The organism is Streptomyces sp. NPDC045026, from assembly GCF_056432625.1.
Genome location: NZ_JBWKIS010000047.1, coordinates 1 through 41333 on the forward strand (window position 1 = coordinate 1; position 41333 = coordinate 41333).

Sequence of the window (41333 nt, forward strand, 5' to 3'; positions counted from 1 at the left end):
CGCAAGCTCTTGCGCACCCGGATCCTCAGCGGAGCAATCAACGAGTACCGACATGCCGCTTGAACTGCAGCGATGACTTTTCGAGCCCCACAGGCGCGGGCCGGGTGCGGTGTGACGTGGTGGGAGTTCCTCGCGGCCCAAGCCGAGGGCTTCATCGTCGTCGACTACTTCCCTCTCGGCACCGTGCTCGGTCGGCGGCTGTACGCACCCGCGTTCCTCGAGCACGCCAACCGGCGGCTACACATCACCGGCGTCACCGCCCACCCCACCCGAGAGTGGGCGGTCCAGTAAGCACGGAACCTGGCAGCCGACTTGGGCACACGCATAAAGGCCCCACGTTTCCTGATACGTGACCGCGAAGGCAGGTGCGGGCAGTCCATCGACGCCGTCATCGACGGCTGACGGCGTGAAAATGATCAAGAGTACGCCGCGAGCTCCCCGGGCGAACTCCCACGGCGAGCGAGTGATCGACAGCATCCGGCACGAAACCCTCGACCACATCCAGACCACGAACGAGGCCCACGCCCGGCAAGTCCCGGCCGCCCACCAACCGCATGACAACAGGCACCGGCCCCATCGGGCACACCATCAACTACCACCGGACTCCGTCCAACAGCCCCCCGGATTCCGAAGCGGTGGACCGTCGAACGGACCTACGGCTGGCTGCTGCACCGCCGGCTGGCCCGCGGCCATGAACCCTCCCCGCCCACTCCGAAGCCATGATCCACCTCGCCATGACCGGCCTCATGGCCCGGGCCCCCACCGGCGAGACCACCGCCTCCTGGCGCGACCCCGCAGAACAACATCAACCGCAGACAGGATGAAGCAACGGAAGAAGACGACCTCCCAGAGGTGTATGCGCCCTGTCGGACGCGCGCCGACCGCGACCGGCCCCCGCCCGGAGTGCCGTCAGCGCAAGTTCAACGCGGTGCACAGGGTGTCGAAGGCGTTCTGGGCCCGTTGCCGGTCCCCCGAGATGACCAGATCGAGCAGCAGGCCGCGGATGGACCACGCGAGCAGGTGTGCCTGGTTGCCGGCCGTTGTTTCGTCCAGTCCCTCGCGGATGCCCAGTTCCCGCAGGATGTCGGTCCAGTTGGCGAGAGAGTCGAGGAACTCCCGGTAGGGATCGGGCTCCTGGGCGGCGAGGCCGAGCACATAGAAGACGTTCCTGATCCGTGCGTCCGAGGCCGGCGAGGAGTAGACCTCCCAGAGCAGTCGTGACATCTCCGCACGGGTGCAGTTCGGCACGTCGGCGAAGTACGTCCGCTGCTCCTCGATGCGGAGTTGCTGCAGCACGTCGGCGAGCAGCCGCTCGCGGGACCCGAAGTGGTAGATGAGCATCCGGTGGCTGGTGCCGATCGCTTCGGCGAGACCCCTGAGCGACACATCGGCCATGCCGCGCTCGCCTACATGAGCGACGGCCTTGGTGAGCAGCTCGTTACGAGACTCTTGACGACCCATGTACCAATGGTACACGCTCCCGTTCTGTACCAGTGGAACATGAAGGGACCCTGCCTTGCCCGACTCTCCGATATTTGTCCACAGCGCCGATCTCTCTCCGGACGGGCGGCGCGTGGTCTGGGCCGCTCAATGGGCCGAGGGACCAGCCGACCGGGTGGAGCTGCGGCTCAGCACCGTCGGCGAGCCTGGTTTCCGGGCTTTCGGGCACGGCTCACGCGACACCGATCCCTCCTGGTCCCCCGACGGACGGCGCGTGGCATTCGTGTCCGACCGCGCCGGACTGCCTCAACTCCACGTGCTGGACCCGGAGTCCGGTGACGTGGTCAGAGTCGCCGAGACGGCCGTGACTCAGGGGCCGGTGTGGAGTCCGGACGGCCGCCGGCTTGCCTGGACCACCCCGCCGCAGAACCCTCCCCGCGACCCGAACGTGCCCTACCGCATCACGCGCGCCGTCCCCTGGGCGGACGGCATCGGCCTGCTCGACGACGCCCACGCCGACATCTACGCGGTCGACGTGGAAACGGGCGAGGTGCGCAGGCTCACCGACGACGACCGGCTCAACCGGGACCCGGTATGGGGCCCCAGCGGCATCACCTATGTGGCGAGCTTCCCGCCGGCCTCACCGCACCTCGCGGACCAGGTGCGGACGGTGACCCTCGACGGCCGGATCACCGAGTGCGGTCCCCTGGTGCCGGACCTGGCAGTGGCTCGTCCACTGGCGGACGGCCGTATCGTCCACGGCTCGACAGCCATGCTCCACCCGGCGTCGGTCGGCGACCTATGGATCACCGGCCCTGAAGGGTCACGCTGCCTGACCGAGGATCTGGGCCTCGACCTGCACGGAGGATTCCACTCCGATATGCCGAGCCCCCTGGGCGAGAGCCCTGTGGTGCTCGCGGACTCCACGCACGCGGTGGCGCGCGTACAGCGTGGCGGCACCCTCGAGATCCACCGGTTCGCTCTCGACGGCCCCGTTCGGTCCGCACCCCTCGTCACCGGACCGCGCACGGCTCATCCGATCGCGCTGCGCGCCGGACGCCTGCTCCACACCAGTGCCACCGCCGCCTGTCCGCCGGACTTGTACGTCACAGACATCGCCACGCTCGCCGAAACACGGGTCACCTTCCTGGCCGCCGAGCCCGTTCACGCGGTGGAGGAGCTGGCCATCCACTCGGCCGACGGCACGGAGATCGACGGATGGTTCCTGCGGCCCGCCGGGGCCACCGCACCGTACCCGACCGTTCTGATGATCCACGGCGGCCCGAAACTGGCCTACGGGCAGTCGTACAACGCCGATGCACAGCACCTCACGGACCGCGGCTACGGCGTGCTCATGATCAACCCGCGCGGCTCACGCGGATACGGCCCCGAGTTCTCCTCCGCCACCAGCGGCGCCTGGGGAGAGAGCGACTTCCCCGACTTCATGTCGGCGGTGGATCACGCCGTCGACAAGGGCCTGGCCGACGCCGACCGGCTCGGCGTCTGCGGCCTGTCCTACGGCGGCTACATGACCTGCTGGATCGTCGGCCACACGGACCGGTTCCGGGCCGCGGTCGCGGAGAACCCCGCCACCAACCTGCACAGCTTGTACGGGACTTCCGACATCGGCGTCCCCTTGGTCGGCGCCGCGATGGGCGACTCCGTGCGGCGCCTCGCGGAGTGCTCCCCTCTGACCCACGCCCACCGCAGCGTCACTCCCACACTGCTCATCCAGTCCGAACACGATCACCGCTGCCCGCCCGAACAGGCCCGCCAGTTCTACACCGCCCTCACCGCGGCCGAGTGCCCGACCGAGATGCTCGTTCTCCCCGGTGTCGGCCACAACGGGTCGATCTCCGGACCCCCCGCCATCCGCGAGGCCCAGGACGAGGCACTGGTGGAGTGGATGGACCGCCACCTCGGGCAGCACACGTGCTGACGCTCGCCGGGGCGACCCTGATCGACGGAACCGGGCGCGATCCGGTCGAGAACACGCACGTCGTGATCGACGGGACGCGCATCCACGACCGCGCGCCGTCCGGACGGACGCTGGACCTGACGGGCCTGACCCTCCTGCCGGGGCTCATCGACGCCCATGTGCATCTCTTCGGCGCAGGACTCTCCCTCGACGACGTCGCCGGGGGCAAGGTCTCCACCGCCGAGGTCGCGGCCGGCATGTTCCGCGCCGCCGAGCAGGCGCTGCAGTCCGGGTTCACCACTCTGCGCGACTGCGGTGGCGCGGACGGGGGCCTCGTACGCGCCATCAAATCCGGTCTGGTACGGGGGCCGCGCCTGCTGGTGGCCGGGCCGATACTGGCCCAGACCGGTGGCCACGGTCACTTCGGCTCACCTTTCTGCAGCGGCAACGCCTGGGCCGCACCAGGCCTCGGCCAGATCAGCCTGGTCTGCGACGGCCCGGACCAGGTCACGCGCGCCGCAAGGACGGCATTCCGCCGCGGAGCGGACTTCCTCAAGATGTGCGTCACCGGCGGCGTCCTCTCCCACTCGGACTCACTGAGCGACACCCAGTTCACCCACCACGAGATCCGGGCTGCCGTTCGGGAAGCGGACGCCCGCGGCACATACGTCACCGTGCACGCCCACAACAGCGAGGGCGTCCGGGCCGCGGTCCTGGCAGGAGCACGCTGCGTGGAGCACGGCAGCTTCCTCGACGAGGAGACCCGCTCCCTGATGGCCCGTCACCGCACCGCCCTGGTACCGACGCTGACCGCGGCCCGGCTGCTGGCCGAGGACGCCGGGCGGATCGGCGTCCACACGGACATCGCCGCCCGGGCAGAGGGGATGGAGGCCGCGATGGCGGAGTCCCTTCGCAGGGCGGCAGCGGCCGGAGTCCCGGTCGGTTCCGGATCGGACCTGCTCGGCGGCGCCCCCCGACGCCACGGACTAGAACTGGCCCTCAAGGCGGACATCATCGGCCCCATGGCGGCCATCACCTCCGCCACCTCCGTCAATGCCCGCATCCTCGGCCTGGACCACCTGCTGGGAACCGTCCAGCCGGGCAAGACCGCCGACCTCATCGCGATCGACGGCGACCCGCTCACCGATCCGGGCCTCTTCGACGACCCAGCCAGCGTCGTGCTGGTCGTCAAGGACGGCCGGATCGTCAAGGACACCCAGCACCTCCTCACCTCCTGACCGCCGCGGACTGCCCCAGGCCCGAGGCCCGACAGAGAGCCGGACACCACCATGACGCAGACCACCGAACACCTCACACAGCCCAGGCTGGGTCGCGGAGCTCTACCCAGCTACGCGGTAGCCATGACCACCCTGTCCGCATGCTTCGGAGCCCCGGCCGGGGTGCTGATCGCCATCCAGGTCGCCGAGTTGGCACCGGCCGACAAGGTTGAGGTCTTCGGGCTCATCAGTGCCGTCTCCGCGCTGGCAGGCGCCCTCGTCACACCGATCGGCGGGGCACTGTCCGACCGCACCCGCTCCCGGTTCGGCAAACGTGCCCCCTGGATCGTGGCGACAACGCTCATCAGTCTGCTCGGCATGGCGGGATCCGGCGCGGCACGCTCGGTGCCCATGCTGCTGATCGTCTGGAGCGCGACCAACGTGGTGCTCAGCCTGCTCCAGACCGTACTCAGCCCGCTCATAGCCGACCGCGTTCCTGTCGAAGAACGTGGCAGGGCCTCGGCGTGGCAGGGCGTCGCCTGGCTGGTGGGCAACCCCCTCGGCATGGCCCTCGCAAGCCAGTTCACCCTGTCCGTACTCACCGGCTATCTGGTGTTCGGCGCCGCGCTCGCTGTGGCCGCGCTGCTGTTCGTGGTGGTCGCGCCCGAGCCTTCCAGCCTCGACGAGCCACGCGTCCCCTTCACTCTGCGCAACCTCCGCGAGATGTACTGGATCAGTCCGCGACAACACCCTGACTTCGCCTGGGCCTTTGCCGCGCGAGCCCTGTTCCACCTCGGGTACGGAGGCCCGCTCTACTTCCTTCTCTATCTCCTCCAGGACTACGTCCACTACGACGGCGACCCCGCCCAGGGCGTCGCGGTCCTCGCGCTCGTCATCGCCGTTCCTCCGCTGGTGGCCGGGCCCCTGACGGGATGGCTCACGGACCGCACCGGCCGACGGAAGCCCTACGTCATGGGCTCCACGGCACTGATGTGCCTCGGCGCAGCGGTGCCGCTGATCTGGCCCACATGGCCGGCGCTCATCATCTTCGTCATCCTGCAGGGCTTCGGCTTCGGCTCCTACTACGCGTCCGACGGCGTACTGATGACACTCGTGCTCCCCCGCGCGGAGGACACCGGCAAGGACATGGGCCTCTTCCTCCTCTCCGGCGGCGCCGCTCTGGCCGTCTCCCCCTTCTACGCCGCACTGGTGGTGTCGCACCTGGGCGGATACCCGGCCCTGTTCACCAGCTCGATGGTGATCCTCACCCTTGCGGCCCTCGCCATCCTGCCGATCCGCGCGGTGCGCTAGAAACCAGGCCTCCCTGATCCCGGCGCCGGGAGATCAAGCTCGTCCTCGACGAGATCAAGTCCCGCCAACGAGGGGGTCGTTCCTTCCTCGGGCCCCGACTGTCGTCCTCCGTGCGGTGATCGAGCCGTGCGGTCATCCCCCCGCGGCCCGCTGGCGTGACCGCCGACTCGGTCTCGGAGAGATCAGCCTGGCTCTGCGGCCATGGCGGCGGTCACGCGAACAGCATCAGCCTCCACAACCAGCTCATCTCGCTCGCTCATCTGTGGACTCATCTGCTGACGGACCATCAAGAGAGCTGAAACGTGGTCACGTTACGACTGCAAGTGAAGGGTTGCAGGTTCGAATCCTATGGAGGGCCGGCGAACGGCGAAGGTCCGTGCAGTGGTCGCTGCACGGACCCTTCGCCGTTCGGCTCTTCGACTATCACCCGCAGCTTGATTCGTGGGGCATGGACGACTTATCGCTGAGACGCGGAGACGTTGTTGCCGCCGACCTTGCGGGAAAGGGACTGGGCATGGCGCAAGGCGGCGAGCGCGACGGTTGCTTCCCGGCTGGTGCCTTCCCTGCACGATCCGATCGCCTTGAGGTGGCCACGGAACGGATCGGCGATGGAGCGAGGAGTTCGGGTGGCGCGGGGGTGGGCGGCTCAGCTGGTGGGGCGGGTGCCGCGTCCGTCCAGGAGGGGGCGGGCGGGGTTCCAGGTGTCGCCGCGCCGCCGTGCGGCCATGCCGGACAGGGCTTCGAGGACGATGCGGTTGCCCAGGTAGGCGGTGATGTCGGCGTGGTCGTAGGGCGGCGAGACCTCGACGATGTCGAGGCCTGCGATGGGCAGTTCCAGGCAGAGCCTGCGTACCGCGTCAAGCAGTTGGCGCGAGGTGAGGCCGCCGGGCTCGGGGGTGCCGGTGCCCGGGGCCATGCCGGGGTCGACGACGTCGACGTCCACGGACAGGAAGACCGTGTCGCAGTCGTCCAGGGCCAGCGCCATGGCTTCCTCCAGGCACTCGTCCAGGCCGCGGTGCGTGATCTCGCTCATCTCGTAGGAGCGCATGTGCTGGTCGGCCATCCAGTCCAGGGTCTCGGGGCCGGGCCAGTAGCCGCGCAGGCCCATCTGGATGAAGCGGTCGCCGCGCGCGGCGCCCGACTCGATGAGGCGGCGCATGGGCTGGCCGTGGCCGTGCAGGTGGCCGAACTCCATGTCACCGGTGTCGGCATGGGCGTCGAAGTGGATGATCGCGACCCGGCCGAATCCGTGGTGGCGCGCGACGCCGGTGACGTCGGGCAGGGCGATGGTGTGGTCGCCGCCCAGGATGATCGGGACCGCCCCGGAGGCGGCGATGGTGGCCACCGCCTCCTCGATGGCCTTGATGCTGCCCTCGATGTCGCCCGCGAACATCTCCACGTCGCCCGCGTCCAGCACGCGCAGGTCGGCCAGGGCGTCGACACGCATCGCCATGGAGGGACGAGAGCCGTCGTGGGCGTTGTAATCGGTGGCGCGCATCGCCTGCGGACCGAAGCGGGTGCCGGGGCGGTGGGTGACGCCGCCGTCGAAGGGCGCGCCGACGATGACCACATCAGCGTCGCCGTGGCTCCCGGGGTCGTCCAGGGTGCATCGGTCCACCCCGAGGAAGGTGATGTCGGGGCCGAACATGGCGCCGTACCGGGTCATGGGATCTCTCCTTTGGGACGGGGGTGAGGATGCGCGTTGGCGTTGGGGCGACGGGACCCTCGTACGGCCATGACTGGTTTTAATGTCAGGAGCCGCCCTGACATTAATGTCAGGATTTCTTGATGGCAATCCCTGTGGAAGGATTGCTCCCATGAGTGCGCACGACGGTCGCGAGCGGGTCCTGGGCGCAGCGCTGGAACTGATCGCGCGCGACGGCTTCGACGGTGTCCGCATCGCCGATATCGCCAAGCGGGCCGGAGTCTCGGCCGCCCTTGTCCACTACCACTTCGCGAACCGCGCCCAGCTGCTCACCGAGGCGCTGGCACAGTCGCTCGGCGCTGCGGAGGCACGCCTTCAGCGCACCACTGACAGCACACACCGCCAAGCGCCCCCCGAGCGCCTCGCCGACCTCATCGACTTCGGGCTGCCCCTGACTCCAGAGGACGTTCTGGAGCTGCGGCTGTGGGCCGAACTGGAGCTGCGCGCCGCCGGCTCGGTCGAACTCTCCCGCAGCCTGGCCGCGTTGAACGATCGCCTGCTGCAGCCTCTAGGAGAGGCGGTTGCCGCCGGTCTGGAGCAGGGTGTGTTTCACAAGTGCGTACCGGGCGAGGTCGCCACCATCGCCCTGGCCCTGCTGACCGGGCTGTCCACACGGCTGACGGCCAGTGACCCGACCTTGACCCTGGCCGAGGCCCGCAGGCTCGCGGGCCGCCAACTCGCCCTGGCCGTGGGCTTCCACGGCGAACTCCCGTTCCAACCCCTCCCCACCCAGCCTGCTCCCTGCAGCAACACCGAAGGGACCCCTCCCCAGAGGGCCCCCGAGCGCCCGACCGCCAGGCGCCGACGCGCACCCAGCCCCGCAGCACGTCCTTGACGGTGGAGCACGCCTTGGGCGGCGCGTGAACTGCTGGGGTCGTCGCCTGTGCCCGCCACGCCTGTGTCCTTCGCTCCTGGCGCGCCGGAGTGTCGGGCTCAAGCAGAAACCTGATTTCGAACCGACTCAAATCTGTTGCGGGTGACCGTGCCCCTGCCGGAAACCTCGTCCGCCCAGGTCACGCGGCATGTTCGTACTCGTGGAGGATGCCGCCCAGGCGTTCACGCCTGCGTATGTCGAGGCAGGTGACCTGCCCTGGATCGGCGATCACCTGGGGCAACGGGTGTGGCGGTCGGGCCTTCGCGATGCCCTGATGGGGCCTATAGGAGTTGTAGAACCGCTCGAACTCCCGCAGAACGTGGCAGAGGTGGCGCTGGTTCCAGATCAACGTGCGGTCCAGCAGCTCACGCCGACAGGTCTGCACCCTGTCCCGCTCGGAAATACGATTCCGGCTCTGGCCTGCAGCTTCTCCACGCGGGGCAACAGCCTCAATGGCGCCTGGGACGATCCTTCGATGTCGCTGTCGATCGTCACCACGCTGGTCCGGAATCTGATCAAGGTGCCCTCTGCCGTACTCCGCAGCCGCGTGGCCAAGGACACAGAGGTCCTCGGCGTTACGGCATGAGAACGCGGTGCTGCGCCGTCAGATCGCCCGCGTCCGCCACAAGCCCGCAAACCGGATCCGGCTCGCCACGCTCTCGCGGTTCGTCCCGCGCGAGCGCCGACGCCAAACCTTCACGGTCACCCCCACCACACTCCTGGCCCGGCACCGCCAACTCACCGCCAGGAAACGGACGTTCACCCGGCACCGCCGCCCCCGCCGACCCTCCACCGCGCCCACCGTCAAGCAGCTCATCCTGCGCCTGGCCCAGGAGAACAGCAGCTGGGGCCACCGCCGGACACAGGGCGAACTCGCCCGCCTCGGCTACCCGATCGCCCCGTCCACAGTCTGGGAGATCCTCCACGCAGCCTGTCAGGTTCCAGAACTCGGCCTGGCTCTATGACCAGTGGCGATGGGTGGAGCACTACCTCCAGGGAATGATCTCGGGGTGTCGCTACGTCTGCTCTATCTGATCTTCAGCCGGCTGCTCGGCTGGTTCGCATTGCTCGCCCGTTCCTCCGCGTCCAAGGACGTCGAGCTGCTGGTCCTACGTCATGAGGTCGCTGTGCTGCGCCGCGCGAACCCCAAGCCGCGCTTCGACTGGGCCGACCGCGCGTACCTCGCAGCACTGGTCCGATAGCTGCCCCGGCAACTGCGACGGCACCGTCTGGTCACCCCCGACACGATGCTGCGTTGGCATCGCCGGCTGGTGACGAAAAAGTGGACGTACCCGAACCACACGGGCCGCCCACCGATCGACCAGTCGATCGCCACGCTCATTGAACAGCTCGCCCTGGAGAACGCGTCGTGGGGATACCAGCGCATCCAGGGCGAGCTGCTCAAGCTCGGCCACCACGTGGGCGCTTCCACTATCCGCAGGGTCCTGAGGCGCCGGAAGATACCCCCGGCACCCCAGCGGCAGACCGACACCACGTGGCGGCAGTTCCTGCGCACCCTGGCCTCGACCATGCTCGCCGTCGACTTCTTCCACGTCGACTGCGCGGTCACCCTGCGGCGGCTGTATGTGTTCTTCGCGATGGAAGTCGGCAGCCGCTACGTGCATATCCTCGGCGTGACCAGCCATCCGGACGGGCCGTGGACCACGCAACAGGCCCGGAATCTCATGGCCGGCCTCGGCGACCGGGCGTCCAAGTTCACGTTTCTCGTGCGGGATCGGGCAGGTCAGTTCAGTGCGTCGTTCGACGCTGTCCTGGCGGACGCGGGCATCGCCGTGGTGAAGATCCCTCCACGTAGTCCACGGGCGAATGCGTACGCGGAGAGGTTCGTGCTCACCGTCCGCTCGGAGGTTACCGACCGGATGCTCATCTTCAGCCAGCGGCATCTACGGGCTGTCCTGGACGAGTACGCCAAGCACTACAACGGACGCCGACCCCACCGTGGACAACAACTGCATCCGCCACGGCCCGACCACCCCATCGCCAGTCCTACCCACGAACGGATCAAGCGCCGACAACGCCTCGGCGGCCTCATCAACGAATACGAGCGGGCGGCATAGACACGCAGCTCAGCGCAGGTGACCCTGTTCTGGAACCCCACAGGCTGTCGGGGCGGGCGTCGATCGCCCAGGTGCGGATAGACATCGAGACGGTGTGCCGGCTGATCGACGTGACGGCACCGCGGGATGCGTAGGGCACTCCGGCTCCGGTGGCGGATCGAGATCTTTCATCTCACATCCCTCACCGCACTGTTCGAGAGCGCCACAAACACTCTTTACCATGGTCATGACCAGTACCGATGGAGAGGAAGACATGACTGACCAGTCAGGCAGTGCAGGCGGCGCGACGGGGACGCAGGCCCCGGGCGGACCGGGTTACGGCGTGCAGCCTCCGGCCGGATACGGGATCCCTGGTGGCGCCCCGCTGCCCAGCGGCAAGGCGACTGCCTCGATGGTGCTCGGCATCGTCGGGCTGGTGCTGATCCCGATCATCCCGCCGATCATCGCGCTGTGCCTCGGCGTCTCGGCCCGGCGCATGGCCGACCGGGGCGAGGGCGGCGGCCGCGGCATGGCGACCGCCGGCATGGTGATGGGCATCATCGGCATCGCGTTCGCCACCCTCGGCGTGATCGTGGCCACGACGCAGGCGCTCTCCGTCGTCTGACGCACCATCACCGCCCACGACCCGAAACGTCGGCGTCGTGGGCAGCCCGGCGGCCGGACTCCGCCGACGTGGAGATACTGGCGCCGCGGCACCAGCTACTGGTCCTGCAACGCCAGGTCGGCAGGCCCACGTTCACCGACATCGACCCCACCATCCTCGCCGGCCTGCTCCACCACCTGCCGGTGGAGACGTGCGGCGCCTCCTGCTGCTGGTACGACCAGAGACGATCTTGCGCTGGCACCGTGACCTGCTCGAGCGGCGCCATACCGCGGCCTGCGTGCCGAAACGACGCGGCCGCCCACCCTGTTCCGCTCGAAAAGTCATCGCTGCTCGTCATGCGGCGTAGCGGTACTCGTTGATGGCTCCGCCGAGGACGTGGGTGCCCCGGAGTCTGCGGTCGTTGAGATCGCGCACGGCGGCGATCTGCTCCTGGGTGTCAGGCGGTCGTTGATCCCGGGATTGGTGGGGCCGGTGCCCGTTGTAGTGATCCTGGTAGGCGGCGAGGACCTTCCGAGCATGGGCCTCGTTCATGATCAGGACGTGGTCGAGGGCCTCGCGCCGGATGGTGCCGATCACCCGCTCGCAGTGAGCGTTCATCCGCGGCGCTCGCGGCGCGCTGAGCAGCACGTCCACGTCCTCGGCTTCGAAGATGGCGTCGAAGCGCTGGTCGTACTTGGTGTCGCGGTCGCGCAGGAGGAGGCGCAGGGATTCCATGCGTTCGCCGAGGTCGACGGCGAGATTCCTCGCCTGCTGCACGGCCCACTCCCGCGTCGGGTGGGCGGTGACGCCGGTAATGTGCAGGCGCCGGGAGCCGTGCTCCAAGAACGCCAGCGCATATAGTCTTCTGCCGAGCGCGGTGTCCACGTGGAAGAAGTCCGCGGCGATGATCGCCTGGGCCTGGGCTATGAGGAACTCGCGCCAGGTCGGGCCGGAGCGGCGTGGAGCCGGGCCGACGCCCGCGGCGCTGAGGATCTGCCAGACGGTGGACGATGCGATCGGATGCCCGAGCCTGTGAGGCTCAAAAACACGAATCGTCGTGCCGCTTTGAAGCCCCTCGCCGCAGAGAACCGGGAGCACAGGACTCTGAGCAGCGGCTCTGCCGCGTCTGGGATCATGTTTCGTGATCCTGTCCACGGTGTACGCCGTCACCCTGTCCCGCTCGAAAATACGATTCGATGCTGTGAGCTGTGGTGCCGTTCGGTCAGGCGGCGCGCTGGTACTCCTTGATCAAGCCTCCGAGGGTGGATCGTCGTCGGATCCGGTGGGCCTGGAGGTCGGCGACGGCGGTCGGGGCGGGCGATTGGGCGCTGTCCGGGGGCAGTTGCTGCCGGGATTGGTGAGGCCGATGCCCGTTGTAGTGCTGAAGGTACTCGGTCAGTACCTTCACAGCATGGGCCTCGTCGTAGATCAGGATCCGGTCGAGGAGCTCGCGGCGGAGGGTGCCCACGGCTCTTTCACAGATCGCGTTCGCCTTGGGCGCCCGAGGTGGGCTGCGCAGGATCTCCATGTCGTCGGCCTCGAAAACGGCGTCAAAGGCGTCGGTGTACTTGCTGTCCCGGTCCCGTAGGAGGAAGCGCAAGGACTCCATGCGGTGGTCCAGTGCTCTGGCGAGGGTCCTCGCCTGTTGGACGGTCCACCCGGCGGTGGGGTGAGCTGTGATGCCAGCGAGGTGGACGCGGCGGGTGTCGTGTTCGATGAAGATCAGGGCGTACAGGCGCTTGAGCGAGATGGTGTCCAGGTGCAGGAAGTCGGCGGCGAGGATGCCGTGGGCCTGGGCGGTGAGGAACTGGCGCCAGGTCGGGCCGGAGCGTTGCGGGGCGGGGTCGATGCCGGCGGCGTGCAGAATCTCCCAGACCGTGGATGGCGCGATCGGGTAGCCGAGGCGGGCGAGTTCGCCCTGGATCCGGCGGTGGCCCCAGGTGCTGTTCTCCCGGGCCAGGCGCAGGATGAGCTGCTTGACGATGGGGGCGGTGGTGGGTCTGCCTGGACGGCACGTCTGTCCGAACGTCCATTTTTGGACAATGAGTTGACGGTGCCAGCGCAGCAGTGTGGTGGGGGTGACCGCGAAGACTTGGCGCCAACGGCCGCGAGGGATCAACCGAGAAAGTGCGGCGAGCCAGATCCGGTCGGCCGGCTGGTAGCGGACCCGGGCGATCTGACGGCGCAACACCGCGTTCTCATGCTGTAGCGCCAACACTTCCGCATCTTTGGCCACGCGGCTGCGCAGCACGGCAGCGGGCACCGCGATCAGATTCCGGACCAGCGCGGCGACGACCGACAGCGACATCTGCAGATCGTCGCAGGGCAGTCGACGCCGCGTCGCCGGGATCAACAAACGTGCAGGCCACAGCCGAGAATCGTATTTTCGAGCGGGACAGGGAGGCCCCCGGCGGAATCCAGCTCGTCGCACTGCCGATCACAGCGCTGGTCCGAGAAGGCCCCGCCCAGCAGCAGCACATTGCGGAGGAGCGGTTCACCCGGCGCACCGTGACCGTAGTCATGGCGGTCATCGCGGCCCTGGCCTTCGTCTTCTCCTTCGGCAACGTCTGAGCGCTCGCCCTGTGGCTCGGCGTTCCCCACCCGATCGCGCTGCTGATCGCCCCCATGGTGGACCTGTCCGTCGCCGGGCTCCTGGTCGCGCTGCGGTTCCTGGCCCTGCGTGGCGTGTCCAAGGCGGAGTTGCGGGCCGGTACCCGGCTGCTGCACCTGTGCGGGCTGCTCACTCTCGCGTTGAACACCGCCGAACCGCTGCTGGCCTGACGCTACGAAAAGGCCTGTCTCGACACCGTCGCCCCGCTCCTGCTCCTGGGCTGGGGCCACGTCGGCCCCGCCTTCCACACCATCAGTGACATCTCTTCCTCGGGACCCTCAAGGCCCAGTTTCCACGATGTCTACCAATCGGGTGGAATCGCTCAAGCTCAGCTCTTGGTGATCCGCAGGACGAACGGGTAGTCGTCGCCGTTCGGGTTTCGGTCCGGAAGCTCGATCTCCACGCCCGATCCGGTACGCCGGAAGGGGATCTTGTGTCCTTCCGCGCCCAGCAGTCTGATCTGCGAGTGGGCCTCGACGGGCAGATCCGCCGGCACCGTAAGCAGTGCACCGGGCCAGCTCAGGCCCAGGACATTGAACGAGCGCTCGGAGACGGTGTAGCGCATGTCGCCGTCTGCGGCACGGCTCCAGGGCACAGTGTCGTAGATGGCAGAGCCGTTCCTGGCGAGCCATGCGCCAACGGCCAGCAATCGCTCGGATTGCCAGGAGGCAATCGTTCCGTCGGATTTCGGGCCGATGTTGAGGAGCAGATTGCCGTTCTTGCTGACGATGTCGACAAGCAGTCGCACGATCTGCGGCGACGATTTGATGGAGGCCGGATCCTCGTTCGTGTCGTAGCCCCAGGAGCGGCCCAGCGTCAGGCATGCCTCCCACTTGTCCGCTCGTAGCGCGTAGCTCGACTTGTCGCCCTCGAGCGTTGCGTAGTCTCGGTGACTGGCCTCGAAGCGGTCGTTGACGAGCACTTCCTTCGGATCCGGCCGGGTGGCGGCCTGGTTGTAGTAGTAGGCGAGGATCTCATCGCCGCGCCAGTCCATGTCTCTCGGTTTGAACGCCGGGCCCGCACCGAGATCGGCATGCCAGTGCTCGCCGTCGGCCCACAGCAGGTCCGGGTCGTAAGCCTCGACGAGGGACTTCAGCATGACGTGCAGATAGTCGTCGACGTAGTTCTGGACCGGCTTGTACCCGACGTAGGGGATCGGCGCCTTCGTGTACGGGTTCCACGGCGGCGTCTGCAGTGCGGGGTTGAAGAACTCGCCGAGCGAGTGGTAGATCCCGCGCTTGAGAGGGCTGGTACGTGCGGCGTCGAACAGCTCCCCCACCAGGTCGCGCCGCGGTCCCATCACGACCGAGTTCCGGTCGGATGCAGAGTTGGGGAAGAGCTGGAAGCCGTCATGGTGCTTGGAGGTGAGCACAAAGTACCGCGCACCGGCGCGCTCGATGAGTTCGATCCAGGCCCGGGCGTCGTAGTGCTCGGCCCGGAACCGCGGGATGAATCGGTCATAGTCGAAGTCGGCGCCGTAGGCCCGCAGATGGTGCTGGTAGGTCTGGTCCGGGGCGCTGATGTGCATCGCGTACGAGTACCACTCCGCGGCGTGGTAGGCGGCGTCGACGCCCCAGGCGGGAACCGCGTAGACGCCCCAGTGAATGAAGATGCCGAACTTCGCGTCGCGGTACCACCGGGGTGCGGTGTGTGCTGCCAATGACTCGGGTGTCGCGTCATACGGACCAGGCGCCTGGAGCAGCGGGGCCGCAGATGCGGCGGTCGACGCGGACGCTGTCGTCCGGCCTGCGAGCGATGCGAACGCGGTGCCCGCACCGATGGCGCCAGTTCGGTGGAGGAAGCCGCGCCTGGTGATGTCGTATCCGGGCATGAAGGAGGTCCTCTCCGTCGTAGATCGGGGGATGGCGAGAGCAGATGCGGCAGAGAAATCCACATGCGCAATGAGCCTGTAGTCGTTCCTCCGGGAGTTCGCCATCCGCCACGGGACATCCTCGAATTCCATCGAGGCCTCCTTCGCGGTCGCGGAGATGGCGTGTCCGGGTCTTCTACAGGGCGGGGGCAAGATTTTCCCAGTGCACAACCCACCCTTGCTGCGGGAAGCCGGGGGCGCTGCCGTCTCGTCCGCTTCGCCCGCGCGCTCCGCGCACACCTGACGGTGAGTCGCTCCACCCGGAGCACATCATCGCGACGGCGTACAACAGGCCCCCGGCGGCGGGAAAATACGGAGACGGCACACCGCTCTTGCCGCTCGCAGGGAGGCCGGTGTCGGTGAATCCGTAGCGCTCGTGAAGCAGGTAGTCGACCGCAGCCTCCGTGTCCCCCAGCCGTGCTGCGTTGAGGGCGAGCAGCGGAAAATCCCAGGCGTACAGGTCGGTTACCGGCCAGGTCTGCCGCACCTTCTGCGTGGTGGCCCGCATGGTGTCGAGGTCGACGCCGTCGCCGGGCAGCATCCCATAGGCCGCGATGGGGTCCGGGTGGTTGGTGTTGTGCTTAGTCCACATGTCTGGCACGCCCTCGTACAGCACATAGACACCGTCCTCTACCGGGAGCGGCGCAAGGTGGTCGAGGATGTCGTCCCAGTGCGGATCGCGTCCCTGCGCCAGCCGTTCCCGCCACTGTTGGGCGATCCTCAGTCCGAATTTCCAGTAGGACAGCTCGAAGGTGGGGTTGGCGGTCGACTCGGAGTCGTTGCGCTCGTTGCAGCACATGATCGGCGGTCCGATCACGTACCGCCCGCTCTCGTCGCGGTTCGCGAACGAGGCGATGAACTCAGCGCCCTCGTGGACGACCTCCTGCCACTTGCGCAGGGTGCCGGGGTTGGGGTGCGCCTGGTAGTCGAGCTCGGCGAGGAACAGGGAGTGCGGCTGCTGCCACAGGAGAAGAGCCGTGGGTTCACCGGGCGACTCACGGCCGGTCGCATCGCCGTACGCTGTCGTCATCTTTGGCCACCGTGCCCCAGAGAAGCCCTGCGACTCGGCACGCCGGCGCGCGGTGGGCAGGAAACGCCGGTAGATGTCGGCGCTCCGGTCAAGAAGCGGCCACCTGTTCCACAGCGCGTAGTGGAAAGCGTGCCACCAGTACATTTCCATATGAAACTTGCCGTACCAGCCGTTGTTGACCAGGCCGGACTCCTGTGCCGGGTCGTTGCCGGCGTCGTTCACGGCAAGGTGGTACTGGCTCAGGACGATGCGTCGTTCCAGTGCCTTCCAACGGGGATCGGTGCTGGCTGACAGGTCCACCGCACCGCCTGTCCTCCAGAACCGCGGCCACCAGATCTCGCTCTGCCTGATCACTTCGGCTGCCGACGGAACCCAGCCTGTGACCTCGGGTGTGAACAGCGCGGCGACGTCGATGGCGTCGCCGCGACCTGTGATCGCGTACCGGTGCGTTGCCGGGTCGACGCGGGCGATACGGGCGTCGGGCGCCAGGGACAGTCCGACCTGGTATCGCGTGTCGTCCATCGCGTGCGTCAGCACGGTGTCACGCAGGTCCGTCGAGTGCAGTTCGGGGCGGTCGTAGAAACCGACGTACGGTGCTTCGAATTTGTCGAATCCGGCGCGCGTCGCATAGGGGAAGTCGAGGAACACGCTCAGACGCCCCTGGCTGACCAGGTCCGATCGGATCCGCGCGGCGACAACGTCGGCACCGGGGTGACAGGCCGTCTGAACCGTGACGAGAGTGCCCTCGAGCCGGAACTGGCTGTGCAGCAGGCCGGTCCAGGGATCCAGCTCCTGGACGACATCGGTCAGATCGCTTTCCTTGGCCTGTGTGCCGTCCTGCTTCAGCAGCAGCAGGCCGATCCGTCCGAGGTTCGCCCGATGCGGGTTCTCGCGCAGCCAGTTGTTGAGTTCGGGCTGGCCCTTGTCTCCGGTCCAGTAGTAGACGTCGCGTCCATACGTCTCCCAGACGGTGCCGTGGTAGTCGGAGAGCTGCTTTCCGGGCGGTAGTGCATCGACGTGCCAGCCCCAGTCGGAGAGCGTGTTGAACGGGACAAAGGTCTGGAGCCCGGTGACGTCGGCACCGAAGGCGAGGCGGCCATTGCCGACCTGGACGGGCAGGTCGAGATGGCTGGCGTGGCGCACCACCCGATGGCGGGTGACGAGCGCGTGCCGATCGATCCTCCCTTCGGGTTGCTCTGTCGGCGGCGTCCTCTGGGCGGCCGCCGCCTCCCCTTGGAGCACCCGTGTCATCAGGGTTGCCGACGCGACGCCGGCGAATCCTCGGAGGACCGTCCGACGGTCGTAGCGCGATGGGCGTTCCATGGATGTACTCCTTGTGAGGGCTGATGGGTGGGCAGTTGGGCAGCCGCGGATACACGCCGGCGGAAACTCCGGTTTCGGGGCAGGGCTCGACGTCGCCGGATGGGGTGCGCTGGGTATGTGGTGGTCGGCCGGTGGTGGTCAGTGCCGGCTGCAGCGGGTCACGCTGCGGCCGGCCCCGATCCGTGGCGGTGGTGCGTCAGCCGGCCGGCGCGAAGGTGCTGTGCCCGGAACCGACGGTGTAGACGGCCACGCCATCGTGGACGCCCTCCAGACGCGGGGCGTCAGCACCATCGGGGCCGGCGCCGAGCGCATGCGGTGCTGCATCGCCCTTGACGGGGACGACGACCTCGGCGGTGGTGTTGACGGGAATGTCGACTGTCACGGTGGTGCCCGCACCGCCGGTACTCCAGTGGACGGCGACGGTGCCGGCCTGGGTCCACACCGTGCCGGCTGCGCGGGTCAGGCGGGTGCCACGCGGCGGGGCGACGCGCAGGGTACGGGCGGCCGGCGAGGTGGCGGTGACGCCCAGCATGTCCTGCTGCAGGTCGACCAGCGCGGTCGAGCCCCAGCCGTGGGAGAGACTGTCGCCCGTCTCCGGAGCCTCCCAGGACTCCCAGGTGAAGGTGCCGCCCCGCGCAATGATGTTCGCCCAGCCCAGCGACGTGGTGTCGGTGAGACGCGCGAGCACCTGGTCGTCGCGACCGGCCCTGTGCAGGGCGGTGAGTAGCCAGTTGGCCGTCATCGGACTCATCTGGAGCTTCATCGACGCGATGTGGTCGGCGACTGCCTGCTCGGTGTCTGCGGGCGCGATACCGAAGGCGAGGGCGTAGGCGCCCGCGATCTGCGAGGCATGGGCGCTTTGGGTCCCGTCGGACTCCAGGCCGTCGGTGTAGATCCCGTCGGCGCGACGCAGGCGGGCGTTGATCGCGGCGCTCAGCTTGTCGGCGTCGGCGCGCAGCGCGTGTGTTTCGGCCTGAGGGCGCCCGATGGCCTCAGCCTGGTCGGCGGTGGAGCGCAGCGCGTCAACGGCCAGGATGTTGACGGTGGTGCGTGCGGTCGTGGCGGTGTCGTAGCCGTAGCGGTTGGGCCAGTCGATGATGCCGTTCGCGTAGGAGCCGGAGCCACCTGGGAGCTTCGTGACCAGCCCGGTGTCGGGGTCGATGGAGCGGCGCACGTAGTCGGCGACGTTGAGGGACACCTGGTAGGTGTCGTTGACCAGGGAGCGGTCGCCGGAGTTGAGGTAGTAGGCCCACACCCATCCCGGATACATCTCGGTGTAGTCGGGGATGTCGCGCTGCCCGTCACCGTTGGGGTAGACCGCGTTGAGGCGGCCGTCGGGCCACCATCTCTTCTGCGACTCCGCGAACTCCTTGATCGCCTTCGCGGTCTGGTTCCGGTCGCCCGAGCCGGCCATCAGCGCGCGGGAGATGTCCACGGAGTCGCCGAGGAACTGGCCCTTCTCCCGTGTGGGTGTGTCCAGGAACTGCTCCTGGGAGTCGTACAGCGCCGAGCGCTGCAGCAGCTCTTCCACCTGGTTCAGCATGGGGTCGGAACTGGTGAAGGTCGCCGCGCGGGCTGGGTCCTCGGCCACGTGCTGGACGACCGCGGCGATCGAGTAGGCGTCCGACGACTCGCCGGCGCCGGAAATCTGCAGGTAGCGGAAGCCCTCGTAGGTGTAGGCCTGGAAGGTCTGGGCGCCGTCGTGCTCGGTGTAGGAGTACGACAGGTTGGTGCTCTGGTTGTCGTGCGAGGAGTCGGACACGCTTCCGTCGGCCTTCAGCAGGTACCCGGCCTGCAGGGCGACGGTGTGTCCGGAGGAGCCCTGGGTGAACGAGACCTTCGGCATGGCGGGGATGATCCGCCCGAAGTCGGCGACGACCGAGCCGTCGGCGAGTGTGGTGACCTTCACCGGGTGCACGGTCTGGTAACGCATACGGGTGTGCTGGGCCTGCAGGTGCGTGAAGACCCCGCTGGGGTGGACGCCGACTACCTGCGGCTCCTGCCAGGAGGAGTCATCGAACCCGGGCCGGCTCCAGCCTTGCTGCGCCTGGACCAAGCGGCCGTCGACGGACTCGATGTAGTCGCGGCCGTCGCTGTTGCGGTAGCCCGCGTCCAGCCACGGGCCGCGGGTGACCTTCCAACTGCCGTCGGACAGCACGGTCTCCTGCGAGCCGTCGGCGTGGTCGATCACCAGGCGTGCCAGCATGCCCGGCTGGCCGGAGGGGCGACCCTGACCGGGGCCGTACCAGTGGGAGAGCACGCCGATCGCGTTCGCGCCGCCGGCCTTGACCTCCTTGGTGACGTCGGTGGTCTGGTAGTAACCCTCGTCCGTGTAGGCGTAGGCCGGGCCGCGATCCACCAGCTTGCCGTTGATGTACGCCTGGTACTGGTGGTAGGCCGACAGGTACAGCCGGGCGCGCACCACCGGGCTGGCGCCGGTGGTGAACTCCTTGCGGGCCAGGGTGTAGTCGTCCTTTTCGCCGGTGGTGCGGCGGATCCAGCTCGCCTGCCAGTCGGCGTCGGTGATGCCGGTGTCGAACGACGCCGGCGCTGCCCACTGCGAGGCGGCCCCCTCACGGTCCCAGGTGCGCACGGTCCAGGTGTAGCTGGTGCCGTCGGCCAGCGCGGGGCCGCGGTAAGGGACGTATGCCTCGTCAGCTGACGTGATCCTGCCGCTGTCCCAGACCTGCTGCGCGGCATCGGGTCCGGTGGCGGCGCGCGTCACCACGATCTCGTAGGCCGACTGCGACTCGCCGCCATCGACGTCCTGGGGCTGCCAGCCGAACCGCGGCGCACCCTCGACCTCCAGCGGCCGGGACTGGTCACCGACCGTCAGGTGCTGCGGGGTGTGGGGCGCGTGGTTGGGTGGCGCGGCCACGGCCACGCCGGACGCGGCGGCGGACAGGGCGGTCACGATTGCGGTGGCGAGCAGGACGCTCCTGCGCCGTGGGCGGGCAACGGTGTTCCTGTGGGCTGATGACACGGTGTGGGCGCTCCTCGGTGGCAGCTGGCGGTTCGGGGCGGTGCGGGGGGGGGGGGAACCGGCGTGGACGGTCCCGGCGGCCGGACGGGGCGCAGTCGGGGTCGCCGCCGGCCCTGCGTGGGAGTACTCGCGTCGCCGGGTGAGGGCCGCAGGCCCATTGAAACGACTCAGGCGAGGGGAACTTAACCCCGTGTCCGGCGCCGCGCAAGAGATGGTGCACCGATCGCTCGTCCTGAATCGGAGCCGCAGCGTTTCAGGGTTCGGATGACGGGTGGAGATGCCTCCATGAGCTGGGAAGATCCCATCTTGATGGCACCACAGCCGCACTGCGGGGTCCGTCTGACGCAAGACAGCCCCACGTCGATGCCGACCGGCTGCGCGAGAAGGGGAAGACTCGATTGAAGGCGTTGAAACGTTCAATGCCTGCCCTCCACCCCGAATACGGGAGGCGGGCGCGCGCCGGACCCGCGCGCGAGCCAGCGGGTTCTCGTCCGCGCCATCGGCCCGTGCTGCGCTCACCGTTGTTCCCCATGCGCACCCGGCCTCGGTCTACCGCCGGTGGCCTGAGGGTTTGGCCGCTACGGTCGACCGTAGCGGCCGAACCAGAACCTCACTACGCCGGTGCGGGAGCGGTGACCTGGTACACCTCCGTGTTCATGTCGATTCCGTCGTAGAAGTTGACGGCCAAGTAGTGCCGGTCGCGATACCAACTCTGGTTGTCGTCCAGGGTGATGGGGTCGCTCAGGAAACTGCCGTCCGGTTCCAGGTGCAGGGCGACCGGGGTGGTGTCGCGGTCCACGAACAGCTGAATGGTGCCGGTCTGGGCGAACGTAGGGTGCTTCGACAGGTCGACCCTCCCCGCGACGGCGAAGGTGGCGTTCGATAGCGGTGTGATCAGGTCCGGCCGGTCGATGCTGACGGCTGTCAGTGGCGTACGGGCGCCGGAGCCGGACGCCGCCGTCGTCTTGCCCAGCAGGTTCAGCGGTGTGGTGTCGTACCGGGTGGTCGCCCCCGTCCCAGGGTCGATGTAGGTGACGTTCTGGACGACGAAATTCTTCATGTTCTTGTTCTTCGCGAAGCCCGCCTGCAGCGTGCTGTTGGTGTGGAAGACCGAATCGCGGTAGTAGACGTTTTCCACTGGCGAGCGCGACGCGGCACTGCTGAGGCTGAAGGTCGTCTTCCCGGGAGTCATCGAGAGCGCGGTGTCCACGCGGTCGATGTAGATGTTGCGGATGGTCGGGTCGAAGGCGTCGGCGTTCGGGAACGGGACGGTCTCCGGGTAGTTGCCGTCGAGCTGTACCAGCCCGGAAGTTGCCTGCTGCAGAACGCAACGGCGCATGTAGATGTTCTCGACCGCACCGCCGCGGGTCGAGTTGGTCTTGATCTTCAGGGCCATCGCGAGTCCGGGTCCCTCGAAGACATTGTCGTGGATGAACACGTTGCGGATGGAGCCGGACATCTCGCTGCCCATGGAGATCGCGGCCGAATTGCCGCCGTCGTTGTTGTACACGGAGTCGCGGATGATGACGTCCTCGCTGGGGGCACGATGCTCACGGCCGTTGACGTTGCGGCCGGACTTGATGGCCGCGCCGTCGTCGCTGACCGTGACGTGGTTGTCCTCCATGACCACGTTCCGGCTCGACTCGGGATCGACCCCGTCGTCGTTGTTCCAGCCCTTCACCTCGAAGTCCTTGGTCTTGTCGCTGTAGACGTCCAGACCGCGGATGAGGACATTCGTCGAGCTCAGCGGGTGGACGATCCAGAACGGGGTGTTGCGTATGCTGACGCCCTCGATGAGCACATCGGAGGAGTCGTTGGTCTCGATGAACTGGGGCCGGAAGGTCGACTTCATCGCCTTCGCACCCGCCGGCGGTGGCACCTGCCGGACCTTGCCCCCGTCCACGACCGGGATGGTGGCGGGCAGCTGCCCGTCGTCGGTGAAGATGCGCTGCTCGATGGGGATGTCCTCGAAGTTCATCTGGTTCAGGACACCGTTCTCCCCGTAGGAGGCGTCAGGGTCCTTGTTCTCCACCGAGGGCTCGCCCCAGTAACCCTTCTTCCAGGGCCGCCAGTTCCACATGTCCTCCTGGCCGTCCAGCGTCCCGCCACCGGTCACCGCGATGTCGTGCTGGTGCAGGGAGTAGATCAGCGGCGAGAAGTTGTACATGTCGGTGCCTTCGTAGCTGGTACGCACGACCGGGTAGTACTCGTTGGTCTTGTTGCGCATGAACTTCACGACAGCGCCGTTGTCGATGTGCAGGTTGACGCCACTGAGCAGGTTGATGGCGCCGGAGTAGTAGGCACCGTCGTCGTTGCGTGAGGCGCCCGCCGGGACGTCGACGATGCCGCCGCCCGCCTTGTGGCAGTCCTTGATGGCGGCGTTGATGGCATCGCCGTAGAACCACACCTGCCGAGACCGGAAGACCAGAGGTGAGGACGTGGCAGCCGGATCGCCGGCCTCGTTCCCCACGGCGTACGTCTCCGTGGCCTGGCGGACCAGGGACTGGTATCGAGGCGCGGCCACATCGCAAGGGCGGTCGGGGAAGACCGGAGTGTGGGCGTTCACCGTGCTGTCGGTGCGGTCGTACACCGGCTGGTTCCAGTACACACCGTCCCGCTTGTGTGCCCCGGGATCGTGGATCGCGAAGGCGTACCTGCGCGTCGAGTGTCCGTCCTCGGCCGTGACGGTGAGATGGTCGCCTGCCGTGACGGGGCCGGTGTCTCTGACGGTGCCGGATGCATCGACGATGCTGCGGCTCTGACGGGAGTGGTCGGATGCGATGAGCTGTGCGAGCACTTGGGGCACGGTGGTACCCGCTTGGATGGTCACAGTGGAGGTGCCGACGGTGAAGAGGGCAGGGGCGGAGTCCTGCCTGCCCACCACGACGGTGCCGGTGGACTTCACCGCCTGGTCCGCGGCGTGGGCGGGGAAGGCTGTCGCGGCGGTCAGTGAGAGGCAGGCGAGAGCGCTTGCCGCAACCGCTGGCCAAAGCCGCTGGCTCGTGTGCTGTCTGCGACGGTGCATGCAGAAGGCTCCAAGAATGTGTGATGACGTGGGTCGGTCTTCCGTGAACTCTGCAGCGGCGAGCCTCGCGGCCCTGTCCGCGCTCCGCTCAGTGGGGCACGCCGTTGATGACGACGTTGTCGAGTTCGAGGTCGAGTACGTTGACCGCGATGTTGGGCTTGGTCAGCGGGCTCGCCACGGTGATGTCACTGAGCCGGACCGTGCCGACCGGGTCCTCGGGATAGCCCTGGATGTCCCAGCCCTGGGCGGCCTGGGCGACAGTCCAGTGGCGGAGGTTGATGTCGGTGACGGTCGGCAGGTACGGTCCGCTGTCGCCCTCGCCGTAGTTGAAGTCGATCAACAGCAGCGGGCCGCCGATGGTCTTGCCGTCCACCCGGTAGATGTGGGTGTTCTCCAAGAAGCCGCCGCGCACGGAATTGGTCTTCAGGCGGTGGCCCGACTGCAGGGCGGGAGAGTTCATTGCGAGGTCGCGACCGTAGACGTTGCGGATGCCGCCGGTCATCTCGCTGCCGAGGGTGACGCCGCCGTGCCCGTTGGCGAAGGTGGAGTTCTGCACGACGATGTTCTGGCAGGGCACATTCACCCGCCGCCCGTCGGTGTTGCGGCCGGCCTTGATGGCAATGCAGTCGTCGCCGCAGTTGAACGACATGTCGTCGATGAGGACGCTGTCACAGGACTCCGGGTCGCAGCCGTCGGTGTTGGGGCCGTCGGAGTCGACGGTGACCCCGCGCACGGTGACGTCCTGACACAGCGTCGGGTGCAGGTGCCAGAACGGGGAGTTCTTGAAGGTGACGCCCTCGATGAGCACCCGTTCGCAGCGGTACGGCTCGACGAAGCAGGGTCGGAGGTGGTACTTCGACCCGTCCCGCTGCTCCACCGGCACACCGGCGTTGGCCTCGGCCTCCAGTGCGGCGAAGTCGCTGCCGCCGGGGCTGCCCCAACCCCACCATGTGGCCTTCGAGGCCTGGCCGTCGAGGGTGCCGGAGCCGGTGACGGCGATGTCGTGCTGGCCGTGGGCGTAGATCAGCGGCGAGTAGTTCATCAGCTCGATGCCCTGCCAGCGGCTGTACACCGTGGGCAGGTAGTCGGCCGGGTTCGTCGAGAACCGCAGGGTGGCGCCGGCGGCGACGTGCAGTTCGACGTGGGAGAGCAGGTGGATGGGGCCGGTGGCCCAGGTACCGGCGGGCACGACGACCCGGCCGCCGCCGGCGGCGTGGGCGGCCTGCACGGCGGCCCGCAGCACGGCGGTGTTGTCGGTGGTGCCGTCGGCGACCGCGCCGAAGCGGGTGATGGGGAAGTCCCGCTGGGGGATGCGGGGCCGGCGGATGCTCGCGACGATCTTGTTCGCGGCGACGTCGGCGGCCTGGTCGGAGGTCAGGGCGGCGGCGCTGCCGGCGAAGACGGCCGGCGCCGCGACGGCGCCGCCCAGCGCGATCGCGGCGAGCAGCACCTGCCGGCGGGTGGAGGGGGACTCGGGCATGACGGTCACGACCTTTCGGGTCCGTTGTGCGGTCGGGTTCAGTCCGAGGACCGGGCGACAAGTTGGGTGGGGTTGACGAAACGCAGGGCGATGAGCAGCAGGACGGCCATCGAGGCGGTGTAGAGCACTGCCATGGCGTCGATTGACTGGGTGGAGCGGATGCCCGCCGAGTTGACCGCGGAGAACAGGACGACGATCAGCGTCTGGCTGGTCGGCCCGGAGGTGAGGAAGGTCAGCTCGAACATGCCGAACGTGCGCACCAGCACGAGGATCCCGGCGGCCAGCATGCCCGGCAACAGCAGCGGTGACACGATGCGGGTCAGGACCGTCCAGGTGGAGGCCCCGCACATGCGCGCCGCGTGCTCGATCTTCGGGTCGATCTGCTCGATGAAGGGCGTCATCGTGAAGACCACGAACGGGATCGACGGCACCAGGTTGGCCAGTACCACGCCTGTAACCGAGCCGGCCAGGTGGAACTTGTACAGCACGGTGGCCAGCGGGATGCCGTAGGCGATCGGCGGCACGAGGATCGGCAGCACGAACAGCGTGGTGAACAGCTTCTTGCCGGGGAAGTTCCGACGCGCCAGCGCGTACGAGGCCGGCACGGCGAGCACCAGGGACAGGATCACGACCGCGAACGACACCTCGATCGTGGTGGTGAGCACCTGACCGAGGCTGAATTCCTTCCAGGCGGCGCCGTACCAGGCGGTGGTCCAGCCGCTGGGCAGCCAGCCGGCGAACCATCGCCTGCCGAAGGAGTTCAGCAGCACGGTGCCGATCACGCCGAGCAGGTTGACGAAGAAGAACGCCAGCGCCGCCCAGGTGAGCCAGGTCCCCGGACGTAGTGCGACGCTGCGGCGCGGCGGGGTGTCGACGACGGCGCTCATCCCTTGCCTCCGGTGGCTCCGCTGTACATCCGGGAGCGCAGGCCGGTGACCACGGCGATGACGACGAGCATGAGAACCGTCATGATCATCGCGTCGGCGCAACCCTGCGCGTAGTCGAAGCGCTGAAGTGCCGACTCATAGGCCTCGATGGAGATGACGTGGGTCTTTCCGTCCGGATCCCCGACCATCATCGCGGAGGGGAAGACGGCGAAGGACATCACGAAGGTGAGGCAGAAGGTCGTCATCAGTCCCGGCAGCAGCAGCGGGAAGGTGATGTACCAAAATCGCTTCCACCAGTCCGCGCCGAGCGTGGACGCGGCCTTCTCCAGGCTCGGGTGGATCCCGGAGAGGTAGGAGTGGGTCAGCAGGTAGGCGAACGGGAAGCCGCTGATGATTAGCGACAGCAGCACGCCGGTGTAGTTCATGGTCAGGTGCATCGGCGAGGACGTCAGGCCCAGCGCGTGCAGGGTGCGGTTGAACCAGCCTGCGGGGCCGTAGAACTCGAGGATCCCCTCGGCCGTCAGGACGGTGCCGAGGGTGATCGGCACGACCAGCAGTGCTAGAAGGAGCCGCTTGCCGCGGAACTCCCGCCGCATCCGGTAGGAGATGGGCACCGAGACGCCGACGTTGATCACGGTCGCCGGGATGGCCAGCGAGAACGTCGCCCAGATCGACTTGCGGGCGAAGGGCTCGGTGAAGAACTGGTGGTAGGCGCCGAGAGCGCCGCCCTTGGCCGGCTGGAAGGACAGCTGCAGGCCGTACAGGAACGGGTAGCAGAACAGGGCGACGATCGCGAGCGCGCCCGGCAGGATGAGCAGCAGCATGCGGTCCACGCCGCGCTCGGCGAGCCGGTGACGCAGGGCGGGGCGGGCCGTGCCCGCCGCGGCGGTAGGGGCCGTCGCGGCACTCATGAGGCCCCCTCCTCGCCCGCCACGGCGAAGAACAACGCTCGCTCGGCGTCCACGGCGACCGCGACCCCGTCGCCCGGCTGCACCGGGCGGCGGGACTTCAGGTGCAGCCGGACGCCCTCGTCGGTGACGGCCTCCACGTGCAGGACCCGCCCGTGGTACTCCACGATCTCGGCGACGGCGGCGGCGATGGGCTGCTCGCCCTCCTCGGCCAGGCGTAGGTCCTCCGGGCGGATCGCCACGGCGACGCGCTGCCCGGCCACCAACTGATCCGCCCCGACCGCGGTGCCGCGCAGCCGCACGCCCCCGCCCTCGGCGACCGCGCCCTGCGCGTCGGCCGATTGGACGGTGAGCGGCAGCAGGTTTCGGTAGCCCATGAACGCGGCGACGTGGGTGTCGGTCGGGTGCTCGTACAGCTCCGCAGGCGTGCCGACCTGGCTGACCCGGCCGGCGTGGAGCACGACGAGCCGGTCGGCCAGGGACAACGCCTCCTCCTGGTCGTGCGTGACGTAGATGGTGGTGAGGCCGAACTCCTGGTGGATGCGGCGGATCTCGCTGCGCATCTCCAGCCGCAGCGCGGCGTCCAGGTTGGACAGCGGCTCGTCCATCAGCACCAGCGGCGGCCCCATCACGATGGCGCGGGCGATCGCGACACGCTGCTGCTGGCCACCGGAGAGCTGGGCGGGGTGCTTTCCGGCGTGCTCGGACAGCCGGACCAGGCTCAACACGTCCTCCACGCGCCGCCGGGTCTCCTCCTTGCCCATGCCGCGCATCTTCAGGCCGAAGGCGACGTTGGCGCGCACAGTCAGGTGCGGGAAGAGCGCATAGTTCTGGAACACCATCCCGAAGCCGCGCTTCTCCGGCGGCAGGGTGTCCACCCGCCTGCCGTCCTGGACGATCTCGCCCGAGGTCAGCGGGAGCAGCCCGGCCAGGCAGTTGAGCGCAGTCGTCTTGCCGCACCCGGAGGGGCCGAGCAGGGCGACGAACTCGCTGCCTCGAATGGTCAGGTCCAGGGGATGCAGGGCGGTGTGGGTGCCGTAGTCGCGGCTGACACCGCGCAGTTGCAGCTCGCCGAGCTGGGAGTCGCGTCGGGTGCCGGCCGCGCCGGCGGCACGGGCGCTGTTGGCAGTCGTCATCTCCGTCCCCGTGCTCACTTGGTCGAGCCGATCCTTTTGTCCCACAGGTCGAACGCGGTGACCTGGGCAGTGGCGGGAAGCGAGTTCTTGATGGGGTTGCCAGAGATCCAGCCACCGAAGGCCGGCTCGCCGTACTTGCGGATCGCCTCCTGCGAGGAGGCCGAGGCCTGGTCGATCGTGACGCCCTGCACGGCCGGGCCGGGGTAGAAGTAGCCCTGGTCGTAGGTGACGGCCTGCTGCTCGGGCGTGAGGATGAACGCCAGCAGCTTCATCGCCGCGATCAGCTCGCCGTCCGAGACGCCGTTGGGGATGACGCCGTACTGGGCGTCGCTGACCCAGGTGAGGTGGTCGAACTTGGCCACTTTCATGGACGCCGGGACCGTTCCCTCGGCCCGCGGATTGATGTACCAGCCGGTGGTGGTGGTGATCATGTGCGCCGTGCCCTGGGCCAGGTTGGTCATGATCGCCGAGGTCTTGGTCGGGTAGCTGGAGACGTACTTGTTCAGCTCGGTCAGATAGGCCCAGGTCTTGGCCCAGCCCTTGGTCGGATCGGTCGGGTCGGAGTCGCCGAGCAGGTAGGGCAGACCCATGAGGAAGGTGCGGCCCGGGCCGGAGTTGCGCGGTTGGGCGTACTGGAACTTCCCGGGGTTGGCCTTGGCCCAGTCAAGCAGCGCGTCCGTGGTGGTGGGGACGGTGGTGACCCTGTCCGGGTCGTATTCCAGCAGCGGTCCGGAGGGGTACCAGACGATCTCGATGCCCTGGTCCTGGGCGAGGCCCGCCATGGACGCGGCGGGTGTCTGGTAGTTGGACATCAGGCCCGGGAAGAAGGTCGGGTAGTAGGGCTTGAGGTTGTACCAGAGGCCCTTCTGGATGCCTGCCGACAGGCCGTCGGTGCCCGTCAGCACCAACTGGATCTGCACGTTGCCGCCCTGCTGCTGGGCCTGCACCTTGGGTGCCAGCTCCGGTGCGGTACCCGTGCTCGTGGTGATTTTCGAGACGATGTCGGGGTGCTTGGCCTTGAAGGCGTCGAGGATCGGCTGAGTGAGCTTCAAGTTGCCCGCGACGTCCAGGACGTTCAGGGCGACCGGCTTGGACGGCTTCGTGGCCAGAGCGGTCGGGGCGGCTGCCTTACCGCTGCTGCCGCTGTCGGGGGCGCCGCAAGCGGCGAGCACGGGAGCGGCAGCCGCCCCCGCGGCCAGGGTGCCGAGCACGCGGCGGCGGGACAGACTTCTCGCGGAGGTCACGGGCATCTGGGCGTTCTGGGACATGGCGGTAGAGCCCTTCGGTCGGTGGCTAGGTGGTGACGTGCAATCTGGTACCGGTGCGGACGGTGGCAGTGGCGCGCGCACGGCAGTGGTGGACTGCCCGGCCGGGGGGGTGCCTCTCTGTCTTTCGTCAAGCGAGGCGTGGGGTTCGGTGTTCGTAGAAGGTGCCGTCGCGGAGCATCGCGAACAACACCCTGATGCCTTGTCGGGCGAGGCGGAGGAGTGCCGTGTGTGGCTCTTTCCGCGGGCCCGGCAGCGGTCGTGGTAGGTGCGGGAAACTGCATCGTGCAGGGCGGCGAACGCGGACAGGAACATCGCGCGTTTGAGCTGCCGGCTGCCGCCGCGGGGCGCGTGTTCGCCGTGGATCGAGGTCCCGACGGCTTGGTCGTGGGGGCGAGGCCGGCATAGGAGGCGAGGTGGGCGGCGGTGGCGAAGCTGGTGCCGTCGCCGACGGTGACCAGCAGAACTGCGGCGGTCCTGACCGCGATCCCCGGCATCGAGATCAGGACCTGGGAAAGAGGGTGCTCCTCCAGCAGGGTGTTGATCTGGGCTTCCAGAGCTCGGCGTTGTTCGTGAACGGCTGCGAGCAAGCCGGACAGCGACGGGACGACTATGTCGAGGGTGCCCGTGCCCGGCACGATGACGGTCTGTTCGTCGAGCGCGTGGAAGACCTCGTCGATCAGTCGCTGAGCCATGCGCGGGGCTGTGGGCCGGATCACTTCAACGAGCCTGCGTCGGCCCGCCTTTCGCGGGGCGGCAGGAGACCCGTCGCGTTCCAGGAGCCAGGTCACCGCAGGGTGATCGAGCCGGGGGCCCAGGACGCGTTCGAGGCTGGGGTGGAACTGGGTGAGCAGGACGCGTACGCGGTTGCTGGTGCGGGGATCCAGCCCTCCGCGGAGCCGATGCACCGTGATCGAGCCGGCGCCGGCTTCACGCGCGTGCCTTGCGGCCTCGACCGCGCTCTGAAGGTTGACGCCGGCACCGGCCACGACCTCGGCTCGGCCGTCCACGGCCACCGACTTCGCGGCCTGCCGAGTCCCGGTCTCGTCGAGAGTGGAGAGCTCACTGGTGTCGCCATTGCGGGTGACCACCTCCACGCCGTTGTCGACGAGGCGGCGGATCAGCGCCACCTGGTTGTCCCCGTCCACCGTGCGGTCCTCCAGGAACGGTGTCACCGACATCACAACGACGCTCGGCAGACCTTCGCGCAGCGCCACCAGCGGATCGGTGGAGACCTGTGTCTCCAGGCTCATGGGTGCCCTACTCCGATTCGCGCTCGGGGAAGTTGCGTGCCATGAAGGTGCCAATATGACTGTGCATCAGGCCGCAGACCAGCTCCGCCTCGCCGTTCTCCGTGGCGGTGAGGATGGCGCGGTGCTCACGGGCCTCCTGCTTCCAGGACCGCTGCCGCGAACGGGCGACGCTCGACACCAGCGCGGTCCGGTCACGCAGCTCGTCCAGCCTCTTGACCAGCAGCGGATTGCCACAGCCTCCGGACAGCGCCTGGTGAAAGTCGCGGTCGGCTGGCGCGCGCTCGGCGGCGGCCGCGGCCTGGTCGGAGCGGTTCAGCGCCCGCAGGGCCTCGTCCCACCGGCGTTCGCGGGCGACCGCCCAGGCCGCGGCGACCGGCTCCAGCATCATGCGCATGTCATTCACGCAGCGCGCCAGCCTGCGGTTCACCTCCCACACGGCGGCGCCCTTGCAGGGGCTCGTGGCAACCAGGCCGGATCCGACCAGCGCCTTAAGCGCCTCGCATACCGGCGTCCTGGAGACACCGAGCTGTTCCGCGAGGTCGGCCTCCACGAGTGCCTGCCCGGGCCGCAGCGCACCGGTCAGGATGGCGTGCTTGATGGACTCCGACACCGCCTCCGTGCGGGACGGAAAGCCGCCCGGCCGGGCACGCAGACATGGGACGAGGTTCTCGGACACGCTGTTTGCTCCTAGTTGAGCGGGCGGCGCATGAGATCTCATATCTGAAACGTTCCAAACGCTAGGTCTCCTCGCACCGGCGGTCAATGGAGCGCGCGAGAGTTTCCGAAAGCGGCCATTCCGCCTGCGGGCACGTCAACGCCACAGTCGCTCATGACCGTTGGAACAATGAGGGACGGCGCGCCCCTCGCCACATCACCGCGCTCCGGCCGGGCGAGGAGATCCGACCGCAGGTGGCGGACCGTGACAGTAAGGGCTTTCAGTGGCGGGCCGAAAAGCATGGAAGACGATCGCGCCCATCGCGCCGTGCGGCTTACCCCCGCGGGGCGGGTCTTCCTCACCGAGGCCCGCCGGCACCTGCGCCGGTCGGAGCTCGCTGCGCTCGCCGCCCGCCGGGTGTCCGAAGGTGAGGCCGGGAGCCTGGCCGTCGGGTTTACCGCGGCGGCCGCCCACTCGGTCCTCGACCGTCTGCTCAAGGTCGTCTCGCACGTCGTGCCCGCGGTGGAGGTCGTGCTGCGCGAGCTGGTCACCCGCGACCAGCTCCAGGCCCTGGCCGAGTCGAGCCTCGACCTGGGCATCGTGCGGCCTCCGGTCTCGTCGCCGGCACTGTCGTCGCGGACCGTGGCTGGCGAGCCGTTCGTCGCCGCGTTGCCGGCGGCCCATCAGCTGGCGGCCCGGCAGGGCTCGGTGCACATACGCGAGTTCGACTAGGCACCGGCCTCGAGGGCGGTCACAGTCTGCTGCCGGTGCAAGGAGGGTGGCGTGCCGATGAGGACGAGGTCGGGGGCGCTGCTCGGCGAGCATGACGTCGAACTCCAGGTAACCGGCGACGCCTTGGCCGGCTTCGGCGCAGAAAGCGCCGAGGCGTTCCTGGTCCACGTCGACGGCGGCGAGGAGTTCGACGTCGGCCGCGTGGGCTCTCAGGGCGGGCAGATGACTGCCGGTGACGACGCCGCCGGCGCCGACGACTGCGGCGCGGAGGCGGGGGCTGGGGCTCTGAGGCCATGGGGTGCGCACTCCTTCGGCTTCCACAGATTACAGAAAGAGCTTTCTAACTTCGCCCTAGGTGCGGCCGAATACCGGGACAAGCCTCGGATGCACGGGAGTTGATCTCCGCGGGACACAGCGCGGGCAACCTTCGCCCGAAGTGCTGCGGATGGGCAAGCGCAGGCGCCCGGTCCGGGTCGCTGAACGCGAAGGTCAGGCTCAGGACTTGGAACGCTTCAATCACGCCTCCACAGAGGTGCTCAGCCTGGCACATTTCGCGGTCCAAGCACCGTTCGGGAGGTGCATTGACTAGTAACCAGGCACTTGCTTCAATCGCTTGAAACGTATCAGCGCCGTTCGGAGACCGATCCCCGGAAGCGGCGCGACGAGTTGCCCATGAAGGCCCGCGACAGGTCCAGGAGTGCCATGCACTGGTTCGAGCCCCGTACGCCCCGCACCGGGACGGTGCCCGCCTTCACCATCGAGCCGTGAGGGCACAGCCGACCCCCGTCGTCCTCGTCGGCGGTCGCGGCTACGGCCGTACGCACCTGGCCAACCTGCGACGACTCACCGACACAGGACGGGTGCGGGTCGTCGGGGTCTGCGACCAAGCACCGCTCACGGCCGACGAGTTGGAGGGACTCGGGCCGTTCGACTCGATCGTGCAGTCCCCAGACCTCGCGCCGCTCCTCACGCGCACACAGCCGTCGGTCGCCGTCATCAGCACCCCCCTGCACACCCACGTACCGCTCGCTCTCAGCGCCGTACGGGCCGGCGCGCACGTCCTGGTCGAGAAGCCGCCCGCACCCTCGCTCGCTGGCTTCCGCCAACTCGCGGCAGGGCTCGCCGAGTCGGGCCGGGTGTGCCAGGTCGGGTTCCAGTCTTTCGGCTCCGAGGCCGTGCACGCCGTGCGGCGGCTGGTCGCCGATGGCGCCATCGGGCGCCCCGTGGGGGTCGGCGGCGCCGGGGCATGGGTGCGCGAGGCCCGCTACTACGCCCGCTCCCCCTGGGCCGGACACCGGCGCTTCAAGACCGATGACGGAGCCCACGCCGCGGTGGACGTGGTCGACGGCGTGCTCACCAATCCTCTCGCCCACGCCCTGGCCACGGCGTTGCGCGTGGCCGGCAGTGACCGCGAACAGGACGTTGCAGCAGTGGAGATGGAGCTCTACCGGGCCCACGACATCGAGGCCGACGACACGTCCTGCGTGCGCGTGACCACCGCGCTCGGCACGAAGGTGACGCTCGCGGCGACCCTGTGCGCCGAGGCCAACGCCGCCCCGTACATCTTCGTGCACGGCGAGGCCGGGCGGATCACCCTGCACTACACCGAGGACCGGGTCCTCTTGGAACGCCCGGGCCACGAGGCCGAACGGCTCACGTATCCGCGCACCGACCTCCTGGACAACCTCCTCGAACATCTCAGGGACGGGACGGACCTGTTGAGCCCGCTCGCCCGCAGCGGCGCGTTCACCCGCGTCGTGGAGTCCGTCCGGACCGCAGCCGAGCCGGTGCAGCTCGCGCCGGGCGTCTGGCACCCGGTCGGCGAAGGCCCCCATGAGCGTCGGGTGATCCCCGGAGTCGACGCCCTCACCGACGAGAGCGCGAGGCGCCTCGCCCTCTTTAGCGAGCTCGGGACGCCCTGGGCGAAGGCGACGGTGAGCGAGGCGGTCCGGCCTCACTGATCCGGCCTCACTGCCGCAACCCCCGGCGCTGCGGCGGGGTTTGCCTGCCGCGGTTCCCGCAGAGGTGGAGTGCCGACCGTCGCCGGCCGGCCGGCCGGACGGCGGGGACACCTGGCATTCGCGAGCCCCCGCCTCCTGCACCACTCAGTGACCCGCACCAACGAACAGACCCGCCACGTCCACCGGCAGGCCCGTTGCCAGTGACTCGTTGCCCGCGATGCCCACCGCCAGGGCCCGCGCCCCGTCATGAGCCGTCGCGCCCTTGCCCGCGGCAGGGACCACGCCCTCGTCCGAACCGTCGCCGAGCGGGCCGAAGAGCTCCTTGAGCATGCGCAGATCGCCGCCTCCGTGCGAGCCCGCCGCGACTTCGAACGTCACCTCGCGCGGCTCCTGCCACAGCGGGCGCAGCAGGATGCGAGTGCGGCCCGGATTGTCCATCACAACGCCTCCGTGCGCGGCCTTCCCGGCGTCGCCGGAGGTCCGCGGGCGCTGCCACGTGTTCTCCTCGACCTCCAGCTCCAGGCGTCCCGCCGTGCCGTTGAACATCACGCGGTAGCCCTCCCACGGCGAGTACGCGGTGAGGTGGTACGTCATCGTGGCGCCCGAGTCGTAGCGGACGAGCACCGCCAGGTCGTCCTCGATGTCGATGCCGTCGCCGAATACGTTACGGTCGCGCAGATACGCCGCGCCCGGCTCCGATTCGGCGTCCAGGTAGAGGGACTTGAGGTTCGGGTCGGCGGCGAGATGAAGGGCATAGGGGTCGTCGGCGGCCGGCTGCGCGCCGTGAGCGCGCTCGTAGTCGCGGCGCAGCCCGGTGGCCTCGCCGTTGTCCCGGCCGTAGAAGACCAGACCGCCCTCGGCGTGCACGCGTGAAGGGGCCGCGTTCAGCCACCAGTTGACGAGGTCGAAGTGGTGGCCGGACTTGTGCACGAGCAGACCGCCGCTGTGTCGCTTCTCGCGATGCCAGCGGCGGAAGTAGTCGGCGCCGTGCCGCACGTCGAGCAGCCACTCGAAGTGCACCGAACGCACTTCGCCGATCGCGCCCTCGGCGAGCAGCTGCCACACCTTCTCGTGGGCTGGGTTGTAGCGGTAGTTGAAGCCGACGGACAGTTCGCCGCCGGTCCGCTCGACCGCCTCGAGGATGGCGCGGCACTTCTGCGCGTCGGTCGTCAAGGGCTTCTCCGTGACGACCCGGCAGCCTGCCTCGAGGGCGAGGCTGATGTAATGGTGGTGGGTCGCGTCGACCGTGGTGACGACGACCTCGTCAACGCGTTCGCGGCGCAGCAGGTCCGCGAAGTCGTCGACGCCGCAGGCCGCCGCCTCCCCGTTGCCGAGCCCGGCGAGCAGGCGTTGGTGATGGGCGATCCGGGCGGCGCTGGGGTCGGCGAGCGCCACTATGTCGTAGTGGGCGCGGGCGCCGAGTGCCTTGGTGTACATCTGGGCGCGGTGGCCGGTGCCGACGATCGCGGTACGCCGGGTGGCGGGGGTGACCATGGTCAGGGTTCCTTCCGTAGGACGGGTCCGGTGGAACGGCGGACGATCAACTCGCTGGTCAGGACGGACTGGTGGGGTGTGCTGTCGGGATCGTCCAGGCGGCGCAGCATCAGGTCGACGGCCCGTTCGCCGAGCGTGGCGAGGGGGATGCGGACCGAGGTGAGCGCGGGCGTGGCCGCGGTGGCGAGCAGGGTGTCGTCTGCGCCGACCAGACTGACGTCGTCGGGGACGCGCACGCCGCGCTCCGCGAGCCGGGCCAGCACGCCGAGGGCCATCAGGTCGTTGTGCGCGACGACCGCGGTGGCCCCCGCCGCGAGGGCCAGGTCGGCGACCTGTGCGCCCGTGTGGAACTTGGGCTCATGCGGTCCGAACTCTGTTACTTTCAGCTCTAGTTGCTCGGCGGCTTGGCGGACGGCGTGGCCGCGCCGTTCGCTCGACCAGGAGTTGCGGGCGCCCAGGATCAGCGCCAGGTGGCGGTGGCCGAGGGCGTGCAGATGGGCCACCGCCTGGCGCAGACCGTCCTCGCTCGGCGCGACGACGGACGGCACGCCGGGCACGCTCCGGTTCACGGCGACGCTGGGCACCTGCCGTACGACCTCGGCGAGGCGGTCCTCATCCATCCTCGGGGAGACCAGGAGCAGCCCGTCCACCTGGCGGGCCAGGGTGAGCGCCAACTCGTACTCGTCGTCGGGGTGTTCATCGGTGTCGGCCAGGAACACCGCGTAGTCCTTGCGGCGGGCCCGAGCCTGCACCGCCTTGGCGATCACGGCGAAGAAGGGGTTCGCTATGTCGGGCACGATCAAGCCCAGCGTCCCGGTGCGACCGAGTGCGAGCGAGCGGGCGATCCGGCTGGGCCGGTAGCCGAGCCGCTCCGCCGCGACGAGAACGCGGGCCCTGGTCTCCGGGCGTACTTGGTACGGGGAGGCGAAGCAGCGGCTCACCGTGGAGGGGGAGACGCCGGCCTGGGCCGCCACATCCTCGGCGCCCACGGCCCCGCCGCCTCTGCGCCGGTCGTCCTCAGCCATGGTGCCCCCGTCCCTGCGAGCGGGCCGGACGCCGGTCCACTGCCACCGCAGCCAGGGCGAGGACCCCCGCCACCAGCGGAGCGAGCAGCATCAACTGCCATACGCACACCGCCGATACGAGCACCGCCCCGCCCAGCATGGCCGTCCCGGCCGGATCCCGGCCCGGCCGGGACCAGCGCCCCGCGAGCGACCAGTGGGCGGCAAGCCGCACCTGCACCACGATCACCGCCCCGGCCGCCCCGGCGACCACCAGCGCGAGGGGCCCAAACCCGGGCAGATCTCCGGCGGACGCCGCAAGGCGCAGGTCGGCGGCGAGGAAGGCGAGGGCCAGCAGGCCCAGCGCCCCCATCGCCGTACCGCCGCGCAGCGCCGACCGCCAGGTCGCCAGGAAGCGCCGAGCCGTACCGGAGGAGGGCCCGTCCGGCACACAGCGGCGTACCTCCGCGCAGCCCGCCGCCATCGCTGCCGGCCAGGTCACCACGAGCAGCGAACCGGCCGCCACGAGCAGCCCGATCCACAGTACCTCCGCGAAGAGCGTGAAGCGCTCGCTGTACGGGGTGTCGCGCCGACGGGCCTGCGCAGAAAGGGAGTTCATGACCTTCAGCCCTTCATTCCGGATGTCGCCGCGCCCTCGATCAGCAGCCGCTGGAACGCCACGAAGAAGACGATCACCGGGAGCAGGGAGAGCACCGACATGCCGAGCATCGCCCCGTAGTCCTGGCTGCTGGTCGAGTCGACGAAGAGGCGCAGCGCCATCGGCAGCGGGTACTTCTCCGGCGACTGAAGGTAGATGAGCGGTGCGAAGAAGTCGTTCCACGACCAGATGAAGGTGAAGATCGCCGTGGTGATCAGCGCGGGCCGAAGGAGCGGCAGCACAATGTGGCCGAAGATGCGGAAGTGGCCGCAGCCGTCGATCAGGGCCGCCTCGTCGAGGCTGCGCGGCAGATTGCGTACGAACTGCACCATCAGGAAGACGAAGAACGCGTCCGTGGCCAGGAACTTGCCGAGCAGCAGCGGGACGTACGTGTCGATCAGGCCGGCCTTCTGGAACATCGTGTACTGCGGGATCAGCAGCAGATGCGTGGGCAGCAGGATCGTGCCGATCATCACGACGAACATGGTGCCGCGCCCCCGGAACCGCAGCCGCGCGAACGCGTACGCGGCAATCGAGCAGGACAGGACGTTACCGAGCACCGAACCCAGGGCCAGGAACAGGGAGTTGGTGAAAAACCGCCAGGCCGGGACCTCCGCGATACCGTCCAGGGCCGTGCTGAACCCGTCCCAGGTGATCTTCGAGGGCAGCAGGTCGAAGCTGGAGATGATCTCGTCGGCGGGCTTCACTGCCGCGGTGAACACCCACACCACCGGATAGAGGAGGACGAGGAGCAGGGCGAGCGCACCCACGTGCCAGGCGACGGAGCGGGTACGTGCGCGGGGTGCCCCGGTGGGGATGTGCGTCGTCGTCATGGTCACTTCTCCTCGCCCGCGTAGTGGACCCAGCGGCCCGAGGTCTTGAACAGCACCGCGGTGATCACGCCGACGACCAGGAGCAGCACCCAGGTCAGGGCGGCCGCGTAGCCCATCCGGAAGTCGTTGAAGCCGAGTTCGTACAAGTACATCGAGTAGACGTGGGTGGAACCGGCCGGGCCCCCCGTGCCGTTGGAGAGCACAAACGCCGAGTTGAACATCTGGAAGGCGTGCACCATCTCCAGGACCAGGTTGAAGAAGATCACCGGGGAGAGCATGGGGACGGTGACGGAGACGAAGCGGCGCCAGGGGCCCGCCCCGTCGATCTCCGCCGCCTCGTACAGGTCCCGCGGGATCTGCTGCAGGGCGGCCAGGAAGATGACCATCGGGGCGCCGAACTGCCATACCGACAGCGCCACGAGCGACATCAACGACCAGTCCGGATTGGAGATCCAGCCGCCGGTGTGCACCCCGACCCCTCCGAGGAAGCGGTCGACGACGCTGCCCGTGGAGAACAGCAACCGCCACACGATGGCCGCGCCGACGCTCGCGCCGATCAGCGACGGCATGTAGAAGGCGGCGCGGTAGAAGTTGCGGCCCTTGCGGCGGGTGTGGAGCAGGAGGGCCACCCCGAGCGCCGCGATGAGTTTGAGGGGCGTGGCGACGACTACGTAGAGGAGCGTCACGCCGACGGTGTCCCGGACTTCGGGGTCGTCGAAGAGGATGCGCTTGTAGTTGGCGAGGCCGATCCAGCGCGGAGCGTCGAACAGGTTGTAGTCGGTGAACGACATATAGAGCGAGAACAGCATCGGCGCGAGCGTCAGCACGGCCGCGCCGAGCATCCAGGGGGTCAGGAAGACGTACGCGGCACGGTCGTTGGTGCGCCGACGGCGTTGCTTCGCAGGGATGCTCGACGGTGTGCGGGTGCGGGGTATCGCGGCGTCGGTCGCCGTCGTAGAGGCCATGAGGGCTCCGTACGTTGAGGGGGAGGCGGTCGGTCCGGTACCGGTCCCTGCAGTCAGGTGAGGACGACCTTCGCCTGGTCGAAGAAGAGGTCCACCGCGTGGTCCACTGAGATGCGGTCGTAGAAGAGCTTCTCGGCGACGCGCTGCAGATAGACGTAGAGCGAGGCGCCGCCGTCGGCCGGTGGCGGCGGGGTCGGCGAGAGCGTCGGCGCGATCTTCTTCTCGTACGCCTGGACCTGTCGCACCGCCGGGTCGGTGATCTCGGCGGCGCCCTCCTGGCTGATGGTGGGCGGCATACCGATGTTGGTGCCGAGGATCTTCGCCACCCGCCTGTCATTGATCATGAAGTTGATGAACTGCGCGGCCTCACTGACGTACGGGCTCTTCGCGGCGGCGCTGAGCAGCATGCCGGGCTTGGCGTAGATGCCGGAGCGGCCGGTGTCGGTGGGGACCGTGGCCAGGGTCAGCTTGCTGCCGCGCATCGTGCTGCGGCCGCCGACCTGGTTGTCCCACTCCAGGTTGGAGGCGACGCGGCGGGTGCTGATGGGGTAGCCGGGCAGCGACTCCGGCACCACGTCCGGGCCCGCGAGCGCGCCGTCCTTGCGCCAGTTGTTGGCCTGGGCGAGGTAGCGGCTCATGTCGTCGCGGCCGAAGCCGAGTTCGCCCTTTTCGGTCCACATCTGCATGCCGTGCTGGCGCATGTACGTCTCGACGCCCATGTAGTTCTGGGCGGGGTTGTCCATGCCGAACTGCTTGCGCCCGGTGTGTCGGGTCACCTGGAGGGTCTGCTCCATGAACGTGTCCCAGTTCATCGACGCACTCGGCGCCCGCGCCCCGGCGGCGGCCCACACCTTGGCGTCGTACTGCACCGAGACACTGTTGTGCGACAGGGGCAGTCCGACGCGGCGGTCCTCCACCATGCCCGCGGTGCGCAGCGACGACACCAGCGTGGTGGCGTCGATCTCCTTGCCGGGACCGGTGTGCTCGCTGAGATTCGCGAGGACTCCGTGTTCGCCGAGCGTGCGGATCCATGCGTAGTCGATGTGCATGACGTCCGGCGGGCTGCCGCCAGCCGCGGCGGTGCTCAGCTTCGGCCAGAACGAGTCGAAGGCGGCGAAGCTCGACTTGACCTTGATCTTCGGATGCGCGCGTTCGAAGACGGCGATGCATTTGTTGATCAGCTCGGCCCGTACGTTGTCGCCCCAGAAGAAGTAGCGCAGGGTGACGGTGCCGCCGCCCCCGGCGGACCGGGAGGGCCCGCCGCAGGCTGTGAGCGCGGTACCTAGGCCGGTGGCCAGCAGGGCGGACAGGGTGGTGCGGCGGGAGGGGGCGTCATTGCCCATAGGGGGCCTCCACGAGCGGTTCGGCGACGGTGGTTTCGACGGCGTGATGAGGTCGGACCTTTGCATGCGCTCGTAGGGGCGTCAATGCTTCTCACAAGGCAGAAAGCGCTTCAACTCCCATTGCCGCACACCCTCTTGACAAGTCTCTGCGAGCGCTTGCAAGATCCTACAGAAAGCGCTTGCCCCGAGGGGTTCCGGATCGATGGATAAGGCCCCGGCCTGGACATCCGTGTAGAGATCATCTGCGAGACGGTGTGGGGCTCGGAAAGTCATCGCTGCAGATCAAGCGGCGTATCGGTACTCGTTGATGACTCCGCCGAGGACGCGTGTGCGCAGGAGCCGCCTGGGCTCGAGCTGGTGCGGGACTGCTGGCTGTTCCTGGTGTGCCGTTCGGAAACTCATCGCTGCTGCTCGGAGAGGGTCTGGCGCGCCACTGTGAGCTCCTGGAACCCTGTCCGGATGCTCGTCTCACTGGTGTATCACGTGGCGCGGAAGCTGCTGTCGGTCCCGGCGGTGCTGCTACGCCGACGCGCGGCAAAGGATGCTGAGTTGCTGGTGCTGCGGCATGAGAACGCGGTGCTGCGCAGGCAGCTCAAGGGACCGGTGCGGTAGGCGCCGGCGGACGAGCTGTGGTTCGCGGCGTTGTCTGCGCTGATCCCACGGCGTCGGTGGGCGCGCGTTTTTCCGTTGGCGCCTACGACTGTGCCGGCGTGGCACCGCAGACTTATCGCGCGCAAGTGGGACTACAGCAAGCGGCGGAGCAGGCCGGGCAGGCCGCCGACCGCGAGCGTGGT

Annotated in this window: 33 protein-coding genes and 9 pseudogenes; 19 read left to right on the forward strand and 23 right to left on the reverse strand. The window is 68.6% G+C overall.

The features are described 5' to 3' along the window. Nucleotides 1–72 precede the first annotated feature (72 nt). From AC07EJ_RS44370 to AC07EJ_RS44380, 3 genes and pseudogenes are all read left to right on the forward strand, one after another. Nucleotides 73–291 (forward strand): hypothetical protein, encoded by a 219-nt coding sequence (locus AC07EJ_RS44370; RefSeq protein ID WP_389488508.1) that lies wholly within the window; start codon nt 73–75, stop codon nt 289–291. Between the two features lie 121 nt (nt 292–412). Further along, nucleotides 413–541 (forward strand): annotated as a pseudogene (locus AC07EJ_RS44375) (integrase core domain-containing protein); the annotation flags it as partial. 65 nt (nt 542–606) lie between these two features. Beyond that, a pseudogene (locus AC07EJ_RS44380) lies at nt 607–824 on the forward strand (hypothetical protein); the annotation flags it as partial. A gap of 85 nt (nt 825–909) precedes the next feature. Here the strand turns inward: AC07EJ_RS44380 and AC07EJ_RS44385 are convergent. Continuing rightward, nucleotides 910–1461: a TetR/AcrR family transcriptional regulator gene (locus AC07EJ_RS44385; RefSeq protein ID WP_389488511.1), complete on the reverse strand. Its 552-nt coding sequence runs from the start codon at nt 1459–1461 to the stop codon at nt 910–912. Nucleotides 1462–1516: 55 nt separating this feature from the next. On the opposite strand from AC07EJ_RS44385, the gene AC07EJ_RS44390 reads away from it, so the two are divergent. From AC07EJ_RS44390 to AC07EJ_RS44400, 3 genes are all read left to right on the forward strand, one after another. Beyond that, nucleotides 1517–3379, forward strand: coding sequence for a S9 family peptidase (locus tag AC07EJ_RS44390; RefSeq protein ID WP_478886369.1), 1863 nt, complete (start codon nt 1517–1519; stop codon nt 3377–3379). Further along, nucleotides 3373–4596, forward strand: coding sequence for a metal-dependent hydrolase family protein (locus AC07EJ_RS44395; RefSeq protein ID WP_389488516.1), 1224 nt, complete (start codon nt 3373–3375; stop codon nt 4594–4596). The genes AC07EJ_RS44390 and AC07EJ_RS44395 overlap by 7 nt, the downstream gene beginning before the upstream one ends. A 123-nt stretch (nt 4597–4719) precedes the next feature. Then, complete coding sequence (locus AC07EJ_RS44400) at nt 4720–5886, forward strand: MFS transporter (RefSeq protein ID WP_389488518.1); 1167 nt, start codon at nt 4720–4722, stop codon at nt 5884–5886. 646 nt (nt 5887–6532) lie between these two features. Here AC07EJ_RS44400 and speB read toward each other — a convergent pair. Beyond that, complete coding sequence (gene speB, locus AC07EJ_RS44405; protein WP_389488521.1) at nt 6533–7552, reverse strand: agmatinase; 1020 nt, start codon at nt 7550–7552, stop codon at nt 6533–6535. Between the two features lie 151 nt (nt 7553–7703). On the opposite strand from speB, the gene AC07EJ_RS44410 reads away from it, so the two are divergent. The 8 genes and pseudogenes from AC07EJ_RS44410 to AC07EJ_RS44445 form a co-directional block, all read left to right on the forward strand. Continuing rightward, a complete protein-coding gene (locus AC07EJ_RS44410; protein WP_389488523.1) occupies nt 7704–8426 on the forward strand; it encodes a TetR/AcrR family transcriptional regulator in 723 nt (240 codons plus the stop codon). A gap of 187 nt (nt 8427–8613) precedes the next feature. Continuing rightward, on the forward strand, nt 8614–9051 hold the full coding sequence (locus AC07EJ_RS44415; protein ID WP_478886370.1) for a hypothetical protein: 438 nt from the start codon (nt 8614–8616) through the stop codon (nt 9049–9051). A gap of 7 nt (nt 9052–9058) precedes the next feature. Further along, on the forward strand, nt 9059–9430 hold the full coding sequence (locus tag AC07EJ_RS44420) for a hypothetical protein (RefSeq protein WP_478886371.1): 372 nt from the start codon (nt 9059–9061) through the stop codon (nt 9428–9430). Between the two features lie 45 nt (nt 9431–9475). Continuing rightward, nucleotides 9476–9667: a hypothetical protein gene (locus AC07EJ_RS44425; RefSeq protein WP_389488529.1), complete on the forward strand. Its 192-nt coding sequence runs from the start codon at nt 9476–9478 to the stop codon at nt 9665–9667. Between the two features lie 69 nt (nt 9668–9736). Then, entirely contained in the window at nt 9737–10543 is an 807-nt protein-coding gene (locus AC07EJ_RS44430) for an integrase core domain-containing protein (protein ID WP_478886372.1), read from the forward strand. Nucleotides 10544–10587: 44 nt separating this feature from the next. Beyond that, nucleotides 10588–10677 (forward strand): annotated as a pseudogene (locus AC07EJ_RS44435) (TetR family transcriptional regulator); the annotation flags it as partial. 119 nt (nt 10678–10796) lie between these two features. After that, complete coding sequence (locus AC07EJ_RS44440) at nt 10797–11147, forward strand: DUF4190 domain-containing protein (RefSeq protein WP_389708288.1); 351 nt, start codon at nt 10797–10799, stop codon at nt 11145–11147. Between the two features lie 68 nt (nt 11148–11215). After that, nucleotides 11216–11448, forward strand: a pseudogene (locus AC07EJ_RS44445) (integrase); the annotation flags it as partial. A gap of 32 nt (nt 11449–11480) precedes the next feature. Here the strand turns inward: AC07EJ_RS44445 and AC07EJ_RS44450 are convergent. Continuing rightward, nucleotides 11481–12158 (reverse strand): annotated as a pseudogene (locus AC07EJ_RS44450) (integrase core domain-containing protein); the annotation flags it as partial. Nucleotides 12159–12348: 190 nt separating this feature from the next. Continuing rightward, nucleotides 12349–13434, reverse strand: a complete 1086-nt coding sequence (locus tag AC07EJ_RS44455) for an integrase core domain-containing protein (RefSeq protein ID WP_478886373.1) — start codon at nt 13432–13434, stop codon at nt 12349–12351. A gap of 50 nt (nt 13435–13484) precedes the next feature. Between AC07EJ_RS44455 and AC07EJ_RS44460 the strand changes: the two genes are divergently transcribed. Together AC07EJ_RS44460 and AC07EJ_RS44465 are read left to right on the forward strand one after the other, a co-directional pair. Continuing rightward, on the forward strand, nt 13485–13697 hold the full coding sequence (locus tag AC07EJ_RS44460) for a hypothetical protein (protein WP_389488537.1): 213 nt from the start codon (nt 13485–13487) through the stop codon (nt 13695–13697). Nucleotides 13698–13751: 54 nt separating this feature from the next. Then, a complete protein-coding gene (locus AC07EJ_RS44465; RefSeq protein ID WP_389488539.1) occupies nt 13752–13907 on the forward strand; it encodes a hypothetical protein in 156 nt (51 codons plus the stop codon). A gap of 158 nt (nt 13908–14065) precedes the next feature. Here AC07EJ_RS44465 and AC07EJ_RS44470 read toward each other — a convergent pair whose 3' ends face one another. The 12 genes and pseudogenes from AC07EJ_RS44470 to AC07EJ_RS44525 all read right to left on the reverse strand — a co-directional run bounded on the left by AC07EJ_RS44470 (nt 14066) and on the right by AC07EJ_RS44525 (nt 31573). Then, nucleotides 14066–15568, reverse strand: a complete 1503-nt coding sequence (locus AC07EJ_RS44470; protein WP_478886374.1) for an alpha-L-fucosidase — start codon at nt 15566–15568, stop codon at nt 14066–14068. Between the two features lie 175 nt (nt 15569–15743). Next, nucleotides 15744–17960 (reverse strand): hypothetical protein, encoded by a 2217-nt coding sequence (locus AC07EJ_RS44475; RefSeq protein ID WP_389488544.1) that lies wholly within the window; start codon nt 17958–17960, stop codon nt 15744–15746. A 196-nt stretch (nt 17961–18156) separates the two neighbouring features. Then, the gene (locus AC07EJ_RS44480) at nt 18157–20943 is read right to left on the reverse strand and encodes a family 78 glycoside hydrolase catalytic domain (protein ID WP_389488546.1); all 2787 of its coding nucleotides are present in this window, start codon (nt 20941–20943) and stop codon (nt 18157–18159) included. Nucleotides 20944–21556: 613 nt separating this feature from the next. Then, nucleotides 21557–23848 carry a glycoside hydrolase family 28 protein gene (locus AC07EJ_RS44485; protein WP_478886375.1) on the reverse strand — a complete coding sequence of 764 codons (2292 nt, stop codon included), beginning with the start codon at nt 23846–23848 and terminating at the stop codon, nt 21557–21559. A gap of 208 nt (nt 23849–24056) precedes the next feature. Beyond that, nucleotides 24057–25448 carry a glycoside hydrolase family 28 protein gene (locus AC07EJ_RS44490; protein WP_478886376.1) on the reverse strand — a complete coding sequence of 464 codons (1392 nt, stop codon included), beginning with the start codon at nt 25446–25448 and terminating at the stop codon, nt 24057–24059. Between the two features lie 38 nt (nt 25449–25486). Then, nucleotides 25487–26335 carry an ABC transporter permease gene (locus AC07EJ_RS44495; RefSeq protein WP_389488553.1) on the reverse strand — a complete coding sequence of 283 codons (849 nt, stop codon included), beginning with the start codon at nt 26333–26335 and terminating at the stop codon, nt 25487–25489. Beyond that, nucleotides 26332–27246, reverse strand: a complete 915-nt coding sequence (locus AC07EJ_RS44500) for an ABC transporter permease (RefSeq protein WP_478886377.1) — start codon at nt 27244–27246, stop codon at nt 26332–26334. The genes AC07EJ_RS44495 and AC07EJ_RS44500 overlap by 4 nt, the downstream gene beginning before the upstream one ends. After that, a complete protein-coding gene (locus AC07EJ_RS44505) occupies nt 27243–28379 on the reverse strand; it encodes an ABC transporter ATP-binding protein (protein ID WP_389488555.1) in 1137 nt (378 codons plus the stop codon). Before AC07EJ_RS44505 ends, AC07EJ_RS44500 begins: the two co-directional genes overlap by 4 nt. Before the next feature lie 14 nt (nt 28380–28393). Then, nucleotides 28394–29647, reverse strand: coding sequence for an extracellular solute-binding protein (locus AC07EJ_RS44510; RefSeq protein WP_478886378.1), 1254 nt, complete (start codon nt 29645–29647; stop codon nt 28394–28396). 127 nt (nt 29648–29774) lie between these two features. Continuing rightward, nucleotides 29775–30522: pseudogene (locus tag AC07EJ_RS44515) on the reverse strand (transposase); the annotation flags it as partial. Nucleotides 30523–30567: 45 nt separating this feature from the next. Beyond that, nucleotides 30568–30897 (reverse strand): annotated as a pseudogene (locus tag AC07EJ_RS44520) (dihydrodipicolinate synthase family protein); the annotation flags it as partial. A gap of 7 nt (nt 30898–30904) precedes the next feature. Then, nucleotides 30905–31573, reverse strand: coding sequence for a GntR family transcriptional regulator (locus AC07EJ_RS44525; protein WP_389488559.1), 669 nt, complete (start codon nt 31571–31573; stop codon nt 30905–30907). 279 nt (nt 31574–31852) lie between these two features. Here AC07EJ_RS44525 and AC07EJ_RS44530 point away from each other — a divergent pair, with 279 nt between their 5' ends. Beyond that, entirely contained in the window at nt 31853–32284 is a 432-nt protein-coding gene (locus AC07EJ_RS44530; protein ID WP_478886379.1) for a LysR substrate-binding domain-containing protein, read from the forward strand. Here AC07EJ_RS44530 and AC07EJ_RS44535 read toward each other — a convergent pair. Beyond that, nucleotides 32284–32590: pseudogene (locus AC07EJ_RS44535) on the reverse strand (Gfo/Idh/MocA family oxidoreductase); the annotation flags it as partial. The gene AC07EJ_RS44530 and the pseudogene AC07EJ_RS44535 overlap by 1 nt on opposite strands. A gap of 458 nt (nt 32591–33048) precedes the next feature. On the opposite strand from AC07EJ_RS44535, the gene AC07EJ_RS44540 reads away from it, so the two are divergent. Continuing rightward, nucleotides 33049–34245: a Gfo/Idh/MocA family protein gene (locus tag AC07EJ_RS44540; protein WP_478886380.1), complete on the forward strand. Its 1197-nt coding sequence runs from the start codon at nt 33049–33051 to the stop codon at nt 34243–34245. A gap of 144 nt (nt 34246–34389) precedes the next feature. On the opposite strand, the gene AC07EJ_RS44545 is transcribed toward AC07EJ_RS44540, so the two are convergent. The 6 genes from AC07EJ_RS44545 to AC07EJ_RS44570 are packed head-to-tail and all read right to left on the reverse strand — an operon-like array spanning nt 34390 to nt 40539. Continuing rightward, nucleotides 34390–35739 (reverse strand): Gfo/Idh/MocA family oxidoreductase, encoded by a 1350-nt coding sequence (locus AC07EJ_RS44545; protein ID WP_389488565.1) that lies wholly within the window; start codon nt 35737–35739, stop codon nt 34390–34392. Between the two features lie 2 nt (nt 35740–35741). Next, nucleotides 35742–36764: a LacI family DNA-binding transcriptional regulator gene (locus AC07EJ_RS44550; protein WP_389488567.1), complete on the reverse strand. Its 1023-nt coding sequence runs from the start codon at nt 36762–36764 to the stop codon at nt 35742–35744. Next, nucleotides 36757–37359: a hypothetical protein gene (locus AC07EJ_RS44555; RefSeq protein ID WP_389488569.1), complete on the reverse strand. Its 603-nt coding sequence runs from the start codon at nt 37357–37359 to the stop codon at nt 36757–36759. Before AC07EJ_RS44555 ends, AC07EJ_RS44550 begins: the two co-directional genes overlap by 8 nt. A 5-nt stretch (nt 37360–37364) precedes the next feature. Continuing rightward, on the reverse strand, nt 37365–38231 hold the full coding sequence (locus AC07EJ_RS44560) for a carbohydrate ABC transporter permease (RefSeq protein ID WP_389488571.1): 867 nt from the start codon (nt 38229–38231) through the stop codon (nt 37365–37367). Between the two features lie 2 nt (nt 38232–38233). Then, nucleotides 38234–39196 (reverse strand): carbohydrate ABC transporter permease, encoded by a 963-nt coding sequence (locus AC07EJ_RS44565; RefSeq protein WP_389488573.1) that lies wholly within the window; start codon nt 39194–39196, stop codon nt 38234–38236. Between the two features lie 53 nt (nt 39197–39249). Continuing rightward, nucleotides 39250–40539: an ABC transporter substrate-binding protein gene (locus AC07EJ_RS44570; protein WP_389488575.1), complete on the reverse strand. Its 1290-nt coding sequence runs from the start codon at nt 40537–40539 to the stop codon at nt 39250–39252. Nucleotides 40540–40998: 459 nt separating this feature from the next. On the opposite strand from AC07EJ_RS44570, the pseudogene AC07EJ_RS44575 reads away from it, so the two are divergent. Next, a pseudogene (locus AC07EJ_RS44575) lies at nt 40999–41333 on the forward strand (integrase core domain-containing protein); the annotation flags it as partial.

What these genes read in the sequence shown, in the direction of transcription:
- speB (WP_389488521.1), bottom strand. Translation starts at nt 7,552, where the DNA reads ATGACCCGGTACGGCGCCATGTTCGGCCCCGACATCACCTTCCTCGGG.
- AC07EJ_RS44385 (WP_389488511.1), bottom strand. Translation starts at nt 1,461, where the DNA reads ATGGGTCGTCAAGAGTCTCGTAACGAGCTGCTCACCAAGGCCGTCGCT.
- AC07EJ_RS44475 (WP_389488544.1), bottom strand. Translation starts at nt 17,960, where the DNA reads ATGGAACGCCCATCGCGCTACGACCGTCGGACGGTCCTCCGAGGATTC.
- AC07EJ_RS44555 (WP_389488569.1), bottom strand. Translation starts at nt 37,359, where the DNA reads ATGAACTCCCTTTCTGCGCAGGCCCGTCGGCGCGACACCCCGTACAGC.
- AC07EJ_RS44530 (WP_478886379.1), top strand. Translation starts at nt 31,853, where the DNA reads ATGGAAGACGATCGCGCCCATCGCGCCGTGCGGCTTACCCCCGCGGGG.
- AC07EJ_RS44400 (WP_389488518.1), top strand. Translation starts at nt 4,720, where the DNA reads ATGACCACCCTGTCCGCATGCTTCGGAGCCCCGGCCGGGGTGCTGATC.
- AC07EJ_RS44500 (WP_478886377.1), bottom strand. Translation starts at nt 27,246, where the DNA reads ATGAGTGCCGCGACGGCCCCTACCGCCGCGGCGGGCACGGCCCGCCCC.
- AC07EJ_RS44495 (WP_389488553.1), bottom strand. Translation starts at nt 26,335, where the DNA reads ATGAGCGCCGTCGTCGACACCCCGCCGCGCCGCAGCGTCGCACTACGT.
- AC07EJ_RS44440 (WP_389708288.1), top strand. Translation starts at nt 10,797, where the DNA reads ATGACTGACCAGTCAGGCAGTGCAGGCGGCGCGACGGGGACGCAGGCC.
- AC07EJ_RS44570 (WP_389488575.1), bottom strand. Translation starts at nt 40,539, where the DNA reads ATGGGCAATGACGCCCCCTCCCGCCGCACCACCCTGTCCGCCCTGCTG.
- AC07EJ_RS44505 (WP_389488555.1), bottom strand. Translation starts at nt 28,379, where the DNA reads ATGACGACTGCCAACAGCGCCCGTGCCGCCGGCGCGGCCGGCACCCGA.
- AC07EJ_RS44550 (WP_389488567.1), bottom strand. Translation starts at nt 36,764, where the DNA reads ATGGCTGAGGACGACCGGCGCAGAGGCGGCGGGGCCGTGGGCGCCGAG.
- AC07EJ_RS44510 (WP_478886378.1), bottom strand. Translation starts at nt 29,647, where the DNA reads ATGTCCCAGAACGCCCAGATGCCCGTGACCTCCGCGAGAAGTCTGTCC.
- AC07EJ_RS44410 (WP_389488523.1), top strand. Translation starts at nt 7,704, where the DNA reads ATGAGTGCGCACGACGGTCGCGAGCGGGTCCTGGGCGCAGCGCTGGAA.
- AC07EJ_RS44465 (WP_389488539.1), top strand. Translation starts at nt 13,752, where the DNA reads ATGGTGGACCTGTCCGTCGCCGGGCTCCTGGTCGCGCTGCGGTTCCTG.
- AC07EJ_RS44560 (WP_389488571.1), bottom strand. Translation starts at nt 38,231, where the DNA reads ATGACGACGACGCACATCCCCACCGGGGCACCCCGCGCACGTACCCGC.
- AC07EJ_RS44470 (WP_478886374.1), bottom strand. Translation starts at nt 15,568, where the DNA reads ATGCCCGGATACGACATCACCAGGCGCGGCTTCCTCCACCGAACTGGC.
- AC07EJ_RS44565 (WP_389488573.1), bottom strand. Translation starts at nt 39,196, where the DNA reads ATGGCCTCTACGACGGCGACCGACGCCGCGATACCCCGCACCCGCACA.
- AC07EJ_RS44415 (WP_478886370.1), top strand. Translation starts at nt 8,614, where the DNA reads ATGTTCGTACTCGTGGAGGATGCCGCCCAGGCGTTCACGCCTGCGTAT.
- AC07EJ_RS44490 (WP_478886376.1), bottom strand. Translation starts at nt 25,448, where the DNA reads ATGCCCGAGTCCCCCTCCACCCGCCGGCAGGTGCTGCTCGCCGCGATC.
- AC07EJ_RS44370 (WP_389488508.1), top strand. Translation starts at nt 73, where the DNA reads ATGACTTTTCGAGCCCCACAGGCGCGGGCCGGGTGCGGTGTGACGTGG.
- AC07EJ_RS44455 (WP_478886373.1), bottom strand. Translation starts at nt 13,434, where the DNA reads ATGTCGCTGTCGGTCGTCGCCGCGCTGGTCCGGAATCTGATCGCGGTG.
- AC07EJ_RS44545 (WP_389488565.1), bottom strand. Translation starts at nt 35,739, where the DNA reads ATGGTCACCCCCGCCACCCGGCGTACCGCGATCGTCGGCACCGGCCAC.